This is a genomic window from Cupriavidus sp. GW822-FHT03E04, assembly GCF_058801495.1.
This window is the reverse complement of record NZ_JBXANI010000001.1, coordinates 111,768-168,719: the sequence shown is the minus strand read 5'-3', so window position 1 is coordinate 168,719 and position 56,952 is coordinate 111,768. Positions and strand designations below refer to the sequence as shown.

Here is a 56,952-nt window from a genome sequence, read left to right as displayed (position 1 = left end):
TGACGCGATGTCTTCGGGATCTGCAATGCGGCCCAGCGGGATGCCCGTGCGATATGCGGGCAACGAACCCGCAATGACGCCTTCCTTGCTGTTCCTATCCGTCCATAGTTGGCGCTGCATCCGGGTGTCGGTCGAGCCGGGCGCGACGATGTTGCAGCGAATGCCGTGCTCGGCGAGCTCCAGGCCAAGACATCTGGTGAACTGATGCGCAGCCGCCTTGGATGCCGCATAGGCTGCCATCTGCATGCGTGGCACGAACGCCGCGTTCGAGCCAACCGTGACGATGCTGCCCGCTCGGCGCGGCATCATCCGTTGCGCCACTGCACGCGACAAGTGGAACACGCCGTGCATGTTGACGGCAAAGCTGCGGTGCCAGTCTTCGTCGCGCAGGACGTCGACGCTCGCGACGCGCAAAATGCCCGCCACGTTGGCCAGCATGCCGATCGGGCCGATCTGCGCGTCGATGCGATCCACCGCAGCGCGCACGGCGGCGCCATCGGCGATATCTAGCCTAACAGGATGAATCCGATACCCGGCTGCGGCACCGTCGGCCGCTAGTTGTTCCAGCACTTCCGCCTGGATGTCGAGCGCGGCGACGGTCACGCCGCGCGCGCAGAGCGCGCGAACCACGGCCGCGCCTATGCCTTGGGCCGCGCCGCTTACCACGGCAACGGATTCCGGGAAATCGGAGATGGTGCTATCCATGCGATAAAACTCCTGTAGAACGAGGGGATGCGGCAGCTGTCGCCGGCCGGCCCGGCTATGCCAGGCGCGCAGCCAGCGTTGCGCCGATGGCGGCCATGGGCGCTGGGTCGGACATGCCGTCGTGCGAGCAGTCGAGCACGACGCATTGCAAGCGGCCTGGCCGCAGATGCGGCCGCCAGCTGTCGGGGCCAGGTAAGTGGCCGGGATTAAGCGAGGCCCGGAAGAGCAGCAAATCACCGTCATACGATGGCGTCTGGCTCGCGCGGAACAACTGCATCTGGCGCAGCGTCTGCCGCGCGAACGCGTCGAGCCCGGACCGGCCCAGCGCGGCGAACGGGCTATTCGTGCGCAACAGCCGCTGACGCAGCGTTTCGTCCGCCAGTCCTCCCGTATCGAAATCGCCGTTGACGGTGAGCAGTATCTGCAACGCGTCGCGCAGGATAGGCTGCGGGTGCCCCGCCCAGGCCGAGGCGGGATAGCTGTCCATTAGCGCCAGCAAGCCAATCGCGTGGCCCTGCCGCGCTAGCCTGGCGGCGACGGCATGGGCCAGCGCGCCGCCCAGAGACCATCCCAGCAGGTGGTACGGCCCGTCAGACTGCAACGCACGCACACGCTGCATGTAGCCCTCGACCAACGCGTCGAAGTCTTGCGCCTCCAGCGTTTGCGCCATCGACATCTGCAGGCCATGCACCGTCATATCGGGCAGGTGGCGCGCCAAACGCAGATAACTCCAGGCGAGCCCGTCGGCCGGATGCAGGCAGAAGAGCGCCGGTGCGGCGGACGAGCCGGTCTGGATGGGAAGCAACGGCGCAAAGGCATCGTGCAAGGCCTGTGGCCGGTAAGCCTGCGGCGCCGCCAGCGCGTCGGCAAGCGCCTGCACCGTCCCGTGGCGAAACAGCATGGACACCGGCACGTCCCGGCGCAGCTCCAGCGCGAGCTGGCTGGCCGTCTGCATCGCCTGCAACGACTTGCCGCCCAGATCGAAGAAATTCGATGCTGTTGTCAACGGCACGTCGCCCAGCACCTGACGCCAGATCCGCATCACCTGCCGCTCGAGCGCACCCGCGCCGTCCGCATCGAGATCCGTGTCCGCGATCCGGCCTGCGGCGTGGGCCAACAGGGCCTTGCGATCCGTCTTGCCGTTGGGGTTGCGCGGCAATTGCTCGAGCACATGCCAGGCGTCCGGAACCGCGGGCGCTGGCAATGACTGGGCCAGCATCGCCCGCAGCGCCCGCAGCGCCTGCACGTCGCCCGTGCCCGCCACGAACGCTGCCAGCGTGCATATGCCAGGCCCGCGCTGCACCGGCACCACGGCCGCTTCGCGCACAGCGGGTGCGCCGAGCAGCAGGTTTTCTATTTCCAGCGGATCGATGCGCAGTCCGCTGATCTTGACCTGATGATCCATGCGTCCCAGAAAGCGCAGTTGCCCGCCTTGCAGTTGCGCCAGATCGCCGGTGCGATAGGCGCGCTGGCCGCAATCGGGCAAGCGGACAAAGCGCGCTGCCGTGAGTTGTGGGTCGTGCAGATAATGCAGCGCCAGCGCGTCGCCGCTCAACACGAGTTCGCCCGGCACGCCTGCCGCCACGGGATACAGGCGATCGTCCACGATGCGCGCTTCGACGCCGGGACGAGGCAAACCGATAGGCACGGCATCGCCGGGCTCCCATGCGGCTTGCGGACCGCACAGCCGCGCGGTGGTCGCGATGATGGTGGTTTCGGTCGGGCCGTAGGTGTTCAGCAGCACCTGTCCGGGCAGCAGGTCTCGCCAGCGCGCTACCCGCTCGGGCAGGGCGGCTTCGCCGCCAATGATGGTCAGGCGCAGGCGATCCAGCTTACGTGCCGTGTCTGGATCCAGGGCATGCGCCAGCACATGCCAGTACGCGGTGGGCAGATCGAGTACGGTGATGCCGAGGCGTTTCACCGACGCGGCGAACACCGTCACCGAATCGAGCATCGCATCGTCGCGCATGACTAGCGTAGCGCCGTGGCAAAGCGTGATGAAGATCTCTTCAAGACTGGTGTCGAAATGCAGCGGAGCGAACTGCAACACCCGGTCCGCCGGCTCGATGCCGTACACCGCACGGGTGCTGGCCACAAAATGCGCGAGCGCCCCGCGCCCGACCAGCACGCCATTGGGCTCGCCGGTGGAGCCCGACGTGTATAGCAGATACGCCGGATGTTGCGGTTGCGGCGAACAGCAACGCGCGGGGCCGTCGATCACGACGCCGGCCTGATCCAGATCCAGCACGGGCAGCGATCCGGCCAGCCCTTGCCACGGCATACGCGTCAGCACCAAGTCGGGCGCCGCGTTGGCCAGGATGCTCGCCGTGCGCTGCGCGGGCCCCTCGGGATCCAGCGGCACGAATACCGCGCCCACCCACAGGACAGCCAGCATCGCGACGATAGCGGCCGGCGAGCGCGGTGCCAGTACCGCGATCCGGCAGTGCTCGCTCATGCCGCGCTGCGCTAACGCGGCAGCCAACGCCTCGACCTGTTTCAGGAGGCTTTGGTAGTCCAGGCGAGCGCCGTTCGATTCGATGGCGATCTGGTTGGGGTAGCGCGCCGCCATTCGTTGCAGCAACGCGATCACGTCGAGTGCCGGCTTGGCCAGCGGCTCGCCCCGGCAGATCGACAGCGACGGCATATCGCCCAGCAACGGCGCCAGGGCCGCATCGGGCGCGTGGCTGGCCAGCGCATAGAGCCACTCGGACAGACTGCCGGCCAGCGCCGTCAGCCGCGTCACGTCATAGGCGTTGGGATTGGCTTCCAGTGTCACGTGCCATGCGCCGTTGCGCACGGCCAGCGTCACGTTCAAGTCCTTGACGGGCCCCCCGCTCACGGGGCGCGTTTCGCTGGACAGATGAGCGAAGGCCACCTGCCGATCGAACGGCATCAGGTTGACGGCCTGGTTGAACAGGAACTTGTTGCTCTCCAGCAGTCCCAGGTCGCCGCGTATCCATCCGTAGCGATAGTACAGATGGGGTTTGATCGCGCGCAGCCTGCCGACAGTTTCGGCCACCAGCGCCTGCAGCGACGCCTCGGCGCGCACATGCGCGCTCAGCGGCACGATATTCATCGCCATGCACGGCACACTCAGCGCTGGCGTGCCTAGCCGGTTCAGTACCGGCAGGCCGAACGTCAGGTGCCGCTGGCCTGCCTGCTTGCCGAGCCACATGCCGATGGCCGTGAGTATCCATGCGGCCCAATCCGCCCGAGCGGCTTCGGCGGCGGCGCGCAAGACCCTGACGTGCGCCGGATCCAGCAACAACGTATGGCGGATCGCCGTGTTGCCGAAGTCTTGCTCTGGTGCCAATCGTGCGGCAGAGGGCACCTCACGCAGGTGTTCACGCCAAAATGCCCGGTCGATGTCGAACTTGCCTGTTTGCCTGTAATGCGCTTGCGCGGCCACGACGTTGTCCAGCTTCCAATCGGGCAACGGCAGCAGGGGCGCGCGCGTTACGCGGGCGTTGTAGCGGGCAGCCACGGCCTGCTGGATCAGGCTGTAGCCGAAACCGTCGAGTGCGATGTGGTGTACCTGCAAATACCACCAATGGCATTGCGCCGAGAGCCTGAACAGCGCCGTGCGATACAAGGCGTCCGACGTCACGTCGCAACAGATGGACAGGGAGGTCTGCATCCAGTCCTGTGCAGCCCGCACCGGATCGGCCTGCGCGCCGAAATCCACCAGCGGCACTTGCGTGCAGGCCGGCTGGCGGCGTTGCCACAGGATGTCGTCATCCCACTCGAAACGCATGTGCAGCGCATCGCAGTGGTCAAGCACCTCTTGCACGCTGGCCATGAACGCAGCCATGTCCAGGGTGCCGCCGAGTTCGATCGTTTCCGCCGTTAGATAGCCAGGATCGTGGGTATCGACTTGTTGTGCTACCCAGATGCCGTATTGCGCGGAGGTAGTGTGCATGCGTTGACTTGTTTGCAGCATGAGGTGGCGTCCCACGGGAGAAATGCATAGACGGCGAAGAGAGCGGGCAGGGGATCAAGCACGCTGCCAGTCGATCACGAGTTGCTTGTTGCGTGCCATGAGCGCCAGATGTTCGTCCATGACGTCCTGAATCTTCTCCAGCTTTTCCGCTGACTCGGCTTCGCAGCGCATGCTCAGTACGTCATCCGTGCGCGTTATATGGCATCTGCCATACGGAAAATCGATGGCGGCGGCCTTCTCGTCAAACTTGACTCTCACCTTGATGGCGTAGTGCTTGCACATCTTGAACAGGATTCTGTCGGCTTGCGCCAAGGCGATTGCGGCGGTACTGACAAGCATGGCGTTCTCGTTCGCTCGTGAGATTGGGCGTTACGTGTATAGGAACACTCGCTTCATGCGCGCGTGTGGGTGGCGCCTTGCAGCAATCGCCACCAGGCGGCGAGCGTCGGCTCCTGCGCCAATTGCACGAAGCTGACGTCCGCGCCAGCCTGGCGCAATTCCTCGACCCAGGCCATGATGCGCACCGAGTCCAGTCCCCAGTCCATCAGGTTGTCTTGCGGCTGTAGTTCCGTTTCCGCTATCTGCAGGCTGCGCGCGACCTGTGCCGTCAGCGCGGCGAGCGACCGCGGCTTGACGAAGCCACGCGCGGCGACTCCGGCGGCCAGTTCTTCCGTGCGCACGACCTTGCCGCAGCGCTGCGCCACATAGTCAAGCGCCATGCGGTGCGCCTCCGGTGAAAAATCGGCCAGCGCATCGGCGACAAAGAACGGCTGGATGTCTCTCATGAACGCCTCGCAGGCTGTCATCAAGCAGCCGATGTGCGCATAGACGCCGCAAATGGCAAGCTGGTCCTTTTGTTGATGGCGCAGCATGGATTCGAGTTCTGAACGCTGAAACGCGCTGTAGCGCCATTTGTCGAGAATATGATCGCCAGGCGCGGGGGCCAGGCTCGGGCAAATGGCGCTGCGGGTTGGTTGCGCCGTCAATCCCGGGCCCCACATGTCAGTCAGCAGGCCTCGTTCGGTTGCCGTCTGCTGCGGCAGTTGCGCGGTGTAATACACCGGCATGCCGGTGGCGTGCGCGATATCGATCAGGCGCCGTGTGTGCGCCAGCAGATCAGGAATGGGAGCCGCCTGACGGTCATAGAAATCCAGGAAATAGTCCTGCATGTCGTGCACCAGCAAAGCCGCGCGGCTGACGTCGAAACGCCATGCCACCCGATTGGCAGGAAAATCCGCAGGCATGGTGTACGAGGAGATCTTTGGGATTGCCATATCAACGATAAGAGTGTTTACCTGATGCGATGAATGACGCGTTATAAGCTGTTCATTCACCGTGATTTATCTGACCGCCACCTCAGCGGCAGCCAGCCGATTCGCAATGTCCCGGCGCAATGCCTGCTTGTCTGTCTTTCCGACGGCCGTCTTCGGGAGTACGTCGACGAACTCGACCCGGTCAGGAATCTTGTAGGCGGCAATGCCTTGCGCGCGCAGAAAACGCAAAAGGCCCGCCGCGTGCAGCGCCGGATTGCCGCGGATCACATAGGCGCAACTTTTCTCGCCCAGATAGGCGTCGGGCATCGGCACGAGCGCCGCATCGACGACCTCGGGATGTGCCATCAGAAAGTGCTCCACTTCTTCAGCCGAGACCTTCTCTCCACCGCGATTGATCTGATCCTTCGCGCGGCCTTCCACCACCAGATAGCCCGCTTCCGTCATGCGCACACGGTCGCCGGTGCGGTAAAAGCCGTCCGGCGTAAAGGCGCGCGCGTTATGCGCATCGGCCTTGTAATAGCCGCGAATGGTGTAAGGGCCGCGGGTCAGCAGATGCCCCACCTCGCCCGGCGCGACGGGCTGATCCTCGTCATCCACGATGCGGATTTCATCGTCCGGCGAAATCGGGCGGCCTTGCGAGCGCACCACCACATCAACAGGGTCATCGAGCCGCGTATAGTTGACGAGTCCTTCGGCCATCCCGAACACCTGCTGCAGCTTCGCGCCCAACCCGATCTCCAGCCGCTGCGCCAGCGTGCCGCCGAACCGGGCGCCTCCGACCTGCACCACCTGCAAACTGGCCAGCGCATCCCGGCGCCGCCAGGCGGCCGAGAGCCAGACCGGTACGAGTGGCGGCACCAGCGCGGTGATGGTCACCCGTTCCCGCGCAATCAACAGAAAGGCCGCATCAGGGTTGCCGCTGTCGCTCAACACGACGGTACCGCCCGCATGCAGCGTGCCCAGTGTGCCGGGCGAACTCATTGCATAGTTGTGCGCGACGGGCAAAACGCACAGGTAGACGCTGTCCTCGGTCAGGCCGCAGATGCGCACGCTTTCGCGAATGCTGTAGAGATAGTCGTCATGCGTGCGCGGGATCAGCTTCGGGGTGCCGGTGCTGCCGCCGGACAACTGTAGAAGGGCGACGTCGCTGGCGGCGGGAGCCGCGGGCAATTCGTCTACGCGTGCAGGCAAGCTGTCCAGCGCGATGTGACCTCCTGCATCGCCGGCTATCAGCACATGCTTGAGCGTCGGCGCTTCCGCTTGCACGCTCTTCGCCAGTTCACGGTAGTCGAATCCGGCATGACGGTCCGCCGCGATATAGGCCACCGCTTCGGCATGCCGGCAAAAATAGCCGATCTCCTGCTTGCGGTGGGCCGGCAGTGCAAAGACCGGCAGCGCACCGATTCTGAACAGCGCGAAGACAACGGCGAAGAATGCAGCGCAATTCGGCAACTGCAGCACAACGCGATCGCGCGGGCGAATCCCCAGTGTGACGAAACCGCCGGCCAGACGCTGTGCCTCATCCGCGAGTTGGCGGTATGTCCAACGCGTCTCGCCCTGCACCAACGCGGTACGCGTGCCATATTGCTCGGCCAGTCGCGCCAACCACTGTGGAAAGGACTGACCCTGCCAATATCCCTTCCTGCGATACTCGTTCGCGACCGCATCCGGCCAGGGCGTGCAATGAGCCTGCATCATGCCGCTACCTCCGTCGCCGCACCGCTCGCGGCATCATGCGCCACACCCATTGCGTCGAGCATCGTGCGGAACTTGGCCGTCGTTTCCGCCAGCTCCCCATCCGGCAGCGAATCCCTCACCACGCCAGCTCCGGCAAACAGACGCAAGGTATTAGCGGCGACTTCCGCGCAGCGGATGGTGACGATCCACTCGCCGTCGCCGCGCGCGTCCACCCAGCCCAGCATGCCGGCGTAAAAGCCGCGATCGAACGGTTCGGTTTGCAGAATCAGTTCCCGCGCGGCACTGCGCGGATAGCCGCACACCGCGGGTGTGGGATGCAATGCAAGTGCCAGCGTCAATGCATCGGCCTGTGTCGTGCCACCGATTTCAGTCGACAGATGCCACATCGTCTCGGTATGCATCAGCGCTGGCCGCCCGGGCACATTCAGCGTCTTGCACAGCGGAGCCAGGCTCTCCTTCACCGCATCGACAACCACGCGGTGCTCTTCCAGATCCTTAGCGGACTCCATCAGCGCTTCTGCGCGACGGCGATCTTCAAGCGGGTCGCTGCTGCGGGGGGCAGATCCAGCCAGCGGATTGGCCCGCACTACGCCTTGGTAGCGGCTGACCAGCAATTCGGGGCTGGCTCCGAGCAGCGTGCGTCCTTCGCCGACCTTCACCGAGAAGGTGTAGCCGTGGGGATTACGCGCCGCGAGACGGGTGAGCAATGCGCGCACATCTACCGGGTGCTCGCCGGACAATTCCAGCACCCGCGCCAGCACGACCTTGTCCAGATATCCGGCGTGAATGTTCGCTATGGCCTGCGCCACCCCAGCCGCGTAAGCGTCGCCCGGGGGAACTGCACGCGTCGCGTAGCGTTCGGCTGCGGGCAGCGGCGCCTGCGAAACGGTCAAGGGCCCGGCACGCAGCAACGCGCGGACGACACCAAGCGCTGCGCGCTTGCCAACATCGAACGGGATCGCGCCGGCCGCCACCGCGTTCGGATGCCCCGTGTCGCTGGCTCGGTTCAGCGCAAGCTGTACACGCTGTCCTAGCGGATCATCCGAATGAGGCACTTCGTCGATGACATCCTGGGCCAGCAACGTATGACTGGGGCTGGAGAGAAAAAGACGTGAATCTGGTCGGTATAGGTCCAGGAGGATCTGTGTCGTGAGCGAAGATTCCGCGCGAGGAATTGCATTCATTCTTTCTGCCCCAACTTAGGTTGACGTGGAAGGATTCGCATACCGGTCCCCATGTTTCTTTTCACCTATCCCGGCCATGCGCAATGGGCTGCTTTTCATTGTGCTGGCCATGGCCAAGCAATGACGAACGAGCCAATCGTCATGCGAACCATCTAAATGGACCGCATCATTAATGAACTCATGGGAAGTAGCGCCGTGAGTACGATTGAAGCTCTTTACATCTGAGCTGTCAGGCTCAGCGCAAAGCGGCGGCCTTGATCCACCATCCAGTTGCCGCTCAAGCCGTTGGCGCGACTACGGTCGTCCACGGGTACCATCTTGTTTGTCAGGTTCAGCACGCCAAAATTGAGTGCGAGATTCTTGGATATGCGATACCTGCCGCCCAGATCGAATGTGGTGGTGGAGGGTCTTTCGCGTACGCCCCGGGCGCCATTCCGGAATGCTGCCCATTGCTCCCTGCCGATGTAGTTGATGTCGGCATAGAGATTCAGCTGGGGCAGGGGTGTCCAATCCACCTGCATATTGAGCTTGTGTTTTGGTGTCTTATCCAAAGGGTAACCGTTCAGCGAGCTGCCATCGAATGCTCTTTCCGCTTTGCCCTCGCGTCGCGATTGGGTCATCGTGTACGACCCGGAAATTTTCCATTGCGTGGCCAGATGCGTGCCGGCGCCAAGTTCGAGGCCGTACAGTTTGACTTTGTCGATATTGTTGTACGCGTAGATATTGCGGCCAGGGGAGCTGGGGTCAGCGACCCCCGTGTCATAACTGGATACTTTGTTTTTGAACAGGTTGTTGAACAGGGTGAGGCTGACTTGACTCTTGCCCTGGTCGTAACGCACGCCCAGCTCCTGCGTGAGGCTGGTTTCGGGCTTGAGGTTCGCGTTCCCGCACAAGGTGCCGGGGACAGCGCCCGCCACGCCGCCGGTTGTCATGCAATAGCCAGCAGTGCTCTGACGCAGGGTAGGGGGTTTGAAGCCGGAGGACACGCCGCCGCGCATCGTCCATGTCGGGCTGAGTTTGTATACGCCGTAGATGCGCGGGCTGACATGGCTGCCATACCGATCGTCATGGTCGAGCCGCAAGCCCGTGGTCAGCGTGAATTTGCTGTTGACGAAATAATCGTTCTCGCCGAACAGGGCCCAGGCATCGCGCTTGATGCTGTCCGAATTCGGCGCATGCCCCTTCGGCACCGCATCCTGCCTTCCCACGCCGGACAGCCGGGACCAGATATGCTGACCACCCGCGGTCAGGATATTGCGCTCTCCTGCCCATGGCACCTCAAGTTTGCCTTCGAGCACCGTGTCGGTAATCGCCGGCTTGACCGGAGTCCGGCCCGATGCCGTCCACTGGTCCTGCGTGCCCCGCTCTCCATACAGGGACAAGGTGGAGTTGCCGAGGTCCCATAGCCCATTGTGCGTGACGCCCCAGTACTCGCGCGCATGGCGAGTCTCAACGATGGTCGTCGGCACATTGCGTGGTGTCGCGACCGCGATGCTCCGTCCAGGCGTGCTGAGATAGGTCAGTTGCTCTCGTCCCGCATTCAGGCTGAGATCCTGATTGCGCGCCGGCTTGACCGCCAGCTTGATGTCAAAGCTGAGGTCGCGTTGACCATTTGCCCCGCTGGTGCCATTGAGCGGGTAATAGATATTGTCCTCGCCGCGATGCAACGCCTTGCCCGACACCTGCAAGCCGACCACATCTTTCTTGATCGGGCCGCCGACCCAGAAATCGACGCTCCGGGTGTCGCCCTGGTTTTTCTCCTGCTGCAACACGCCGCCGACGGTGACCGTGCCGCCCCATTTCTCGGGGACCTTGCGCGTGATGACGTTGATCACGCCACCCATCGCATCCGCACCGTACAACGACGACATCGGGCCCCGCACCACCTCGATGCGCTCGATCGCGCTCAACGGAGGTAGCAGATTGCCTTGAACGCCAGCCGTGCTCCGATTCATCGTCTCCCGGGTATTCTGACGTTTGCCGTCCACCAGTATCAGCGTGTATTCGCCTGGCATTCCGCGGATCGAGATGTCTTGGTCGTTCGGCCCGGCGCCCACCACGCTGACGCCTTCCACGGAGCGCAGGATGTCGGCCAGCGAGTTGTAGGGTCTGGCCTCGATGTCCTTGCGCGTGATCACGGAAATGCTGGCCGGCGCCTCCTTGATGGCCTGCTCGCGCTGGCTGGCAGTCACGACCACGGCCTCCAGCGTTACCTCGCCATCTGATGGCTTCGCGGGCTGTATCTGCGCCCAGGCACCGGATGCCCCCAGGACGCCGGCAGCCACTGCGGACTTGAGGACAAAACAGGGTAAGGAATGTGACATGGTTTCAATTTAGGTAATGAGAGTCATTCGCGTTTTCATTATCTGCGTTGAAGGCATGTGAAGTGTTTGTGCAAGAAACGAACTTGTTTGCGCGACTGTCTTCAGCGCTGACCGCTGCGCCGGGCAAGTTTCGGTGTCACCCCGAAGCGCCGTTTGTAGGCAGTTGCGAAATTTGCAGGGCTGGTATAGCCGGCTAGTGCTGCAGCTTGCTTGATGCTGAGGGCGTCGCGCTCCAGCGCCAGCCGGGCTCGCTGCAGGGAGTTCTCGCGCAAAAAGTCGAATATGGTCGTGCCGTAGGCGGTACGGAATTGCCGCTGCATGGTGTTGGCGTTCATGCCCATTTGGCGCGCCATATCCTCGAGCGAAAGCTGGTTGGCTGCCGCGCCGCTAAGGAATGCCCGCAGCTCCGCCATGCGGCAATACCCTCTTGAGCTAAGGCCTGTCGCATTTGGCTGCGCGATATTGTGGATGATGCTCTGGCTGCCCCGCGGCGGTGCCAATGCCTCTGCCAGCAGGTCCAGCATGCGGCTTTCCAGGTAAATCGCCTGCAAGATCGGTTCAAAGGCTGGCGGTCGGACGATCTGCTCGGCCAAGGCTATCGCGCGTGGCGTAGGCTGCCAGGGCTGCGCCAGCAGGTGAGAAGACAGCAGAGAACGCAAGCGCGCGGGCATCGCTGCGCAACTGGCCTCTTGGAGGTGCTGCAGCCATTCGCCGGAGACGACGGCACTAAGTCGTCGCGCATAGGTTCCTTTGCTGAATCGACGGCTGAAGGTTTCGGGTTCGATGGCGTTCATCAGGAACGCCTTCGCGTAGCCCGGTGGCCGCTGGGATAGCTCGTGTGCGTTGCGTGGGCAGGCGGTCGTCAGTACCACGCGCCGATTGCCATACGACAGGTCCAGATTTCCCTCGAGCAGCACCACCAGGTGCAGGCCCGGGGCGCAGCATCCGGAGACGGTGCCATTGAATTCGTCCGTCGCGTCATCGGCGTGCATGCGCAGGCCCGGTCGCATCTCACGGATCTTGGCGATGTGTGTAGCCAATCCTGGCTTGCCGGGATCAAGAAGACGGTCTTCGCGCGCATCCATGCTGCCTACCCCTTTGAGCTTGGCGGCGCCGACTGCTTATCCGGCGGGGCAGCGCAAACCATTTCGTTGCTTTGCCAAACAAACGGCGCCACAACACACATCCTTTCCAGGATAAAATGAAATGAGAATCATTAGCATTATCGGAGTCGGCGTGAGAAAGACAAGCAAATTTTTGTTGCGGCTCTGCGCGGTCGCGCTGCAGGGCGAATACTGGACGAGCCTCGGGCTTTGACATGCCGATATCCGCAACCATCACGCGCCGCACGCTGCTGTTGGGGGGGCTGGGCGGCGCGCTCTCTGGCTGCCTCACGGCCATGAGATCCGGCGCCTCGTCCCGTGACTTGCCGAGCCTCGCCGCTTCGCCGCCCGTTCAGGTCCCTGCGAGCCGGCAGCTCGACGTGACGATCGCCGGGCAACGCCGGCGCATTTTCGTCGCATTGCCGCCGGAGCCGGCGCCGCAGCAGGGATATCCCGTCCTGTACGCGCTGGACGGTAACGCGTCGTTTCCCCTGCTCGCGCAGTTGGCGCGCAACCGCGCGGCGCGCCCCGATGGAGCGCGGGCCAGTACTCCGGTAGTGGTCGGGCTGGGATATGCGACGGACGGGCCTTACGACATGCAGGGGCGCACCGACGATTACACTCTGGCCGCGATGCCGGGCCCGACGCCCGGAGCGAGCCGCAGCGGCGCAGATCGCTTCCTGGCCTTTATCGAGCATGACGTGCAGCCGTGGCTGGCGCGGCAGCTTCCCATCGACCCACAACGGCAGATTCTGTTCGGCCATTCCTATGGCGGATTGCTGACCTTGTACGCGTTGTTCACCCGCAGCCGCATGTTTCAGAACTACGTTGCGGCCAGCCCGTCGATCTGGTGGGGCGATCGCGCCATCCTGCCATTCCGGGACCACTTCGTGCGGCAGGCGTCGCCGCTTGAGCCACCCGTCGGCTTGCTGATCACGGCAGGCAGCCTCGAAGAAGGCGTGCCGAACGCGGATCCGGAACGCGCGCGCCGCCAGCAGGCGCGCAAGCAGGTCGGCTCTGCCCGCGCCCTCACGCAGAGCCTGCAGGGCGTGCAGGGATTGCGGGCCGAGTTCCGTTTGCTTGAGGGCGAGGACCACGGCAGCCTGGTTCTCCCCAGCGCTGCCTTGGCCGTCAGCATAGCCTGCGCCCCTCCGTTAGCTGGTGCGCCGACATGAGCCCCTCAAACTGCAGCAAGGCTTTCACACTCTGTTCGGCAACAGTGTCCAGGCTATTCGAGCGTCAGCCATTTCGGCGTATTGCCCAGCGAATTCCGACGGCGTGTCAATCAACCCGGTGCCACTCGTTTACCGCCTGAGACTGCTCGGGGTCATTGTGGAATGCGCCTGCTGGTCGGGTTTGCATGATGAGGCGGCGCGCGACGCCGAAGAGTGGCTCTTGCTGGACAACGACGAACGTATGCGCTGGGCGGCGTTTCCCCATGCGAGAGAGCGGCGGCGCTTTCTGCGCAGCCACGCAGGCTTGCGGCGGCGGCTTGGCTTGTGGCTTGGGGTGGCGCCGCAGTCGCTGCACTTCGAGATTGCGGCGGGCGGCAAGCCCTGGCTACCGGCTTGGCCGGACGTTGACTTCAGCCTGAGCCATAGCGCTGAGTGGTCGGCCTTGGCGCTCGTCCGGTCGAGCACAGTGCGCGTGGGCAATGACATCGAGGCCGGTCGGCCACTTGACAACCCCCTGGCATTGTCGCGCCACGCCCTGCGCCGTGAATCAACGGTACTGGCCGCGCTGCCGCCTGCCTGCCAGGCCCAAGGCGTGATGCGGGCGTGGACGGGCAAGGAGGCGGTGCTCAAGGCCCTGGGCACTGGGCTCGCGGGGCCGATAGACGCCTTCTGCTTGAAACTGGACGCCTGCGGGCGGCCTCTCGGCCTCGATTGGGATCCGTCTTGCGAGCATGCGGGCGAACCGTTCGTGAGGCAGCGCGCCTTGCCGCAGGATGTCGCCTGCCATGGAGGCGCGGGGAATCGGATCACCGTGCGGGGGCTGCCGGAACCCCCAGGGCTGGCCGCATGGAGTGTCGCGGCCGTCTCCGGTAGGTGGTGAACCCGGGCAACGTCCAGGTCCCATGGCAACGCCCACGCCATCATTCCCGGCTGGACCAGCGCTTGCCGCTGCGGTGTTTGTCCCCCTGGCACATGCACCCATCTGCTCACCCCCCGTCGCCGTTTCGGAATAGGTTAATCTTCCGCGCAGATGACCGACCTCAACTTGCCGGCCTCCGGGGCGTCCTCCGTCCCGGTGCCGGCTCTCGTATCCCATGATGAACGAACCTTCTCGCCCGCAGCTCGTTGGGGAGCATCCCTCCATCGTCGCCCTGCGTGAACTGGTCGCCCGCGTCGGGCGCAGCCAGGCTAGCACCGTGCTGATCTATGGCGAGACCGGGACGGGGAAGAGCCTGGTGGCGCGCATGCTCCACGCGCAGTCCAATCGGGCCGGGCGCGAGTTCATCGACATCAATTGCGCTGCGATTCCCGCCCAGTTGCTCGAATCCGAGTTGTTTGGCCATGAGCGCGGTTCGTTTACCGGCGCGGTCAGCAGGAAGGAGGGACTGATCGAGGCGGCGAATGGCAGCACGGTCTTCCTGGACGAAGTCCGCGAGCTCGATCCTGTGATGCAGTCCAAGATCCTGACGCTGCTGGACACGCGGCGGTTCCGGCGGGTCGGCGCGGTGCGTCCCATCAGCGTGGACGCCCGCTTTATCGCAGCGACCAACAAGATCCTGCTGAGCGAGGTCAAGGCCGGCAAGTTTCGCGAGGATCTGTATTACCGGCTGCAGGTGATTGCCATCAATATCCCGCCGCTGCGCGAGCGTGGCGACGACATCTTCCTGCTCGCGAGCAACGCGCTGGCGAAGTACAACGCGCAGTACGGCAGCCACTTCCAGCGGCTGGAACCGGAGGTGGCGCGCATTTTCCGCGCGTACCGGTGGCCGGGAAATGTGCGTGAACTCGAGAACCTGCTGGAGCGCATCTGCCTGCTGGAGGAGGGCGATTGCATCCGGCCGCATCACTTGCCGGCGCGCATCCTGCGGGACGTGGCGCGGCCCGCGGGCGCGGTGGACGATGCCGTGGCGCAGCCGGCTGCAATGAACGGGCACGTTGCGTCCGAGCAGGGGCAGGACTATCACGAGGCCACGGCTCGCTTCCAGCGTGCGCTGATTGAGCAGACGCTGGTGTCGTGCGGCCAGAACCTCAGTGCGGCGGGCGAGAAACTGGGGTTGAGCCGGCACGCTTTGCGGCACCAGATGATGAAGCTGGGACTGCTGGCCCCGACTGCCGGAAGCGATGACGAGAATGCGTGATTTTCACGCAAACGCAGCGCTTGTTTTGCGTGAAAATCACGCGAAAGGCGGAGGGGGTGGCGCTAAATCTATGAAATATAAAGATTTTTTCATGAGTCGCCCTGTGGCACGCAATCTGCTCTAGATGAATCGTCAAGCCCGGCTTGGGGAAGACACCATCTGGAGAACACTGCATGCAGTCCCTGAAGATCATTTGCCCTAATGGCCATCTCGGCTTTGCGCCGTTGCGCACCGAGAGCTTTGGGTTGGGGGTGGAGGCGGGCCCTGACTATATCGCGGCCGATTCGGGAAGCGATGACGTGGGCCCGGTGCCGCTGGGCTCGGATACCTCGACGAGTCCCGAAGCTTGGCAACGCCACGATCTGGAGCAAATGCTGCTGGCGTCGCGCCGTCTCGGCGTGCCGATGATCATCGGCTCGGCCGGCGATACGGGGTCGAACAGCCGCGTGGACCTGTACGTGCGGATCATCGGCGAACTGGCCGCCAAGCATGGCCTGAAGAAGTTCCGGGTCGGCTACTTCTATTCCGAGGTGGACAAGGCTTTTCTTCGCGAGTCAATGCGGCGCGGAAAGACGGTGAGCGGGCTCGATGGGTTTGCAGACCTGACCGAAAGCGAACTCGATGCAACCGACCGTATCGTTGCCATGGCCGGTGTCCATCCCTATGTGGCGCTGCTGCGCCAGGGCGCCGACGTGATTATCGGCGGGCGCAGCTCGGATGCCGCGGTCTTTGCCGCGCCGGCGCTACACCACGGCTTTTCCGCCGATCATGCCTATTACCTGGGCAAGGTGCTCGAGTGCGCATCGTTCTGTGCCGAGCCCTATGGCGGCAAGGAGACCGTGATGGGCGTCATTTCCCACGAGGACGTCCAGGTCACGGCGATGCATCCCGAGCAGCGCTGCACCGTCGCCTCGGTATCCGGCCATGCGATGTACGAGCGCTCCAATCCGTACGAGGAGTTCGTCGCCGGGGGCAGGCTGGACATGACGCATTGCCGCTACGCGCAGGTGGACGATCGCACCACGCGCATCACGGGCTCGCGCTTTATCGAGGCGGAAACGGTCCGGGTCAAGCTGGAAGGCGCGGGGAAGGTGGGCGAGCGCTTCGTCGGCCTGTGTGGCATCCGCGACCCCTACACCATCGCCAACGTGGACCGGGTGATTGCGTGGGCGCGCGAGCAGGTGCGCGCGCGTTTTGGCGACAGCGGCTATCAACTGCACTACAGCGTGTACGGCCGCGATGGCGTGATGGGCGAGCTGGAGCCGCTGCGCGACCGGCCGGGGCATGAGCTCTGCGTGCTGGTGCAGGGGGTCGCCCCGACCCGCGAGATGGCCGAGGAGGTGACGATGATCGGCTTGCGCCAGATGTTCTATGCGCGGCTGCCCGACGTCAAAGGCACGGCCGGTTCGGTGTCGTTCCCGCTGGATGAAGTCCTGCATGCCAGCGCGGCCTATCGTTGGACGCTGAACCACACGGTGGAGGTGCAAGACCCCATGGCGCTGTTCCCCACCCACCTCGTTGAAGTTGGCGTCTGAGCCTGGTGCCGCATATGACAACGACGACAACGACGACTACGATGACTACGACGACTACGATGGCAACGCAAAAACTGCATCAACTCGCCAAGACCATCCGCAGCAAGAACGCGGGGGTCAACAAGATCACCTTCGACATCATCTTTCGCGAGGCGCACGAGTACGAACGCGTCAAGCGCTCGCGCGTGCTGAGCCGGGAAAGCATGGCCGCGCTATATGGGATCCCGGTCGAACGGATCTCCGATTTCGTCGAATACGATCCCGCGTACGCCATCAAGTTCACGATCTATCGCACCCGGCCCAGCGGCAGCGCCGGCGATGGCGACATCTTTGGCGCCCAGCAGTACGCGCCGCTGCTGGACCTTGATATCCCCGTCTAGGCAGGACGTCGCCGGATTCCACGGGACCCCGGGTGGACATCCGGCTCCCGGATCCTGACATCCATGCTGCTCTCCCCATTGCTACCCATTGCTACCCATTGAGACAGGAGCGCCGAATGCGAAAGACGTTAGCCCACATTGCGCTGTTGCTTGCCGCGATGTCCGCGGTAACCATGGTGGCGGCCCAGACCGATGCCAAGGTGCCGCCTTTGATCAGAATTGTCGTGCCGTTTTCGGCGGGCGCGAGCAACGACGTGATCGCGCGTGCGATCGCGCCGGGGCTGGCAAAGCGCCTGGGGACCACGGTCATCGTGGAAAACAAGCCGGGTGCGGCAGGCGTCGTCGGTGCCGATTCGGTTGCCAAGGCGCCACGGGACGGGTCCGTGCTGCTTCTGACGTCATCGACCTTCCTGACCGCTGCCGCCACCCAGCCGCGCTCGCCCTACGATCCGCTCGCCGCGTTCGCGCCGGTGTCCATGGTCGCCGAGGGGCCGCTGTTGCTGGCGGTCTCGTCCTCGACCCAGATCAGGTCGCCGGCCGAGCTGATCGCGGCAGCGCGCGCGAAGCCGGGCGCGCTGACCTACGGCTCGGCGGGGATCGGTTCGCTGGCGCAGCTGGCGACGGAGTTGCTGTGCGACATCTCGAAAGTCCAGATGATGCATGTCCCGTACAAAGGGGCCTCCAACGCGATGATCGATCTGGCCGCGGGGCAGATCGACGTCATGATGTCCAACTACAGCTCGCTGGTGACGCAGTTGAAGTCCGGCAAGGTACGGGCGCTGGCGGTGACCTCGCAGCGGCCGAACCCGGCGTTTCCCGAATTGCCGTCACTGGCGGCATCGGTGCCAGGCTACGGGATCGAGATCTGGGTCGGTGTCCTCGCACCTGCCGGCACGCCCGCGCCGCTGGTCCAGCGGCTGAACCGCGAGATCAATGAGATCGCTGCGTCGCAGGATGTGCGTGTCGTGCTTGAGCCGGACGGCTCGGCGCCCAAGGCAATGAGTCCGTCCGAATTCGGCGCGCGCATGAGGCAGGATCTTGCGCAGTGGAAGCACATCGCCAGCGACAGGAAGATCGTGGCGGAATGAGGGGCGGGCATAGGCCCCTCAGGCGCCGCCCAGCAAGTCGCGCGCGTTCAGGATCGCGTACGCTATATCCGGCTTTGTCTCCAGGCAACGGCGTATCGCCGCGGGAATCGCCTGCTTGGTCTTGCGGCATAACCCGGTTTGCTCTTCCACCTGGATGTTGATGCCGCGCACCGTGCGCACTTCGTGGATGCTGGGCGTGATCGTCAGCACGATGCCCAGTTGCGCATGCATGCGCTTTTCCATGTCCTTGAGCTCGGCAAGACTCGACAGGCTTTCCAGGCGGGCGATCAGTCGCTTTTCCTCTTCCCGGGTCAGCCTCAGGATCCGCATGTCGGATTGCGGGTCGTCCAGCAGCGCTTCGCGACCGCACGTGCAGGCGCCTGGCGGACACTCCTTGCGAATCGGAAAGGGGACGTTCATGTCGTCGAGGCGATATGCGCCTCATCCGGAGGGGGAGGGGATATCTTAAATCAAGAGGCCAACTGGGCGCAGGCCCTTGTTGGGATTGAACCCGACAGGGCCGGCGCGAGCGAAAGCGGCTTGACGTGCGCCCGCAAAGCACAAATCATAGTAATGATTCTCATTTATACTCAAGGAATCAACAACATCCGGATCTTGGCTCCGCGCCCGTGACCGCCATGCCCGACTTTCACTTGAGGCCTCCCATGCCCGTACTCCACCTCGCCCGCACACCCGCAACGCACGCCGCCAGCGTGCATAGCGCATGACCAAAGCCCAGGACTTCGAATGCCTGGCGCAGGAGCATGGTGTGCTGATGCTGCAATATGGCTACGCGCAGGCGCGCTGCAGTGAACTGCTGGTCACGCAGGCCGCCGAGATCGTGCGCTTGCAGGCTGAGGCCATGCGCCTTCGCGCCGCGGTGATCGTGCGCGACACGGCGCTGGCCTATGCGCGCGAGGATGGTGTCGTGCCGATCCGCCTTGGACGCATGACATGGCTTGACGGCGGCATTGCGCTGTGGAGGCGCCTGCGTGAATGGACGAGCGCGTGCCTTGGCCGTGGGGGGGCGTCGGCAACGCACACCGAACCGGTCGGCGAGAGGGCTAGTCTGCGCGCGAAGTCCGTGCTCTGCGTGGGGCAGGACAAATCGGGTGCCAGCGTCGCGCAGCGCGTGGTGGAGATGGCCGGTGGCCAGTTTCTGCACCACGATGGCGGCGACGCCGCCGATCCTGACGACGGGGAAGCACTGGAAGCCAGCCTGATCGCAGCCGACCTGGTGATCTGCCAGGCAGGCTGCGTCAGCCACAACGCCTATTGGCGCGTGCGGGACCATTGCACGCGTACGGGCAAGCAGTGCGTGCTGGTCGAGCAGCCGCAGGCCATGCAGCTCGTGCGCAGCGCGCAAGCGCCGTCGGCGCAAGCGAGCCACCAGGAATGACTGGCGCGCCGAGCGTGCCATCGAACCCTATGGAGAGGATGTAGTAATGTCTGCCGATATCGATCTGGCCGATCTGGCGCTTTCCGACCCGCAGAAGGTGGCCTTTGACTTCCTGCTGACGCGGCAGTCGCCGTGGCCGCTGGGCGCGCCCGCGCCGTCGCCGAAGGAACTGGACCTGGTGTTCGAGGCGGCCTTGCGGGCGCCGGATCATGGCCAGCTCCAGCCCTGGCGCTTTATTGTGATCCGCGACGAGGCGCGCGCCGCGCTCGGCGAGGTGTTCGTGCGGGCGGCGCGGGCCCGCGACCCGCAGAGCGATGGCGAGCGCTTCCGGGCCAAGGCCATGGCCGCACCGATGCTGATTGCGCTTGGCGTACACGTTGAGCGCGGGCACAAGGTGCCGGAGATCGAGCAGTTGCTGGCAACGGCCGCGGCCACCATGAATATGCTCAACGCCCTGCATATCCTGGGTTACGGCGGCTTCTGGGCAACTGGCCTGAACAGCTATGACGAAAGTGTCCGGCAGGCGCTCGGCCTTGGTGAGGAGGAAACGCTGGTTGGCTTCCTGTATGTCGGCACGCCCAAGGACGCGGTGCGCCCGGCCAGCCGGCCGGCGCCCGAGGGCTTTGTCCGCGAGTGGCGGGGACCGGCCTGAGGCTTCCCGGCCTTCATTCCCGCTCGCCGGTTTGTGCACGCCTGCGGCCCCCAGCGGCCGGCCGGCGAGAAACCGCTGGAAGGTTTATCCTCGCCGTGTCGCGCAACCCGCCGCGGCGCAATTTGCGCGCTGGCGGGATGCCGCGTCTGGCAATCACTACCCAAGGACACCCCCATGTCGCTCTCGATGTATGAAGTATCGATCCCGGCCTTTATCCGGGCTTTCGGCAGCTTGTCGGCCATCCTGGACAAGGGCGCCGCATTCGCGCAGGCGCAGGGCATGGACCCGGCCGACCTGATCCAGACCCGCCTGGTGGCGGACATGGACCCGCTGCCGGCACAGGTGCAGCGCGCCAGCGACAGCGCAAAGGGTTGCGCGGCGCGGCTGGCTGGCATCGAGATGCCGTCCTTTGCCGACACCGAAACCACCTTCCCGGAACTGCAGGAGCGCATCGCCAGGACGGTGGCCTTCCTGAACACCATCCAGCCCGCCCAGCTAGAGGGCAGCGAAACGCGCACCATCGAGCTCAAGCTGCGCCCCGAGCCCGTCACGTTCGACGGCAAGTCCTACTTGCTGGGCTTTGTGCTGCCGAACTTCTATTTTCACGTGACCACGGCTTACGACATCCTGCGCCACAAAGGCGTGCCGGTGGGCAAGCGCGACTACCTCGGCCTGTCCTGATCGAGAGGGCGGCCTTTGCCGGCCGCCCCTGCTGCGCCTATGGCCTTTTTTTACCAAGCAGTACAAATCAGACCATCTAGGATGCCAGCCATGGTGCCGCCGTCGCGCAAGGCGCCAGCCTCGGCGCGGAGCCCGCGCCATGCGGGCCGCCCATCCCGGTCCGCTGGTCAATACCGTGCATACGTTGGTCATCAATATCGGGCTGGCGGCGTGTCCGTGCTGGAACAGGCGTGATGCGCCGGGGTCAGGCCCTGGTGGCGGCCAGCTTGCGCTCGCTCTTGGGGTGTTGCGCCAGCCGGTCCAGCTGGTCCAGCCGCCCGCTCAACACGGTCAGGCCAAGCGCCGCCAGTACCACCAGCGCGCCAATCCACGGCGTATGCATCAGGCCCATATGGGTCACGATCAGCCCGCCTGCCCATGCCGCGCCGGCAATGCCCAGATTGAACGCGGCGATATTGAGGCCCGATGCCACATCGACGGCACCCGGCGCATAGCGCTCCGCCTGCTTGACCACATAGACCTGCAGCGCCGGCACATTGCCGAAGGCGACGGCGCCCCAGGCCAGCACGGTCACCACCACCAGCCAGCGGTGCGGCGCGGTGAAGGTCAGCGAAAACAGCACGATGGACAGCAGCAGGAACACGATCTTGAGCGCGGCGATGGGGCCGTGGCGGTCGGCCAGGCGGCCGCCCCAGATGTTGCCCGCGGCGACCGATACGCCGTACACCAGCATCACCAGCCCGACCGCGCCGGCGCTGAAGCCCGATACGTCCTGCAGGATGGGGGCGAGGAAGGTGAAGGGGATGAACGAGCCGCCATAGCCGATCGCGGTCTTGGCGTAGACCAGCAGCAGGCGCGGTTCGGCCAGCACCTTGGCCTGTTGCAGCAGCGAGGCAGGGGCGCCATGGCGGATGTTGGCCGGAACGAACATCAGGCTGCCGACGAAGGCGACCAGGCCGAGCGCCGACACCGCGAGGAAGGTCTCGCGCCAGCCGAAATGCTGGCCGATGAAGGTGCCCAGCGGCACGCCGGTGACGAGCGCCACGGTCAGGCCGGTGAACATGATGGCGATGGCGCTCGCGGCCTTTTCCTTCGGCACCAGGCTGGTGGCGATGGTGGAACCGATCGAGAAGAACACCCCGTGGGCCAGGCCGGTCAGGATACGCGCCAGGATCAGCGATTCGTAGCCGGGCGCCTTCCACGCCAGCAGGTTGCCCAGCGTGAACAGGGCCATCAGCGACAGCAGCAGCGCCTTGCGCGGCAGGCGGCCGGTGAGGGCGGTCAGCACCGGGGCGCCGATGGCCACGCCGAGCGCATAGAGGCTGACCAGCAGGCCGGCCGATGGCAGGGTGATGTGCAGATCGGCGGCGATGGTGGGGATCAGGCCGACGATGACGAATTCGGTGGTCCCGATGGCAAACGCGCTGATGGTCAGCGCGAACAGGGCAATGGGCATGGTGGGCTCCAGGAGCGTCCGGAATTAGGATGGGCGCAGTTTGCCGCAGTCTTTCTTGCTGATTAAGTGGGTGATCTGGATAAGATATTTGATTAGTATTCAACAATGAAGATCACACTCGAAGAACTGCAGGCCTTTGCCACCGTCGTGGACAGTGGCTCCATCACGGCTGCGGCCGAGCAACTGGGGCAAACCGTCTCCGGCATCAGCCGTGCGCTGAGCCGCCTGGAAGACAAGGTGGGCACCACCCTGCTGCACCGGACCACGCGCCGGCTGGCGCTGAGCGAGGAGGGCGAGGCACTGCTGGCCCACGCGCGCGCGATCCTGGCTTCCGTGGACCTGGCGGAGGAGCAGATGGCCGTGCGCCGCCAGCGGCCGGCGGGACGGCTGCGGGTCAACGCGGCATCCCCGTTCATGCTGCACGTGATCGTGCCGCTGATCGGGGAATTCCGCCGGGCGTATCCGGAAATCGAGCTGGAGCTCAATACCAACGACCAGATCATCGACCTGCTCGAACACCGTACCGACGTGGCGATCCGTATCGGCACGCTGCGCGACTCCACCCTGCATGCGCGTGCGCTGGCCAGCAGCCGTGTGCGCGTGCTGGCCAGCCCAGCCTATCTCAAGGCGCGGGGCCGCCCGGAAAGCGTGGCGGACCTTGCCGGCCACAGCCTGATCGGCTTTAACCAGCCCGAGTCGCTCAATCGCTGGCCCTTGCGCGGTGCCGTGGGTGAAGAGGTGCAGATCACGCCGCATCTGTCGGCGTCGAGCGGCGAAACCCTGCGCCAGCTGGCACTGGCGGGCGAGGGCCTGGTCTGCCTGTCGGACTTCATGACCGACGCGGACCGGCGCCGCGGCGACCTGGTGCAGGTGCTGATGGCGCACACCATTGACGAGCGTCAGTCGATCAACGCGGTCTACTACCTCAATACCCAGCTTTCGGCGCGCATCGCCAGCTTCCTGGATTTTGTCGGTGGCAAGCTGCGTGAGGCGGCTTGGGCGCAACTTTAGGCCGGCGCGGGCCATGGGCAGCGCCTGAGCGTGGCCTTGGCAATAGGGGAAATCAAGGAGGCGGCTGGAGCGGATTGCGCTCCTGTGCGAAAATAGCGAGTTCGCCGCAGTTTCCTGGCCAATAGTCTGGCCAAGAGTCGCCACGCGTCGCCAGTTGCCCGCCCGGCATTCGCCGCGCGCCGTGCACCGACTGCCTCACTGCACCGCCCACAGCACTACCTATAAAAGCGATCAGAGCTTTACCAGCCAGCATGACTTACGCCGTCAAGGAAATCTTCTACACACTGCAGGGCGAAGGCGCCAACGCGGGCCGCGCAGCCGTGTTCTGCCGCTTCTCCGGATGCAATCTCTGGAGCGGGCGCGAGGAAGACCGTGCCAGCGCGGTCTGCCAGTTCTGCGACACCGACTTCGTCGGCACCGATGGCACCGAGGGCGGCAAGTACCGCACTGCCGAGGCGCTCGCCGACAAGGTGGCGGCCCAGTGGCCGCAGGCGGTGGATAGCAGCGCCGCCGGGCGTCCGCTAGTGGTCTGCACGGGCGGCGAGCCGCTGCTGCAGCTGGATGCGCCGCTGATCGACGCGCTGCATGCGCGCGGCTTCGAGATCGCCATCGAGACCAATGGCACATTGCCGGTGCCCGAGGGCATCGACTGGGTTTGCGTGAGCCCCAAGATGGGTTCCGAACTGGTGGTGAAGCGCGGCGACGAACTCAAGGTGGTGATCCCGCAGGATGGCCAGGATTTCGCCGCATACGAGCACCTTGATTTCCGCTATTTCCTGGTGCAGGCCATGGATGGCCCGCTGGCACGGCAAAATACCGCGCTGGCGGTGGAGTTCTGCCAGCGCCGCCCGCTCTGGCGCCTTTCGCTGCAGACCCACAAGCTGCTCGGCATCCGGTAGGCAAATCGCGCAAATCGCGCCGGTACGCACCGGCACACCTCGGCACCCATTGGCCCACATGAACAAGCAAGTTTCCATTACCCGCCGGCTGGAGTTCGACTCCGGCCACCGCATTCCCAACCATGGCGGCCAGTGCCGCAACATCCATGGCCACCGCTATCGCCTGGACCTGACGCTGTCGGGCGAGGTGCTGCATCGCGCCGGCGCCTCGGATGAGGGCATGATCCTGGACTTCAGCGATATCAAGGCGCTGGCCACGGAACACCTGGTGTCCAAGTGGGACCACGCCTTCCTGATCCATCGCGGCGATACCGCGCTGCTGAACTTCCTGCAGACCATGGACGGGCACAAGACGGTGGTGCTCGATGCCATCCCGACCGTGGAGAACCTGGCCCAGATCGCCTTCGACATGCTTGCCCCGGTGTTCAAGGATTGCTTCGGGCACCAGTTGCAGCTCACCCGCCTGGTGCTGTTCGAGACCCCGAACTGCTGGGCCGAGGTCAGCGCTGCCTTCAGCCTGCCGGCGCAGGACTGACTCGCCGCATGATGCAGCCGCGATGACCGAGCCGACCCTCCCGCCCGAGGCCAGCCTGGCAAGCCCGGATCTGTCCATGGATCTGGCGCTTGCGCGCGACCGCCGCTATATGCAGGCCGCGCTCGACGAAGCGCGCCTGGCCGAAGCCGCCGGCGAAGTCCCGGTGGGCGCGGTCGTGGTGTGGAACGACACCATCATCGCGCGCGGCCACAACCTGCCGATCCGCTCGGTCGATCCTTCCGCGCACGCTGAAATGCAGGCGCTGCGCGCCGCTGCCCGCGTGATCGGCAACTACCGCATGCCGGAGTGCGAGCTGTACGTGACGCTGGAACCCTGCGTGATGTGCAGCGGCGCGATCCTGCATGCGCGGATTCGCCACGTGGTGTTTGGCGCCACCGATCCCAAGACGGGCGCCGCGGGCAGCGTGCTGAACCTGTTCGAGCAGGCGCAGCTCAATCACCAGACCACCATTGCCGGTGGCGTGATGGCCGACGCGTGCTCGCGCATGCTGAAGGATTTCTTCGGCGGCAGACGCCGGGCCCAGAAGGCCGCGCAGAAAGCGGCGCAAGTAGCCGAACAAGAAGCCATACAAGAAGCCGCGCAGGTTGCGGGGGCAAGCGATGCGCCTGCCTGCGCGCATTGCGCCGCTGCCGCGCCTGCTGCCTCCACCGACACCGACCCAAGCCAGAACCCCGACGCATGAGCCAGCCCACGCCTACGCCAGCCACCGAAGTCCGCCTGATCGCGTCTTCCGGCTATCCGCACGACGTCGCCATCGCCGCGCGCGGCTGCGCCTGGCTCAAGGGGCAGGGCTTTCATGTCGGCAACCCGGATGTGCTGGCGCGCCGCTACCTGCGTTTTGGCGGCAGCGATGCCGAACGGCTGGCCGACCTGCATGCCATCGGCACCGGCGCGCCGCACGAGCTGACGCTGGCTGTGCGCGGCGGCTACGGTATTGCACGGCTGCTGGAGCAGGTGGACTTTGCCCGCATCGCCGAGCAGGCGCGCGCGAGCCAGACGCCCATCGTCGGCCACAGCGATTTCACGGCCTTCCAGCTGGCGTACCTGGCGGCCACCGGTGGCGTCACCTTTGCCGGCCCGATGCTGCTGGTGGATTTTGGCGCGGACGTGGTCGACCCGTTCATGTGGCAGCACTTCAGCGGCGTGCTGCGAGATCCGGCGTACACCATCGACGTGGATGCGCCGCAGGCTGGCGGGCAGCCTTTTTCGGGCGCGTTGGCGGGCACGCTGTGGGGCGGCAACATGGCGATGCTGTGCAGCTTGCTGGGTACGCCGTTCATGCCGGCGGTGCAGGGCGGCATCCTGTTCCTGGAAGACGTCAACGAGCCGCCTTACCGGGTCGAGCGCATGCTGCTGCAGCTGGACCAGGCTGGCGTGCTTGGCGCCCAGCGCGCGATCCTGCTGGGCGACTTTTCCAATTACCGCGTGACGGATTACGACAACGGCTATGACCTGCCTGCCGTGGTGGCGTACATGCAGGAGCGCCTGTCGGTACCGGTCCTCACCGGCCTGCCGTTCGGCCACTGCCCGCGCAAGTTGACCCTGCCAGTGGGAGGGCAGGCGCAGTTGAGCGCACGCGCGGATGGATTTTCGCTGTCGCTGTCGGGTTACCCGGTGTTGAAAGCGGCGCCTTGCACCCACATCTGAGGCTTATCGCTTCGTTCCTTTGCCCGCCAGTGGTAAAATCGCGGGTTGTTTCCCGAATTCCCTGCCCGGGCCCCGCGCCAACGCGCCACCAGGTCGCCATGCCTGGCTTTGCGCCGTCCACGCAGCTAAGCAAATCAAGCGATTAGCCATTTGCACAGCCATCAGCAGGGCGGCAGCCCGAGGCAAGCGCGGCAAGTCCCGCGCCTCATCATTCATACAAGGTCCCAGACGTGCTTTCTACCGCAAACATCACCATGCAGTTCGGCCCCAAGCCGTTGTTCGAGAATATCTCGGTCAAGTTCGGCGAGGGCAACCGCTACGGCTTGATCGGCGCGAACGGTTGCGGCAAGTCCACCTTCATGAAGATCCTCGGCGGGGACCTCGAGCAGTCCGCCGGCACCGTCATGCTGGAGCCTGGCGTGCGCCTGGGCAAGCTGCGCCAGGACCAGTTCGCCTATGAAGACATGCGCGTGCTGGACGTGGTCATGATGGGCCACACCGAGATGTGGGCCGCCGCCGCCGAGCGCGACGCGATCTACGCTAACCCGGAAGCCACCGACGAAGACTACATGAAGGCCGCCGAGCTGGAGGCCAAGTATGCCGAGTACGACGGCTACACGGCCGAAGCGCGCGCCGGCGAGCTGCTGCTGGGCGTGGGCATCCCCACCGACCAGCATCAGGGCACCATGAGCAACGTGGCGCCGGGCTGGAAGCTGCGCGTGCTGCTGGCGCAGGCCCTGTTCTCGAACCCGGACGTGCTGCTGCTCGACGAGCCGACCAATAACCTCGACATCAATACGATCCGCTGGCTGGAACAAGTGCTCAACGAGCGCAATTCCACCATGATCATCATCTCCCACGATCGCCACTTCCTGAACTCCGTGTGCACGCACATGGCCGACATGGACTACGGCACGCTCAAGGTCTACCCGGGCAACTACGACGACTACATGGAAGCCTCCATGCAGGCGCGCGAGCGCCAGCTGGCGGCCAATACGCGCGCCAAGGAGCGCATCGGCGAGCTGCAGGACTTCGTGCGCCGCTTCTCGGCCAACAAGTCCAAGGCCCGCCAGGCCACCTCGCGCCTGAAGCAGATCGACAAGATCAAGGTCGAGGACATCAAGCCGTCGTCGCGCCAGAACCCGTTCATCCGCTTCGAGTTCGACAAGAAGCTGCACAACCTGGCCGTGGAAGCCGAGGGCGTGACCAAGACCTACGATCGCAAGGTCATCAACAACCTGTCGATCGCGATCCAGGCCGGCGAGCGCGTGGCCATCATTGGCGAAAACGGCGCCGGCAAGACCACCTTGCTGCGCAGCCTGCTGGGCAGCACCGTCAAGGGCGGCGTGGAAGTCGATCGCGGCACCATCAAGTGGGCCGAGAACGCCAATGTCGGCTATATGCCGCAGGACACCTTCGAGGAATTCCCGGTCGACCGCGACCTGATCGACTGGATGAGCCAGTGGACCCAGGCCGGCGACGACGACCAGTCGCTGCGCGGCACGATGGGCCGCCTGCTGTTCTCGGCCGACGACATCAAGAAGTCGGTCAAGGTGCTGTCCGGCGGCGAGAAGGGCCGCATGATCTGGGGCAAGCTGATGCTGGGCCGCCACAATGTGCTGGCGCTCGACGAGCCGACCAACCACATGGACATGGAATCCATCGAATCGCTGCAGATCGCGCTGGACAAGTTCACCGGCACGCTGGTCTTCGTCTCGCACGACCGCGTGTTCGTCAGCGGCCTGGCCACGCGCGTGATCGAAGTGCGCAACGATGGCACGCTGACCGATTACCTGGGTACGTATGACGAGTACCTGGAGTCGCAGGGTATTGACGGCTGAGCCGCTAGCGCCAGCCGAGCCAACAAGAAGGGCCGCCATGTGCGGCCCTTCTTGTTTTTGTGGCCGGGATCCATTGCGGCCACTAAAGGCCACTAAATGCCACTAAAGGCAACTCAGGCCGATGCATGCCCGTCGTCGCGCACCATCCTGTCGAGCTGGTCGATGATGGCGCCGGCGGTGATCTCCCCTTTGGCCTTGTGCAGGGCGCTGTATAGCGGGTCGCGCAGCGCCGCCAGTTCCGCCGGGCTGCCGGCCTTTTCCACCTTGACTTGCAGCAGGTAGCCGCGCAGGCCCAGGTGATGGCCGATGACATCCGTATAGAAGTGATAAAGCTGCTGGTAAGTGCCGCCCGCGGTTTGCGGGGAGGCTGGCGCAGGCAAGGCGTCGTCCCATGACGGCACATTGGCACCACGCATGCCGTACATGGAGAACAGGCTGTCGGCCTTGGCATCGCCATGGCGATCCCCGCTGGCGGGTGGGTTTGCAGGGCTGGCAGCCGCTGCCGCAGGCTGCGGCGCATTCTCCGCGCGGATCAGACCGGAAGCCAGCAGGGCGTCAATGCTCTCCGGCCCGACGCCCATGCCGCCGGTCTGTGCCAGCAGTTCGCTGCGCCGGCGCTCGCCATTGACGATCAGCAGCAAGGCGCGCAGCTTATGGTCCAGCTTGCGCGCGCGCGTGCGGATTTCGTCCTGGCCTTGCTCGGTCTTATGAAAAACCGGGTCGGTCATGTCTCTGTCTCGCTCCATTGTTATAGGCCGGCCGGTGCCGTGCCGTGCGGTAGGCCGCACTTTGCGTCATGCGGCTCGCCGGCCGATTATCGCCACGTTGTTTGGGCTGCTGGCGCGCTGCAAAAAAAAGAGTCGCCAAAGCGCACTACAATGTGATGCACCATAAAAGTAACAAAATTTGCACCCGCCTATTCACCCAACTGAAAACTGTGGCCATGCAACAACGAGACAAACTCTTTATCAACGGTAAGTGGGTTGCCCCGCACGGTACCGGCCTGATCAACGTCATCCACTCCACGACCGAAGCCGTCATGGGCCGCATCCCCGAAGGCCACGCGCGCGACGCCGAGGATGCTATCCAGGCAGCGCGAGCCGCCTTCGACAGCTGGTCGGCCACGCCGCCCAGCGTGCGCGCGGACTATATCCGCAAGATTGCCGAGGGCCTGAAGGCGCGCAGCGAGGAACTGGCGCAACTGATCGCCGGCGAAGTCGGCATGCCGATCAAGATGGCGCGCGCGATTCAGGTGGGCGGCCCGGTCTACAACTGGGCACAGGCTGCCAAGCTGCTCGAGACCTTCGCGTTCGAGGAAGAAGTCGGCAATTCCCTGGTGGTTCGGGAGCCGGTGGGCGTGGTCGCGGCCATTACGCCGTGGAACTACCCGCTCAACCAGATCACGCTGAAAGTGGCGCCGGCGCTGGCCGCGGGCTGCACGGTGGTGCTCAAGCCTTCGGAGGTGGCGCCGCTCAATGCCTTCGTGCTGGCAGAGGTGATTGAAGCCGCCGGGCTGCCACCGGGCGTGTTCAACCTGGTCACCGGCTACGGTCCGGTGGTGGGCGAGGTACTGGCCAGCCACCCGGAAGTCGACATGGTGTCGTTCACGGGTTCCACGCGCGCTGGCAAGCGGGTGTCGGAGCTGGGCGCGCAGAGTGTCAAGCGCGTGGCGCTGGAGCTGGGCGGCAAGTCCGCTTCGGTGATCCTGGACGACGCGGACCTGGCTGCCGCGGTCAAGGGTACCGTTGGCGCCTGTTTCCTCAACTCCGGGCAGACCTGCTCGGCGCATACCCGCATGCTGGTGCCGCGCGCGCGCTACGACGAGGTCAAGGCCATTGCCAAGAAGGTGGTCGAGGGCTATACCGTGGGCGACCCGTTGCTGGAAACCAGCCGCCTCGGCCCGCTGATCTCAGCCGCGCAGAAAGACCGCGTGACCGGCTATATCCAGCGCGGCATCAACGAGGGCGCTGAGCTGGTTGCAGGCGGCCCCGAGGCGCCCGAAGGGCTGGACAAGGGCTTCTTTGTCAAGCCGACGGTGCTGGGCAATGTCGATCCCAAGGCCACGGTGGCGCAGGAAGAGATCTTCGGCCCGGTGCTGTCGATCATCTGCTATGACACCGAGGAAGATGCCGTGCGCATCGCCAACGACAGCATCTACGGGCTGGGCGGCGGCGTGTGGTCGGGCGACGAGGCGCGCGCCATCCGCGTGGCGCGTCGGATCCGCACCGGCCAGGTTGACATCAACGGTGGCCCGTTCAACATGCAGGCGCCGTTTGGCGGCTACAAGCAGTCCGGCAACGGGCGCGAGGCCGGCAAGTACGGGCTCGAGGAATTCCTCGAGTACAAGTCGCTGCAGATGAAGAAGCCGGCTGCCTGAGGCCGGCGGTTGGCGAGGAAAAATGCCCGGCTGGTCCGGGCATTTTTCATGGGTGGGTTCGCGGGCTCGATTCACGTTGGCTGCAGGCATGATTCGGCGATAATGCCGGAGTGCCATTGGCCGGCAAGCGGGACTGAACGCGGGACTGAGCGCGGACCTGCGGACGGGGCAAGAGGCATGGGACCAAAAACATAAATAAGAGCGCGGGCGCGACACGCCACGCGGGGAGAGGGATCGATGCGTTGGTTGAAACGGCTGACCTGGCTGGTATTGACGCTGGCGGTGTTGCTGCTGGTCTGCGCGTTTGGCGCTTATGTCTGGTATCGGCAAGCATCGCAGCCGCAGACCGCGGGCACGCTGAAGTTGCCCGGCTTGCGCGAGAGCGTATCGATCGTCCGGGACCGCCATGCCGTGCCGCATATCAAGGCGGCCAATGCGCAGGATGCCTACTTTGCGCTCGGCTTCGTCCATGCGCAGGATCGGCTGTGGCAGTTGCAGATGAGCAAGCGCATCGTGTCCGCCCGGCTGGCGGAAATCCTGGGGCCGAGCGCGCTGGATACCGACCGTTTCCTGCGTACCCTGGGCGTGCGGCGCAATGCCGAAGCCATCCTGGCCCAATCCTCCGCCGAGACCCGGGCCATGTTGCAGGCCTATGCCGATGGCGTGAATGCCTATATCGATGGCCGCAAGGGGCCGTTGCCGCCGGAGTTCCTGATCTTGCGTACCCAGCCCGAGCGCTGGGAGCCGGCCGATACACTGGCCTGGCAGACCATGATGGCGTGGGACCTGGGCGGCAACTGGACCCAGGAGACGTTGCGCATGCGGCTCGCGCAGGTGCTGCCCGTGTCGCGCATCAACGAGCTGCTGGCGCCTTATCCTGGCGAACGGCCGCTGCGCACCATGGACTACGGCAATCTCTACCGGCACCTGGCGCCGCTGGCCACGGCCATGGCGCGTGTCGAGCAGCAGGCGCCGGCAGGCTATGTGGAGGGCATGGGCTCGAACAACTGGGTGGTGTCGGGCGCCCATACGCGTTCGGGCAAGCCGCTGCTGGCCAATGATCCGCACCTAGGGCTGCAGGCGCCGGCGCTGTGGTACTTCGCCCAGATGCAGGCTCCCGGGCTGGATGTCACGGGCGCCACGCTGCCCGGCATGCCGGCGGTGGTGCTCGGGCATAACCAGCGCATCGCCTGGGGCTTCACCAATACCGCGCCGGACGTGCAGGATCTCTATATCGAGCGCTTGCAGCCTGGCAGCACGCAGCGTTACCAGACGCCGGACGGCTGGGCTGAGTTCGTCACGCGCACCGAGATCATCCACGTCAAGGGCGCGCCCGACGTGACGCTGAACGTGCGCGAGACGCGCCACGGCCCGGTGATTTCGGATGCGGCCGAGCCGGTGGCGACCGCCGCGGCCCCGCTCGGGGCGCAGTACGTGGTGGCTTTCCAGTGGACCGCGCTGCGTGCCGATGACCGGACCGTGCAGGCCGGGCTGGCGCTGAACCGCGCCACCGACTGGGCCAGCTTCCTGGCGGCGCTGCGCGATTTCCATTCGCCGCAGCAGAACATCGTCTACGCCGATGTCGACGGCAACATCGGCTTTATCGCGCCGGGCCGCGTGCCGCTGCGCCGCGCCGACAATGACCTGAAGGGGTTGGCGCCGGCCCCCGGCTGGGACGCGCGCTACGACTGGAGCGGCTTCATCCCCTTCGAGCAATTGCCGCGCAGCTTCAATCCGCCCGAGGGCGTGATCGCCACCGCCAACCAGAAGATCGTCGAGGACGACTACCCGTATTTCCTGACCAGCGAATGGACCGTGCCGTATCGCTACCAGCGCATCCGCACGCTGATCGACGCCACCGAGCGGCACACCATGGACAGTTTTGGCGCGATCCAGAAAGACACGCTCTCGCTCGCCGTGCGCGATGCCTTGCCGCTGCTGCTGGCATCTCCAATCGCCAGCGACCCGGCGCTGCCGGAGCGCGAGCGCGCGCTGATCGCATCGCTGCGCAAATGGGATGGCGATATGCAGCCCAGGCTGTCCGAGCCGCTGGTCGCAACCGCATGGCTGCGCGAGCTATCGCGCGTGCTGTTCGAGGACAAGGTCGGAGATACGCTGTTCAACCGCCTGTGGGAGCAGCGTAACGTGCAGCAGCCCATGCTCAACGTATTGCGCAATCCGCGGGGGCAAGGCGCGTTCTGGTGCGACGACAGCACGACCCCGGCGCCGGAGAGCTGCGACGATGCCGTTGCCAAAGCCTGGCGCCTCGCCATTGCCGACCTGGACCGGCGCTACGGCGACAAGCCTGAGCGCTGGCGCTGGGGCCAGGCGCATGCGGCCCGCTCCGAGCACAAGCCGTTCGGCAAACAGCCTTACCTGGCGGGTTTGTTCAACGTCAAGGTACCCAGTGGCGGCGACACCTATACGGTCAACGTAGGGCGCCATAACCTGCGCGACGAGGCGGCGCCGTTCGAGAGCGTGCACGCGGCCAGCCTGCGTGCCATCTACGACCTGTCAGACCTGGCCGAGTCGCGCTTCATGGATTCGACCGGGCAATCGGGCAACGTGACGTCGACCCATTACCGCGACTGGACCGACAAGTGGGCCGCGGTGCAGTACATCACCATGGCGCCGGGCCGCCGCGCGCCGGGCAATGAGGCCTTCGACACGCTGGTGCTGCAACCGGCCGGCAGGCGATGACGATGACCGAGGTGTCCATTCCCATTGGCTGCGTGTTGCTGGGCACCGTGCGCCCGTTTGGGCCCAAGGGTGTGCCTAGCGGCATCGACAAGCAGGCGGTGGACTGTGCGGTGCGCGTCACCGTGCTGGGTTTGGCCGGAGACGGGCAGGGAGACTCCAGGCACCATGGCGGCCCGGAAAAGGCCATCCACCACTACGCCTTCGATCACTATCCGGCCTGGCGCGAGGAACTCTCACCGCTTTCCACGCAGACGGCCGAGGTACTGGCAAGGCCCGGCGCGTTTGGCGAGAACGTGAGCACCGCTGGCCTGACCGAGGCCGATGTCTGCATTGGCGATCGTTTTCGCCTGGGCGGGGCGTTGGTCGAGGTGTCGCAGGCACGCCAGCCTTGCTGGAAGCTGAACCATCGGTTCGGGCACGCCGGCATGGCGCGCGCGGTCCAGCAAAGCCTGCGCACGGGCTGGTACTACCGGGTGCTGGAAGAGGGCGGCCTGGCGCGGGGCGACAGCCTGGTGCTGGTCGAGCGGCCATATCCGGACTGGAGCCTGCAGCGACTGCTGCACGTGCTCTATGTGGATCGCCTGGATGCGGGCGCCTTGTACGCCATGGCGACGCTGCCGGCACTGGCCGAGAACTGGCGCAAGCTGGCGCGCCAGCGGCTGGAGCGGCGCGAGGTGGAGGATATGGAGCGGCGGCTGGCAGGCGGCTAAGCCTAAGCCGGCCACCGTGGGCGGAAGAGTCGGGCCTGGCTCAGCCCTGGCGGAAGCGCTTGCCTTTGCCCTCGCGTGTGATGCGTTCCCACACGGCCTGCTTTTCCGTGTCGTCCATGAAGACCCAGTTGCTGACTTCCATGGCGCTGCGCCCGCAACCCTGGCAGATCTCGTCGAACAAGGTCGAGCAGATGCCGATGCACGGGCTGTCCGGGCGGTCGAACAGGCTTTCGTCGCCGCGTGGTGCATTCGGTTGTGATTCCGGCTGTGACTCCGGCTGCCCGTCGGTTGGCTGGGCGGATTGGCTGGGGTCTTGCGGGTTTGACGGCATGCGGCTGGGTGGCGGGGCGGATGGGCGCTCATTATAAACGGCTGGCTGCGCCGGCCTTGGCTGCCGGTTGATGACGTGGGAGGTCATTGAGCGGCGCCGCCGTCGCGTCTACGCTGGAACCAGCCTGATCGTACCGATCCTCCCAAGGAGACCATGATGCTGTCCCTGATTCCCGCCTTGTCCAGCACCGCGAGCGCCGCCGCCACGCTGCCTGTCGACCCCCGTATCCGCCATACCGTTGAGCAGGTGCTGATGGGCTCGCCCGTGGCCCGTGCCCTGGGCATCACGCTGGATGTGCTGGCTGTCGACCAGGTGGAATTGCTGCTCCCGTTCCGGCCCGACAACGTGACGGTCGGCGAGATCGTGCACGGCGGTGTGATCGCCACCTTGATCGACGTGGCGGGCGCGGCAGCGGCGGCTTCGGGCGCCGATGCCGGCAACCTGCGCGGCGGCGCTACCAGTTCGCTGAATATCCAGTATCTCGAAGCGGCTAGTGCGGCCAACCTGCGCGCTGTTGCCAGCGTGGTGCGGCGAGGGCGCCGCCAGGTGGTGACGGAGGTCTCGGTCTATGCCCAAGGGGAGAACCAGGTTGAACTGGTGGCCAAGGCCTTGATGAGCAGCACCTTGTTCCTGAGAGAGGGGACGTCCTGAATTGGCACCGCCGCCACGCCGGCATCGGTCAGGATGCCGGCGTCTCGCACCGGATCAGAACTTGTGGCGAATGCCGACCGTCGCGCCAAGCTGGTTCGCGCCAGCCTGAACGTACGCACTATCGGTCGGGCTGTTGTTGTTGAAGCCGTTCACGCTCAGGTTCGAGTTGCCCTTGTTCTTGACGTAAGACAGGGAAGCGTAAAGGTCGGTGCGCTTGGACAAGGCGTAATCCGCCGTGGCGACAAAGTCCCAGGGGTCGGCACCGCTATTGCGGAAGTCCTGATAGTACGCGGCGCCCGTGAGCGAAAATGCCGGGGTCAGCTGGTAGGCCAGGCCTGCCCAGTACAGGTTCGCCCCGCCGTTGGTGAACTGGCCGCCAGGCAGCGAGGCGCCGTTGTAAGCCTTTGCCCAGCGGTAGCCTAGGAATGCCTTGGCAGCACCCAGCGTGTACGAGCCAGCCGCGGTGGCACGGCGAATCATCTGCGCACTGGCGGCGCCGGTGTTGTTCGCCTGGTCATAAGCCGCGCCCACCGCGAAGGGACCCGCCGCGTAGCTGGCCAGGAAGCTGTATTCGCGGCCGTTGGTGAAGGCTCCCGCCACTTCGTTGCCATTGTTGGTGAAGCTGTAGAGACCGGACACGGTCAGGCCGCCGAACGTGCCAATGTACTTGCCGCTGTTGTCGGCACGCGAGCCAAATTCCGGCGCGGTCGAGGTAATGCCGTAGCGTGTCGAGATCGCCATCGGGTCGTAGAGCAGGCCGAAGTCGAAGAACGGGGTCGTGTGGCGGCCCAGGGTGAACGTGCCGTACGGGCTTTGCAGGCCGACATAGGCTGCGCGCCCGAAGAGGCGGCCACCTTGGCCCGACGAGCCGGTGTCAAAGTTCACACCGCTTTCTAGTACAAAGATGCCCTTCAGGCCGCCGCCGATATCCTCGACGCCGCGCATGCCCCAACGCGAGCCGGACTGATTGCCCGAGGTCAACCGATAAGCGTTGCCGCCGGGAGCGCCAGCGGCCGTCGCGGAGGATTTGTTCGTGTACTCGAGGCCGGCATCCGCCACGCCATACAGCGTCACGCTCGACTGAGCATTTGCGCCGACAGCGGCCAGGGCAGCCATTGTGGCCGCAAGCAATTTCATTCTCATTTCAACGATCTCCTCTAAGGTTCTTGGTTTTTTCGAGCACGGCTGGTCCCGTGCCGATGTTTTTGCACAACCGCGAGCCGCTATGAGTGCGCCGTGCGCCGTGCGCCGTGCCGATGGGCGTGCATCCGCTAATCGTGGGCAGCACTTTGCCTAGGCCGCGAACGCGTGCGCGTTCGGGCCCGGCAGGCTTGTCGCGGCCTGTGTTTCGTCAGGTGTCAGGAGTGGAGTGCGGGGGAGCCGAGGTTGGCAGCTGCCGCGCTGGGCGCAGCGCGTTCACGCGCCATCAGGAAGACGATGGCGGCGGCGATCAGGTCGAACACTGCCAGCAGGACGAACAGCGGGCTGTAGCCGATATGCGTGACGGCAATGCCGAACAGCAGCGTGAACAGGGTCGCGCCCAGGTAGCCGCTCATGCCGGCCAGGCCGGTGGCTGTCGCCACTTCGTTCTTGCCGAACGTGTCGGACGTGATCGAGTAGAGCGCGCCCGACAAGGTCTGGTGGGCGAAGCCGCCGACGCACAACAGCGCGATGGCGCTGTATGGGCTGTCCACCAGGCCAACGCAGGCCGGACCGATCATCGCCAGGCAGCCGACCAGCATGACCAGCTTGCGCGAGGTAAACAGCGACACCTTGAGGTGCTTGTGGAACCACGGGCTGAGATAGCCCCCCAGCACGCAGCCAATGTCGGCGGCGAGGAAGGGCAGCCATGCGAACATCGCGATCTCCTTGATGTTCATATGGCGCTCGGTTGCCATGTAAAGCGGAATCCAGGCGTTGAAGGTTTGCCAGGCCGGCTCCGACAGGAAACGGGGAATCGCGATCGACCAGAAATTCCGGCTGCGCATGATCTCGAGCCAGCTTGCCTTGGCCGCGTTGGCATCCTTGTGCTGCGCCTCCTGGCCGGCAAGGATGTACTCGCGTTCCTGGTCCGACAGGCGCTGCTGATTCTTCGGGTGCTTGTAGCAGAGCATCCACAGTACGGTCCATGCCACGCCCAGCGCGCCGACGATGATGAAGGCCCGTTGCCAGCCGCCGTTCAGGATCGTCCACACGACCAGCGGCGGGGCGCATAGCGCGCCGATCGACGAGCCAATGTTGAACCAGCCGATGGCGATCGAGCGTTCCTTGGCGGGGAACCATTCCGTCGTTGCCTTTACGCCACCGGGGATGCCGGCGGCTTCGGCCAGGCCAAGCAAGCCGCGAAAGAACGCCAGGCCTTGCCAGCCGGAGGCCAGCGCGGCGGCGGCGCATGCCAGCGACCACGCCAGCGCGAAGATGCCAAAGCCGATCTTGGTGCCGATGGCGTCCAGTACCAGGCCGGCGACCGGCTGCATCATGGCGTAGCAGACCTGCCAGGCCACAACCACATAGGAGTACTGCTGGGTCGTCATATGCAACTCCGACATCATTGTCGGTGCGGCAACGGATAGCGTATTGCGCGCCAGGTAGTTGACGATCAGGCCCATCGTGACCAGGCTGACCATCCACCAGCGCATGCCCTTTATGTGTTTCATCATGTCTCCTTGTATTTATGGATTCGCGGCAAAGCCGTGTGCCGCGCTACGTCGTTCTCGATCCCGGTTGGCCCCAGGGCCAGCCCACGCAGGTCAGGTGGCCAAAGCAAGCGGCCAAAGCAAGCGGCCATTGATCCTCGGCGTGGGGCATCGGTTGGAAATCAAGCCTCTTGGCTTAGGGGCTACCCGTGGGCGCCGCCATGGCGCTGCGCCTCTGGCGTGAAATCGATGCTCGCGAAACTGCCGCCCTGGTACTGGCGGCCGATGGCATCGAGCGGGTTCGGGGCTGCGAGAATCTCTTCGGCGAAGTCTTCGGCATTCTGTTTGGGCTGGTAGCGCAGGCGCGCCGCGCCATCGTTGTTCCAGCAGCTGCGCGTATTGGCGGAGACGCCCCACACAACGAGGAAGCCAAGGTCAGGCACCGTGATGCCCTGCTCGATGAGATGCACGAGATCATCGTGTCCCAGCCAGGTACTCAGATGCCGAAACTCTTGCGGTCTCTCCACGCAGCTGCCGATGCGCACACAGACGCTCTCGATGCCGTGCTTGTCCCAGTAAAGACGGGCAAGCCCTTCGCCCCACATCTTGCTCAAGCCGTAAAAGCCATCCGGGCGAAACTCGCAGTCGGTCGAGAGTTGCTGGTCCACCGGATACATGCCGATCGCGTGATTGGAACTGGCGAACACGATGCGGCCGACTTTCTGGCGCCGCGCGCCCTCATAAACCTCGACGAGCGCCCGCAGGTTGTTGTCGATGATCTCCGGCAGGGGGCGCTCGACACTCGTTCCCGCCATGTGAATCAGCACGTCGACACCGTCCAGCAGGCGGTCGACCACGGCCGGGTCGCGCAAGTCGCCACGCATTACCTCTTCGCCCTCGGCGACCGGTGCGAGCGACTGCGAGTTGCCCGACGAACGCAGGCCATAGCCTCGCGCCAGCAGGGCGGTCCGCAGGACGGTGCCCAACTGGCCACCGGCGCCGCTTAATGCAATCTTGGTCACGATATGAAATCTCCGTCTTGTTTGGTCTGGCCCGGCGTATGGAGCGCTCGCGCCCTGATCCCATGGAGAGTGCGAGCTGAACCGGCCTCGCGATCATTCATGGGACGTCATACAACTAAATTTAAACTTATTTGTCAGACAAGTGCATTTAAAGTAGGACAACTTTCTTAGGATTTCAAAGGGTTGTCAACGACAACGATCGGGAAATCGGGTTTACCCCCGGCCGTAGATGGCTTAATGACCATATTTCAAAAGTGAATTGGCTTGCTGAACGGTTGATAGACCTCACATGCAGTATGTTAGTCTGACAGCTTGCGCAACAACCCATACGCCGGCCAACCGGCGCAGCAGCAGGAGCAAGGTGTGGACGAATTGGTATTGACGGCAACCGACAGCACCAGTCTTTCGGAGCAGGTTTGCAAGCTGATCATCGGAGCGATCCTGCGGGGAGAGTTCTCCGCGGACCAGAAGCTACCGACGGAAGCCGATCTGGCCAGCCGTTATGCGGTATCCCGGACGACCGTGCGGGAGGCCCTGTCACGCTTGCGATCCGAAGGGATCGTGGTCTCGCGGCGGGGATCCGGAAGCTATATCCAGCGCATGCCGGTACGCGGGCAGCCGGTCACCCCCCAGATCTCCAGCATCGCGGATATCGAGCATTACTATGCATTCCGCCTTTGTGTGGAAGTCGGCGTGGCTGAGATTTCAGCGCAGATGCGCACCGATGCGGACATCGACGCCATTCGCGCCGCCTACGCCGCGCTGGACCGCACACAGGAAAGCGAGACGTCGGGCGTGGAGGAGGACCTGCAGTTGCATCTGTCCATTGCGCGGGCATCTCACAATCCTTTCTTCGTGCCCACGGTCGAGCATGCGCTCGGCCCGATTCGCCAGTGCATGGAACTGGCCCGTAACCTGGGGCAGACGCGCAATCCCACGCGCTTCGAGCAGGTCCAGGCCGAGCATCTGGCGATCATCGAGGCTATTGTGCAGCGGTCGCCGACTCAAGCCTCGATCGCGATGCGCCGGCATATCGAGAATGCCAGGCGTCGAATCTTCGAGGGTGCCTGACTCATCGTCGTGAGCCGGCGCGCGTCCTGTCCAGGTGCGGTAGGGCCGTGCTGACCTATGTCGGGGCGCTCGCTTGCTTGATGTTGTATGGCAACTTTGCCTAAGTCCGGCAGCTTGGTTGTCTTTCGCAAGTGCCGTCACGAATCATGGTGCTTCGGCACCAATCTCAGTTGGCAGGCTGGTACAAATGAGGTTCGCGATGCGCTCCATGTTGTAGGACATCAGGTGTCTTGGGCTGGGAGATGGCGAGCCACTCGCGAAAGCCGTGTCAGCCGGGCTGGCCCTGGGCGACGTTCCGCGGCTCGGCGTCGAGTTGTCGCGCCAGCTCATCCACCGCGCGCCGGATTGGCTGACCGCTCCTGGCTACTTTGGCAAGCGTCAGTGCCCCTTGCCAGCCGCAGATCACCAGGCCGGCGAGCTCGGTGGCGCGTACCCGCGGGATCCCGCGCGCCGCGAAGGCATCGGCCAGCACGGCTTCCCATGCGGCAAAGGCCGCGTTGCCCGCTGCCGCCACGCCCTCGGCCTCCGGGGCGATTTCCAGCAGGATGGTGGAGATCGGGCAGCCGTCACGATAGTCAGACTGGGCCATCCAGCCGGCCATCAAGACGCCATAGGCCCGCACGATCGCCCCCGGCGAGTCGTGTTCCGCGCATAGCTGCGCGAGCGTCGCACGCACCAGTTCGCCGGCGTACACGATGACTTCCTCGGCAATCTGCTCCTTACCTTTCGGGAAGTAGTGATAGAGCGAGCCCTTTGGCGCACCGCTCAATGCAACGATGTCATTGGTGCCGCTGGCGGCGTAACCATACCGGCGAAAGAGCACGGCGGCGGCGCGGACGATCTTGTCCCGATGCTTGGCTTGAGCGGCCATGTGATGAAGTTCTCGGTCGTTGGAGGGGTTGATATCCTGCTGGAATTATATAGACTGGTCTACATTAAAAATAGTGGTTGAGCCATCACAGCCTCAACGATTCAACCAGGAGACATCACGATGACCAACGCCACGGCCGAACATGCCGACCTTCCCGCCGGCTTCGCGCCGCATTTTCGCCATAGTCCGCTGACCGACCCCTGGGAGCCGCTGTACTCGATGCGCACTGACCAGGCCATCGTGCTGGCGGTGAAGCTCGCCCAGGCCCACACCAACGCACGCGGCTTTGCCCATGGCGGGCTGATCACGGCCTTGGCGGACAACGCCATGGGGCTGTCGTGCGGCATGCAGTTCGCCGAGCCGCGCAGCCTGGTCACCGTGAACCTGTCGATCGACTTCCTCAACGTTGCCAGGATCGGGCAGTGGCTGATGTTCGAAACGTCATTCACCAAGGTTGGCGGCACGCTGTGCTTTGCCCAGGCTTTCGTCACCGCCGACGGCGTGGCTTGCGCCAGGGCCAACGCTACGTTTCGGGCCATGCAGTGAGTTTTTTCCTTGGATCTCAATCAGGCAGGGCAATGCAATGACAGCAGATACGAGCAGCACCAGCGCGGCCACCAACGGCGCCTATTCGCTGGACACGGTCAAGCGTGTCAACCAGAGCGCCGCCTTCAACCGATGGCTGGGCTTCGAGGTGATCAGCGCGCAGGGCGGGGCGGCGGAGCTGCGCATGGCCTGGCACGACCAAGCCACGCAATATGCGGGATTCCTCCATGCGGGCGTGATCGGCGCCCTGGTCGATACCGCCTGTGGATTCGCGGCCACCACGGTAGGGGGGCCGGTGATGGCTTCCCACTATTCGGTGAACTGCATGGCGCCGGCCGTGGGGCAGGCGTTCGTGGCGCGGGCCAGCGTGACCAAGGCAGGCAAGCGGCAGGTGTTTGCCAGGGCGGAAGTGTTCGCGGAACAGGCCGGTGGCGAGCTTCGGCTGGTGGCCTCGGGCGAGGTCATCTTCGTGCCTGTCGAGCCACAGACCGCCAAGCCACCTGAGCAGCACGATTGAGATCTCTGAATCGACATCATTAGCGCAATTAACGGCCAGGTATTTGCACCCTACGACCCAACCGGTGCCACCTCACGGGATACCGCAATTTGGGCCACACGCGGCTTCGGCTGGCCAGGCAAGCCTGCAGGGCGAGAGGTACGGCTTGAATGGAAAATGGCAGTCCGGTCGCTACGCGACCGGACTGCCATTCGAGCGGGGCGGACGGGGCGGGAGACGCTGATCCACTCAGGCGATCGATGCAGATAGTGGCAGCTTCGGGATAGTCCCGGTGGCGGGCGCCGTGGCTGGCACTACGGAGCTACGCAGCTAAGGACATGGCTCACCCGCTCAAGCGCACTCCAGCGTGAAACCCATGCCGCCACGTCAGCGTGCCTCAGAACGCGTCGCCGGGCACGCGCACCCATCCTTCCATCAGCACGCGGGCGCTGCGGCTCATGATGGCCTTGGTCACGGTCCATTCGCCGTCGACCTGGCTGGCTTCGGCGCCCACCCGCAAGGTGCCCGAGGGATGGCCAAAGCGCACTGCGTTGCGCTCGCCGCCGCCGGCAGCCAGGTTCACCAGCGTGCCGGTGATGGCCGCCGCGGTGCCGATGGCGACCGCGGCCGTGCCCATCATGGCGTGATGCAGCTTGCCCATGGACAAGGCGCGTACGAGCAGGTCGACGTCGCCTGCGGCAACCTGTTTGCCGCTGGAGGCTATGTAGTCGGCCGGCTCGGCGACAAAGGCCACCTTCGGCGTGTGCTGCCGGGTGGCGGCCTCATCGATATGTTTGATCAGGCCCATGCGCACCGCGCCGTGGGCGCGAATGGTCTCGAACATCGCCAGCGCCTTGGGGTCGCCGTTGATGGCGTCCTGCAGCTCGGTGCCTTTGTAGCCGATGGCTTGCGCATTCAGGAAGATGGTCGGGATGCCGGCATTGATCATGGTGGCCTTGAGCGTGCCGACGCCTGGCACCTCCAGGTCGTCGACCAGGTTACCGGTGGGGAACATGGAACCGCCGGCGCCATCTTCCTCGGCCGCCGGATCCATGAACTCAAGCTGGACTTCGGCGGCGGGGAAGGTCACGCCGTCCAGCTCGAAGTCACCGGTTTCCTGCACGGCGCCATTGGTGATGGGTACGTGCCCGATGATGGTCTTGCCGATATTGGCCTGCCAGATGCGCACGATGGCCACGCCGTTGTGCGGGATGCGGCTGGGGTCGACCAGGCCGGCACTGATGGCGAAGGGGCCGACGGCGGCGGAGAGGTTGCCGCAGTTGCCGCTCCAGTCGACAAACGGCTGGTCGATGGAGACCTGGCCGAACAGGTAGTCGACGTCGTGATCGGGCTTGCTGCTTTTTGAGAGGATGACGGTCTTGCTGGTGCTGGAGGTAGCGGCACCCATGCCGTCGATCTGCTTGCCATAGGGATCGGGGCTGCCGATGACGCGCATCAGCAGCGCGTCGCGGGCGGCGCCTGGCACCTGCGCGACTTCGGGCAGATCCTGCAGGCGGAAGAACACACCTTTGCTGGTCCCGCCACGGATGTAGGTGGCGGGGATCTTGATCTGGGGTACGTGGGCCATGGAAAATTCGTCCTGATGAAAGCGGGCGGTACGTCGCCATACCGCCCGAACACGTTGCGGGTCGATGCGCCTGCGCGCGCTTACGCAGCGGCCTTCGACGATTCGAGGAAGTCCTGCGCGAAGCGCTGCAGCACGCCGCCGGCTTCGTAGATCGACACTTCTTCCGCGGTATCGAGGCGGCAGGTCACCGGCACTTCCACGCGCTCGCCGTTCTTGCGATGCATCACCAGGGTGAGCTCGCAGCGCGGCGTGCGTTCGCCGATCACGTCGTAGGTCTCGGTGCCGTCGATGCCCAGCGTGGTGCGGTTGACACCAGGCTTGAATTCCAGCGGCAGCACGCCCATGCCGACCAGGTTGGTGCGGTGGATGCGCTCGAAGCCTTCGGCCACGATCGCCTCCACGCCGGCCAGGCGCACGCCCTTGGCGGCCCAGTCGCGCGAGGAGCCCTGGCCGTAGTCGGCGCCGGCCACAACGATCAGGGGCTGCTTGCGGGCCATATAGGTCTCGATGGCTTCCCACATGCGGGTGACCTTGCCCTCCGGCTCGATGCGGGCAAGCGAGCCCGGCTTGACCTTGCCGTCCACCACCACCATTTCGTTCTTCAGGGTGGGGTTGGCAAAGGTGGCGCGCTGCGCCGTCAGGTGGTCGCCGCGGTGGGTCGCGTAGGAGTTGAAGTCTTCCTCCGGCAGGCCCATCTTGGCCAGGTACTCGCCGGCTGCGCTATCGAGCATGATGGCGTTGGACGGCGACAGGTGGTCGGTGGTGATGTTGTCGCCCAGCACGGCCAGGGGCCGCATGCCGGTGAGCGCGCGTTCGCCAGCCAATGCGCCTTCCCAGTAGGGCGGGCGGCGGATGTAGGTGCTCATCTCGCGCCAGTCGTACAGCGGGTTGGCCTTTTCGCCGGTGTCGGCGGTCACGGCGAACATTGGCTCGTAGACCTTGCGGAACTGCGCAGGCTTCACGCTGGCGGCAACCACCGCGTCGATCTCTTCGTCGGACGGCCAGATGTCTTTCAGCGTCACCGGCTTGCCATCTGCGTCGGTGCCCAGCACATCCTTCTCGATATCGAAGCGGATGGTGCCGGCGATGGCGTAGGCCACCACCAGCGGCGGCGAGGCCAGGAAGGCCTGCTTGGCATACGGATGGATGCGGCCGTCGAAGTTGCGGTTGCCGGACAGCACGGCGGTGGCGTACAGGTCGCGGTCCACGACTTCCTTCTGGATCACCGGGTCCAGTGCGCCGGACATGCCGTTGCAGGAGGTGCAGGCATAAGCCACCACGCCAAAGCCCAGCTGCTCCAGTTCCGGCAGCAGGTTGGCTTCTTCCAGGTAGAGCGTCACCGCCTTGGAACCCGGCGCCAGCGAGCTCTTCACCCACGGCTTGCGGGTGAGGCCGAGCTTGTTGGCGTTGCGCGCCAGCAGCCCGGCGGCCACCATGTTGCGCGGGTTGTTGGTGTTGGTGCAGCTGGTGACGGCGGCGATGATCACCGCGCCGTCCGGCATCAGGCCGGGCTCGTTCTCGACCTTGCCGCTGATGCCGCGCGCGGCCAGCTCGGAGGTGGGCACGCGCTTGTGTGGATTGGACGGGCCGGCGATGTTGCGCACCACGGTGGACAGGTCGAACCTGAGCACGCGCGGGTACTCGGCATTTTTCAGGCTGTCCGCCCAGAGGCCGGTTTCCTTGGCATACGTTTCCACCAGCTTGACCAGCGCATCGTCGCGGCCGGTGAGCTTGAGGTACTTGATGGTCTGCTCGTCGATGTAGAACATCGCGGCAGTGGAGCCAAACTCCGGCGCCATGTTGGAGATGGTGGCGCGGTCGCCCAGCGTCAGGTGGGTGGTGCCTTCGCCGAAGAATTCAAGGTAGGACGACACGACCTTTTCCTTGCGCAGGAATTCGGTCAGGGCCAGCACGGTGTCCGTCGCGGTGATGCCCGGCTGCGGCTTGCCGGTCAGCTCCACGCCGATGATGTCCGGCAGGCGCATCCAGGAAGCGCGGCCCAGCATCACGCTTTCGGCTTCCAGGCCGCCCACGCCGATGGCGATCACGCCCAGCGCGTCCACCATGGGGGTGTGGGAGTCGGTGCCGACCAGCGTATCGGGGAAGGCCACGCCGTCTTTCACCTGCACCACCGGGCTCATGCGCTCGAGGTTGATCTGGTGCAGGATGCCGTTGCCCGGCGGAATCACGTCGACGTTCTTGAAGGCCTTCTTGGTCCAGTTGATGAAGTCGAAGCGGTCTTCGTTGCGGCGGTCTTCGATGGCGCGGTTCTTCGCGAACGCATCGGGATCGAAACCGCCGCACTCGACGGCCAGCGAGTGGTCCACCACCAGTTGCGTCGGCACGACCGGGTTGACCATGACCGGGTCGCCGCCCTGGGCAGCAATGGCATCGCGCAGCCCGGCGAGATCGACCAGCGCGGTCTGGCCCAGGATGTCATGGCAGACCACGCGCGCCGGGAACCAGGGGAAATCCAGTTCCTGCTTGCGTTCGATGATCTGCTTGAGGGAATCGGTCAGCGTAGCCGGGTCGCAGCGGCGCACGAGGTTCTCGGCCAGCACGCGCGACGTGTACGGCAGCTTGTCATAAGCGCCCGGCTGGATGGCGTCGACCGCGGCACGCGTGTCGAAGAAATCCAGCTGGGTGCCGGGCAGCGGTTTGCGGTTTGCAGTGTTCATTTTTTAGGGACGAAAGAGAGTAATGATCAGGGGGTAGTGGCCCTGCTTTGCGGCCAACTATCCCCTTCTCCCACGGGCGGTACAGGGGAGCAAACCGGCAGCCGGCTAGATTACTTGCGATCCTTGATCGGCACGAACTTGAGGTTTTCCGGCCCGGTGTAGTTGGCGCTGGGGCGGATGATCTTGTTGTCGATGCGTTGCTCGATGATATGCGCAGCCCAGCCCGAGGTGCGCGCGATCACGAACAGCGGGGTGAACATGGCGGTGGGCACGCCCATCATGTGATAGCTCACCGCGCTGAACCAGTCCAGGTTGGGGAACATCTTCTTGGCGTCCCACATGGTGGTTTCCAGGCGCTCGGCGATGTCGAACATCTTCATCGAGCCGGCATCCTTGGACAGGCGCCGCGCCACTTCCTTGATCACCTGGTTGCGCGGATCGCCGGTGGTGTACACCGGGTGGCCGAAGCCGATCACCACTTCCTTGTTCTCCACGCGGCGCGAGATGTCGATATGCGCCTCGTCCGGGCTGTCGTAGCGCTTCTGGATCTCGAACGCCACTTCGTTGGCGCCGCCGTGCTTGGGGCCGCGCAGCGCGCCGATGGCGCCGCAGATCGACGAGTACATGTCCGAGCCCGTGCCGGCGATCACGCGGCCGGCGAAGGTGGAAGCGTTAAACTCGTGCTCGGCGTACAGGTTGAGCGAGGTCTGCATGGCGCGCTCCCACAGTGTGGACGGCTTCTGGCCGTGCAGCAGGTGCAGGAAGTGCGCGCCGATGGTGTCGTCGTCGGTCTCGACTTCGATGCGCCGGCCGTTATGGCTGTAGTGGTACCAGTACAGCAGCATGGAGCCCAGGCTGGCCATCAGGCGGTCGGCGATGTCGCGCGCGCCGGGGGTGTTGTGGTCGTCCTTTTCCGGCAGCACGGTGCCGAGCACGGACACGCCGGTGCGCATCACGTCCATCGGGTGGGCGCTGGCGGGCACCCATTCGAGGGCGGCCTTGACGTTGGCGGGCAGGCCGCGCAGGGCCTTGAGCTTGGCCTTGTAGGCAGCCAGTTCGGCGCGGGTGGGGAGCTTGCCGTGCACCAGCAGGTGGGCGATTTCCTCGAATTCGCAGGTCTCGGCGATGTCGAGGATGTCGTAGCCACGGTAGTGCAGGTCGTTGCCGGTACGGCCGACCGTGCACAGCGCGGTATTGCCGGCGGTCACGCCCGACAGGGCGACGGATTTCTTCGGCTTCGGGGCGGCTAGCGGTTGCGCTTCGGACATGGGGGAGTCTCCTTGGGGTTGCTGTGCTCGTGTGCTCGTGTGCTGTTCGGGTGCTGCTGATGTGCTTACTTGGCCTTGCCCTGGGCAAACAGGGCGTCCAGTTTTTGCTCATAGGCGTGATAGCCGATGCTTTCGTACAGCTCGGCGCGCGTCTGCATGGTATCGACCACGTTCTGCTGCGTGCCGTCGCGGCGGATTGCAGCGTACACGTTTTCGGCGGCCTTGTTCATGGCGCGGAAGGCCGACAGCGGGTAGAGGACCATCGACACGCCGGCACTGCCCAGTTCCTCGGTGGTGAACAGCGGCGTAGCGCCAAATTCGGTGATGTTCGCCAGCACCGGCACCTTCACGGCGTCAACGAACTTGCGGTACATGGCCAGGTCGGTCATGGCTTCCGGGAAGATGGCGTCGGCGCCGGCTTCCACGCAGGCCACGGCCCGCTCGATGGCCTTGTCCAGGCCTTCCACGGCCAGCGCGTCGGTGCGGGCCATGATGACGAAGTTCTCATCGGTACGGGCATCGACGGCCGCCTTGATGCGGTCGACCATTTCTCCCTGCGAGACGATTTCCTTGCCCGGGCGGTGGCCGCAGCGCTTGGCGCCGACCTGGTCTTCGATATGCATTGCGCCCGCGCCGAACTTGATCAGCGACTTGGTGGTGCGCGCCACGTTGAAGGCGGAGGCGCCAAAGCCGGTGTCCACGTCGACCAGCAGCGGCACGTCGCACACGTCGGTGATGCGGCGGATATCGGTCAGCACGTCGTCCAGGTTGGAGATGCCCAGGTCCGGCAGGCCGAGTGAGCCCGCGGCCACGCCGCCGCCAGACAGGTAGATGGCGCGGTAGCCCGCGCGCTTGGCCAGCAGGGCATGGTTGGCATTGATCGTGCCGACGACCTGCAGGGGATGCTCATCGGCCAGGGCCTGGCGGAAGCGGGCGCCGGCGGAGCGGGCGAGGTCGGAAGTGGAGAAGGTCATGATCATCGCTTTAGGAGTGGACCGCTGATAAGCGCAAGGGGTGTGCCAGCCTGTTTTTGGCTGCGCGTCGGGCTTTGCGCAGGAGCGCGGGCGTAGGGCGGTGCCCTTGCCAGGCCTGGGCTGGCGGCGATTCCCGAGGCTTCGTGGCCGGCCCCCATGTTGCGTCGCTGATGTGTGATGAATTTCAAAAATGAAAGAACTGCATTTCAATATTGAAATGCAATCCGTGGGGGCGCACAATCTCAAGATTAGCGCCATCCGGCGTATCTGCAGCGTTTTCCGTCTCCATGCAATCCGGCATCCTCCCGCCCATTCCCCCCTCCGGCTCTGCCACGCCGGCTCGCCCGCGGATCTGGGCGATCGGCATCAGCCGCCTGTCCCGGGCCTTTGCCGACCTGATCCCGGCCTACGCCGCGCAGGCCGAGTTCCGCATCGTGGGCAAAGGCTATGCGGCCGCCGCCAGCGCCATCGCCCGGGAAGCGCGCGAGGGCAGGCTCGATGCCGTGGTGGCGGGCGGCTCCAATGGCGCCTACCTGCGCCAGCACGTCGATGTGCCCGTGGTGCTGGTCAAGGTGACCGGCTTCGATGTCATGAGCGCGCTGGCGACGGCGCGGCGCATCTCGCCGAAGGTGGCGTTGGTGACACACGCCGCCACCTATCCGGAGGTGGACGAATTCGTGCGGTCTTTTTCGCTGTCCATCCCGGCCTACACGTACCTGACCGAGGACGATGCCGCCGCCCGCGTGAAGGCCCTCAAGCAAGAGGGCGTGAAGGTGGTGGTAGGGCCGGGCATGGTGACCGACCTGGCGGACAAGATCGGCCTGATCGGCGTGTTCCTGTACTCAGGCAATTCGGTGCGGGGTGCGCTGGAGGATGTGATCGATGCGGCTCGCTTGCGCCGCATCGAGTCCGGCCGGCGCGACTACGTCAACACCATCCTGGCTCACCTGAACGAAGGCGTGGCCGCGGTCGACGCGGACGGGCGCATCCAGACCTACAACCCGGCCATGGAGCGTTTTCTCGGCACGGCGCCGGCCGCTGCGCTGGGCCGCAAGCTGCAAGCGCTGGCCCCCGCGCTTTCGCTCGACGGCGTGATGCAAAGCGGCAGCAAGGAGCTCGAAGCCATCCACAAGCTTGGCGACAAGATGGTGGTGGTCAACCGCATCCCCATCGTCACCGAGAGCGGAGCCACCGGCGCGGTGCTGACGCTGCAGGATGCCAATGCCATCCATCGGGTCGACCGCAGCCTGCGCTCGCGCAGCCGCGCGCGCCCGGCTGGCGTGCGCTACAGCCTGGACGACCTCGCTGGCGCATCCCCGGCCATGCATCACCTGCGCGAACTGGCGCGGCGCTATGCGGCGGTGGATTCCACCGTGCTGGTGGGCGGTGAAAGCGGCACCGGCAAGGAGGTGCTGGCCCAGGGCATGCACGACGCCAGCCCGCGCCGCGTATTTCCGTTCGTGGCGGTCAATTGCGCGGCGTTCCCCGAGACCCTGCTGGAAAGCGAGCTGTTCGGCTACGAAGAGGGCGCCTTTACCGGCGCACGCCGCGGCGGCAAGGCGGGCTTGTTCGAGTCCGCCCACAATGGCACGCTGTTCCTGGACGAGGTGGGCGATATGCCGCCCGCGCTGCAGACCCGTTTGCTGCGCGTGCTGCAGGAAAAGCAGGTACTGCCGATCGGCGGCCTGGATGCCGTGCCGGTTAACGTGCGGGTGATCGCCGCCACGCACCGCAACCTGGGCGAACTGGTCCGGCAGGGCAGCTTCCGCCAGGATCTCTATTACCGCCTCAATATCCTGCGCATCGAGATGCCGCCGCTGCGCGAGCGCGCCGGCGACTTGCCCGAGCTGGCGGAACTGCTGTACCGCCGTGCCCAGGAACGCCTGGGGCAGCCGGCGCCACAGCCGCTGCCGCAAGCGGTGCGGGCGAGGCTGGCGGGCTATGCCTGGCCGGGCAATATCCGCGAACTGGAAAACGTGACCGAACGCATTGCCGTGCTGGTGGCGGGGCGCAAGCTGGCACCCCGGGATTTGCTCGCGGAATTGCAGGCGGCGGCGCCGGAGTTATTTGGCACGGAGCCGCAGGGCGATCCTGCGCCGCTGGCTAGCGGCTTGCGCAGCGCGGGAGGTACGGGAGGTGACGATTCGACTGAGGCCGGCTCGCTCGCGGGCGTGGCACGCGTCAGTCAGGCCGAGCATATCCGGCGCGTGCTGGCGCAATGCGGGGGCAACCGCGCCGCCGCCTGTCATCAGTTGGGCATCAGCGCCACGACCCTGTGGCGGCGCCTGAAAGAGGCGCCGTAGCCGTGTCACGGCTGCGCCGCGTGCCGTGACACGACGGGCTGCGGCGTCAGCCCCTTGGCCGCCAGCCAGTCCGCATTGAACAGGCGCCCGGCATACAGGTCGCCGCGGTCGCACAGCAGGGTAACGATGGTGTGGCCCGGCCCCATCTCGCGGGCCAGCCAGGCCGCCGCCGCCACGTTGATGCCGGACGAACCACCCACCCATAAGCCTTCCTCGCGCAGCAGCCGGTAAACCATGTCGACGCAAGCCTGGTCGTCGATCCGGACCGCATCGTCGATCGGGGTGTCCGCCAGGTTGGCCGTGACGCGGCTGGAGCCGATCCCCTCGGTGATGGAGTTGCCCTTGGCCTTGACCTCGCGGTGCTTGACGAAGTCATACAGCCCGCTGCCGTGCGGATCGGCCAGCACGATGCGCACGGGCGGGTTGCGCTCCTTCTCCTTCAGGAAACGCGCGACGCCGGCCAGCGTGCCGCCAGTGCCGGTGGCACAGACAAAGGCATCAACCTTGCCGGCGGTGTCGTGCCAGATTTCCGGACCAGTGGTTTCGTAGTGCGCCTGGCGGTTGGCCAGGTTGTCGAACTGGTTCGCCCAGATGGCGTTTTCCGTCTCCTGGGCCAGGCGTCCGGCCACCCTCTGGTAGTTGTTGGGGTCGGCGTAGGGCGCTGCGGGCACCGGGTGCACCTCGGCGCCGAGCAGCCGCAGGCGGTCCATTTTTTCCGGGGATTGGGTGTCGGGGATCACCACGATGCAGCGGTAGCCGCGCGCGGCGCAGAGATGCGCCAGGCCGATGCCGGTATTGCCGGCGGTGCCTTCCACCACGGTTCCGCCGGGCTTGAGCGCGCCGCGCCGCTCGGCGTCGCGGATGATGTAGAGCGCCGCCCGGTCCTTGACCGAGCCGCCCGGATTCAGGAACTCAGCCTTGCCGAGGATTTCGCAGCCGGTCTCCTCGCTCAAGCCTGCCAGCCGGATCAGCGGTGTATGGCCGATGGTGCCGACGAACCCATCCTTGACGTCCATGATGCACTCCGGGTGTTGCGCTCCGGATGTGTTGGAGCGTCACTCAAAGTGATAGATCGGCGTTGGGGGAATGACAAGGCGTGCCGGGAAACCCGCATCGCGGACGGGTTCGGCTTCAGCTGGAAAAGCGGGCTTTGCGCTACTTTGGGATGGCGGCACCAGGGTGGCCGTCAGGCAGCGTTCAGCCACCGGAAATTGATGTCGCCCTCAAGAAATTCCTGTCGGGTGGCGTGAAAGTCACGCACATATTCGCTGTTGAGGTGCGATTCCAGCGCATGCCTGGAATTCCACTCCATATAGAGCACAAACACCTCGGCATCCTCGGCGTCTTCTCCCACGTGGTAGCGCAGGCAGCCGGGTTCCATGGCGCCGCGCAGGCGCAGTGCGGCCAGCTTGGCAACCAGGACCTCACGGCGGTGAGCCTTGGCGCGCGCAATTCCGACAAGCGTGTACGTTGTGGACATGGTGTGAACGGCAAGCGTGTGGCGCGCCATTGTAGCCGTGTGGCGGGGCCCTGGGCGGAATGTCCGAGGGCATTGGCCGGATAATTTAGACGGGTTGACAAGTCCCCGCCTGGGCGATAGCGGTGTGGCCAGCGGTCCCTGCAGGGGCCGGCTGGCAATCCATCGCCCCGCTAGTCCTGCCGTGCCTGCCGTGTGATGACCTGCCCGTTGCGCGCGCCGCTGTGCGCGCCGTGCTGCCAGGTAATGGCGCCGTTGACGATCACGGTGTCGATGCCTTCGGCCGGGCGGGTGGGGGTTTCGTAGCTGGCGGCATCGCGCACGTTCTCGGCATTGAAGACGACGATATCGGCATGGTGGCCCACCTCCAGCGTGCCGCGTTGATGCAGGCCGAAGTTGCGCGCCGTCAGCCCGGTCATCTTCCAGACCGCCGTTTCGAGCGGGAACAGCCCGATCTCGCGGCAATAGTGGCCGAGTACGCGTGGGAAGGTGCCCCACAGGCGCGGATGCGGGCTTGCGCCAACGGGAATGCCGTCGGAGCCGATCATGGTGTCGTTGAAGGCGAGGATGCGCTGGACGTCGTTTTCGTCCATCAGGAAGTAGACCGCGCTGCCGGGCTGCAGGCGGCGCGCCGCCTCGTCCTTGGCCACGCCCCATTCCCTGGCGATGTCGTCGAGATCGCGGCCCGCGCATTCGGGGTGCGGCTGGCTGGCGGAGATCAGCACGCGGCCTTCGAGCATGCCGCGGTCGGTGCGGATCATGGTGGAGCCGGCCGTGTACGGGTAGCAGTCGAGCGAGACGCACTGGTGCTTCATGGTTTCACGGATGAATGGCAGCGTGACCTGGCTCCTGCCGAAGTTCGCCGTGTTCTGCACCTTGTGGTGCGACACCACCACCGGCACGTCGAGCTCGCGGCCAATGCGGAAGGTCTCTTCCAGTGACTGCATGACATGGTCGGACTCGTCGCGCATATGCGTCACGTACAGCGCCTTGCGCGCGCTGAGTGGCCGGCAGACCTCGATGATTTCCTCGGTCGTTGCCTTGGCGGCGGGCGGGTAGAAGGTGCCGGTCGACAGGCCGATCGCGCCGGCCTGCATAGCCTCCTCGACCAGCGCCTGCATGGCGGCGATCTCTTCGGCGTTCGCTGGCCGGTCCAGCGCCGGCATGGTGACTGCGCGCAAGGTCGAATGCCCGACCATCGCCGCCACGTTGACGGAGCTTGGCGTGGCGCGCAGCGCATCGAGGTAAGCCGCGAAGGTGGTGAAGCGCCCCTCGGCCGGCGAGTCGATCAGGCTCAGCGGCATGGGCAGGTCCATGTCCGCGCGCAACGGGGCGGCGCTGATGCCGCAGTTGCCGGCGATCACGGTGGTGACGCCCTGCGAGACCTTGAAGGGCATGGTGGCCTGCGACAGCACGGCCTGGTCGTCATGCGTGTGCGCATCGATGAAGCCGGGGGAGACGATCTGGCCCGCCGCGTCCAGCGTGCGGTCGGCCGTGTGCCCGGTCAGGTTGCCGATCGCCGCGATGCGGCCGCCGCGCACGCCGATATCGGCGGCAAAGCGGGGGGCCTTGCTGCCGTCGATCACGGTGCCGCCAGAGATCAGCAGGTCGTAGTGCGTGGAATCAGGGTTGGACATCGGGTTCCTTTTTTTGGTTTGCAGCGAGTCGGTCAGCGGGGCAGCGGGTCAGCGGAAGTGGCAGGCTACCTGATGCCCACCGCCGGCGGAGGGCCGTTCGGTGAGGGCGGGTGACTGTTCCTTGCATACGGCTTGCGCCAGCGGGCAGCGCGTGTGAAAGCGGCAGCCCGACGGCGGGTTGGCCGGGCTCGGCGGGTCGCCTTGCAGCAGCAGGCGCCGGGCCGGCGTGCGCGGATTGGGCACTGGCACCGCGGACAGCAGGATCTCCGTGTACGGGTGGCGCGGCGCGCTGAACAAGGTGTCGCGGTCGGCTAGCTCCACGATCTGGCCGAGGTACATCACAGCGACCCGGTGGCTGATATGGCGCACCACGGCAAGATCGTGCGCGACGAACAGGTAGGCGATGCCGAGTTCGGCCTGCAGGTCCATCAGCAGGTTGACCACCTGCGCCTGCACCGAGACGTCGAGCGCCGACACCGGCTCGTCGCAAACGATCAGCTTGGGGTTAAGCGCGAGCGCGCGCGCGATGCCCAGCCGCTGCCGCTGGCCGCCCGAGAATTCGTGCGGGAATTTCTTGGCCGCCTCCGGGCGCAGCCCGACCTTGCTGAACAGCCACTGCACGCGTTCGCTGCGCTCGGCACGCGAATGCATGCCGAAATTGCGCAGCGGCTCGCTGACGAGCTCGCCAGCCGTCAGGCGCGGGCTTAGCGAAGCGTAGGGGTCCTGGAAGATGATCTGCAGATCCCGCCGGCGCAGGCGCATGGCGTTTGCCGACAGGCCCAGCAGCTCCTCGCCATCGAGCTGCACCGAGCCGGAGGTGGGCTCGACCAGGCGCAGCACCGACTTGGCGGTGGTGGTCTTGCCGCAGCCGGATTCGCCGACCAGCGAGAGCGTCTCGCCGCGCTCGACGGTGAAGGACACGCCGTCCACCGCCTGGATGGGCGGCTTGCGCGGTGCCAGCCAGCGCTGCGGCGCGAGGTAGTGCTTCTTGAGCCGGTCGACCTTGAGCAGGGGTAAAGGCGAGGCAGTGGGGGTGCTCATGCAATGGCTTCCTGGGCTGGCTGGTTGTATTCGATGCGGCCTTCCTCGATCGCGAAGCAGGCCACCGCATGCTCTGTGCCGTGGCGCGTGAGCTGCGGGATCTCTCGCGCGCAGCGCGTGTCGGCATGCGGGCAGCGCGCCGCGAACGCGCAGCCGCGGCGTGCTTCCTGCGGCGATGGCACCAGCCCGGGGATTTCGGCCAGGCGCTGGCTGCTGGTATTCATCGAAGGCATCGAGGCCATCAGCGCGCGGGTGTAGGGGTGCAGCGGGCGGTCAAACAGGTCGATGACGCTGGCTTCCTCGACCTTGCGCCCGGCGTACATCACGATCACGCGGTCGCAGCATTCCGCCACCACGCCGAGGTCGTGCGTGATCATCACCACTCCCATGCCCAGCTCTTTCTGCAGGCGGCGGATCAGGTCCAGGATCTGGGCCTGGATGGTCACGTCGAGCGCGGTGGTGGGCTCGTCGGCGATCAGCACTTCGGGGTTGCAGGCCAGCGCCAGCGCGATCATCACGCGCTGGCGCATGCCGCCGGAGAGCTGGTGCGGGTATTCGTTGACGCGGCGCTCGGGCTCGGGGATCTGCACCAGCCGCAGCATTTCCACCGCGCGCTTCAGCGCATCGGCACGGCTTGCACCTTGGTGCAGCTGCACCGTCTCGGCAATCTGCCGGCCGATCGTGAGCACCGGGTTCAGCGAGGTCATCGGCTCCTGGAAGATCATCGAGACGCGGTTGCCGCGGATGCGGCGCATCTCGCGCTCGCTGAGTTGCAGCAGGTCGGTGCCGCGCAGCCGCACGGCGCCGCGGATACGTGCCGGCGGCGTGGGCAGCAGCCGCATGACCGACAGCGCGGTCACGCTCTTGCCGCAGCCGGACTCGCCGACCACGCCAAGCGTCTGGCCGGCGCGCACGGTGTACGAGACGCCGTTGACCGAGCGGGCCGGGCCGGTGAGCGTGTCGAAATGGGTGTGCAGGTCGTCCACCTCGAGCAGCGGCTCGCCGGTGGCCAGGGCAACGCGGGACATTGTCGTCATTGGTGAGCGCCCTTTCAGAGTTGCCGCGCCAGGCGCGGATCGAGCGCGTCTCGCAAGCCGTCGCCCAGCAGGTTGATCGCCAGCACCGTCGCGGCCAGCAGGATGCCGGGGTAAAGGATGATATGGAACGCCACCGCCACGAAGTTGCGGCCCTCGGCCATCATGTTGCCCCAGCTCGGTGTCTGCCCGGGCACGCCGACGCCGAGAAAGGACAGGGCCGCTTCCGTCAGCACGGCGGCGGCGGCCACGAAGGTGGCCTGCACGATCAGCGGCGCCACCATATTGGGCACCACATGGCGCGCCAGGATCACCGGCAGGCGGGTGCCCACCGCATGCGCCGCCTCGACGTAGAGCTGCTCGCGCAGCGTGAGCGCCAGCGAGCGCACCAGCCGCACCACGCGCGGGACCTCGGGGATGGTGATGGCGACGATCACGGCCGTGAGGCTGGCCTGCGTGACGGCCATCAGCGCGATCGCCAGCAAGATGCCGGGGATGGCCATCAAGCCGTCCATCACGCGCATCACGAAGGAATCGGCCCAGCGCACGAAGCCCGCGGCGAGGCCGAGCAGCACGCCGAATACGGTCGCAAGCAGGCCGACCGAAAGGCCGACGACCATTGAGACGCGCCCGCCCCAGACCGCGCGGCTGAACACATCGCGGCCCAGCGCGTCGGTGCCGAACCAGTGCTCGGCCGAGGGCGGCTGCATGCGCGCCAGCGGATCGATATCCTGGGGATCGAAGGTGGCGATCCAGGGCGCGCCGATGGAGAGCGCGGCAATCGCGGCCAGCAATAGCGCGCCGACGATCAGCGTGGGGTGCTTGCGCGCCCAGTGCCAGCGCGGCAGCACAAAC

Annotated in this window: 49 protein-coding genes (2 of these 49 running past the window's edge); 23 read left to right on the top strand and 26 right to left on the bottom strand. The window is 65.3% G+C overall.

Annotated elements, in window-relative coordinates; all coding sequences use genetic code 11:
* From AC1RQC_RS00755 to AC1RQC_RS00720, 8 genes are all read right to left on the bottom strand, one after another.
* Positions 1 to 705, bottom strand: the 5' portion of a protein-coding gene (locus AC1RQC_RS00755; RefSeq protein ID WP_492808491.1) for a 2,3-dihydro-2,3-dihydroxybenzoate dehydrogenase. Its footprint begins 87 nt before the window's first position; the window shows 705 of its 792 coding nt (coding positions 1-705); the start codon lies at positions 703 to 705; its stop codon lies beyond the left edge, outside the window.
* 55 nt (positions 706 to 760) lie between these two features.
* Positions 761 to 4,624 (bottom strand): amino acid adenylation domain-containing protein, encoded by a 3,864-nt coding sequence (locus tag AC1RQC_RS00750; protein WP_492882274.1) that lies wholly within the window; start codon positions 4,622 to 4,624, stop codon positions 761 to 763.
* 75 nt (positions 4,625 to 4,699) lie between these two features.
* Positions 4,700 to 4,984 carry a DUF2218 domain-containing protein gene (locus AC1RQC_RS00745; protein ID WP_492372512.1) on the bottom strand — a complete coding sequence of 95 codons (285 nt, stop codon included), beginning with the start codon at positions 4,982 to 4,984 and terminating at the stop codon, positions 4,700 to 4,702.
* Positions 4,985 to 5,037: 53 nt separating this feature from the next.
* Positions 5,038 to 5,979, bottom strand: a complete 942-nt coding sequence (locus AC1RQC_RS00740) for an isochorismatase (RefSeq protein ID WP_492882273.1) — start codon at positions 5,977 to 5,979, stop codon at positions 5,038 to 5,040.
* A 6-nt stretch (positions 5,980 to 5,985) separates the two neighbouring features.
* Positions 5,986 to 7,614 carry a (2,3-dihydroxybenzoyl)adenylate synthase gene (locus AC1RQC_RS00735; protein ID WP_492882357.1) on the bottom strand — a complete coding sequence of 543 codons (1,629 nt, stop codon included), beginning with the start codon at positions 7,612 to 7,614 and terminating at the stop codon, positions 5,986 to 5,988.
* On the bottom strand, positions 7,614 to 8,801 hold the full coding sequence (locus AC1RQC_RS00730; protein WP_492372514.1) for an isochorismate synthase: 1,188 nt from the start codon (positions 8,799 to 8,801) through the stop codon (positions 7,614 to 7,616). The genes AC1RQC_RS00735 and AC1RQC_RS00730 overlap by 1 nt, the downstream gene beginning before the upstream one ends.
* 215 nt (positions 8,802 to 9,016) lie before the next feature.
* Entirely contained in the window at positions 9,017 to 11,125 is a 2,109-nt protein-coding gene (locus AC1RQC_RS00725; protein WP_492882272.1) for a TonB-dependent receptor domain-containing protein, read from the bottom strand.
* A gap of 101 nt (positions 11,126 to 11,226) precedes the next feature.
* The gene (locus AC1RQC_RS00720) at positions 11,227 to 12,135 is read right to left on the bottom strand and encodes a helix-turn-helix transcriptional regulator (RefSeq protein WP_492372535.1); all 909 of its coding nucleotides are present in this window, start codon (positions 12,133 to 12,135) and stop codon (positions 11,227 to 11,229) included.
* A 308-nt stretch (positions 12,136 to 12,443) separates the two neighbouring features.
* Here AC1RQC_RS00720 and AC1RQC_RS00715 point away from each other — a divergent pair, with 308 nt between their 5' ends.
* From AC1RQC_RS00715 to AC1RQC_RS00690, 6 genes are all read left to right on the top strand, one after another.
* Positions 12,444 to 13,403, top strand: a complete 960-nt coding sequence (locus AC1RQC_RS00715; protein WP_492882271.1) for an alpha/beta hydrolase — start codon at positions 12,444 to 12,446, stop codon at positions 13,401 to 13,403.
* 103 nt (positions 13,404 to 13,506) lie between these two features.
* The gene (locus AC1RQC_RS00710; protein ID WP_492882270.1) at positions 13,507 to 14,283 is read left to right on the top strand and encodes a 4'-phosphopantetheinyl transferase family protein; all 777 of its coding nucleotides are present in this window, start codon (positions 13,507 to 13,509) and stop codon (positions 14,281 to 14,283) included.
* Between the two features lie 214 nt (positions 14,284 to 14,497).
* Positions 14,498 to 15,541 (top strand): sigma-54 interaction domain-containing protein, encoded by a 1,044-nt coding sequence (locus AC1RQC_RS00705; protein WP_492882269.1) that lies wholly within the window; start codon positions 14,498 to 14,500, stop codon positions 15,539 to 15,541.
* Between the two features lie 173 nt (positions 15,542 to 15,714).
* Positions 15,715 to 17,076: an acyclic terpene utilization AtuA family protein gene (locus AC1RQC_RS00700; RefSeq protein WP_492808459.1), complete on the top strand. Its 1,362-nt coding sequence runs from the start codon at positions 15,715 to 15,717 to the stop codon at positions 17,074 to 17,076.
* Positions 17,077 to 17,135: 59 nt separating this feature from the next.
* Positions 17,136 to 17,456 (top strand): DUF4387 domain-containing protein, encoded by a 321-nt coding sequence (locus AC1RQC_RS00695; protein WP_492375515.1) that lies wholly within the window; start codon positions 17,136 to 17,138, stop codon positions 17,454 to 17,456.
* A gap of 116 nt (positions 17,457 to 17,572) precedes the next feature.
* A complete protein-coding gene (locus tag AC1RQC_RS00690; protein ID WP_492808457.1) occupies positions 17,573 to 18,544 on the top strand; it encodes a tripartite tricarboxylate transporter substrate binding protein in 972 nt (323 codons plus the stop codon).
* A gap of 18 nt (positions 18,545 to 18,562) precedes the next feature.
* Here AC1RQC_RS00690 and AC1RQC_RS00685 read toward each other — a convergent pair whose 3' ends face one another.
* Complete coding sequence (locus AC1RQC_RS00685; RefSeq protein ID WP_492375517.1) at positions 18,563 to 18,964, bottom strand: hypothetical protein; 402 nt, start codon at positions 18,962 to 18,964, stop codon at positions 18,563 to 18,565.
* A gap of 304 nt (positions 18,965 to 19,268) precedes the next feature.
* Between AC1RQC_RS00685 and AC1RQC_RS00680 the strand changes: the two genes are divergently transcribed.
* The 3 genes from AC1RQC_RS00680 to AC1RQC_RS00670 all read left to right on the top strand — a co-directional run bounded on the left by AC1RQC_RS00680 (position 19,269) and on the right by AC1RQC_RS00670 (position 21,276).
* Positions 19,269 to 19,943, top strand: coding sequence for a DUF2325 domain-containing protein (locus tag AC1RQC_RS00680; protein WP_492882268.1), 675 nt, complete (start codon positions 19,269 to 19,271; stop codon positions 19,941 to 19,943).
* Between the two features lie 46 nt (positions 19,944 to 19,989).
* Entirely contained in the window at positions 19,990 to 20,595 is a 606-nt protein-coding gene (locus AC1RQC_RS00675) for a nitroreductase family protein (protein ID WP_492826247.1), read from the top strand.
* A gap of 174 nt (positions 20,596 to 20,769) precedes the next feature.
* The gene (locus AC1RQC_RS00670; protein ID WP_492375520.1) at positions 20,770 to 21,276 is read left to right on the top strand and encodes a DUF1993 domain-containing protein; all 507 of its coding nucleotides are present in this window, start codon (positions 20,770 to 20,772) and stop codon (positions 21,274 to 21,276) included.
* A 244-nt stretch (positions 21,277 to 21,520) separates the two neighbouring features.
* On the opposite strand, the gene AC1RQC_RS00665 is transcribed toward AC1RQC_RS00670, so the two are convergent.
* Positions 21,521 to 22,732, bottom strand: coding sequence for an MFS transporter (locus tag AC1RQC_RS00665; protein WP_492375521.1), 1,212 nt, complete (start codon positions 22,730 to 22,732; stop codon positions 21,521 to 21,523).
* A gap of 105 nt (positions 22,733 to 22,837) precedes the next feature.
* Here AC1RQC_RS00665 and AC1RQC_RS00660 point away from each other — a divergent pair, with 105 nt between their 5' ends.
* From AC1RQC_RS00660 to AC1RQC_RS00635, 6 genes are all read left to right on the top strand, one after another.
* Positions 22,838 to 23,743, top strand: a complete 906-nt coding sequence (locus AC1RQC_RS00660) for a LysR substrate-binding domain-containing protein (RefSeq protein WP_492826243.1) — start codon at positions 22,838 to 22,840, stop codon at positions 23,741 to 23,743.
* Between the two features lie 251 nt (positions 23,744 to 23,994).
* Positions 23,995 to 24,642: a 7-carboxy-7-deazaguanine synthase gene (gene queE, locus AC1RQC_RS00655; protein WP_492375522.1), complete on the top strand. Its 648-nt coding sequence runs from the start codon at positions 23,995 to 23,997 to the stop codon at positions 24,640 to 24,642.
* A 58-nt stretch (positions 24,643 to 24,700) separates the two neighbouring features.
* Positions 24,701 to 25,177, top strand: coding sequence for a 6-carboxytetrahydropterin synthase QueD (queD, locus tag AC1RQC_RS00650; protein WP_006159634.1), 477 nt, complete (start codon positions 24,701 to 24,703; stop codon positions 25,175 to 25,177).
* A gap of 22 nt (positions 25,178 to 25,199) precedes the next feature.
* Positions 25,200 to 25,880, top strand: coding sequence for a tRNA adenosine(34) deaminase TadA (gene tadA, locus AC1RQC_RS00645; RefSeq protein WP_492882267.1), 681 nt, complete (start codon positions 25,200 to 25,202; stop codon positions 25,878 to 25,880).
* Positions 25,877 to 26,845, top strand: a complete 969-nt coding sequence (gene ldcA, locus AC1RQC_RS00640) for a muramoyltetrapeptide carboxypeptidase (RefSeq protein WP_492882266.1) — start codon at positions 25,877 to 25,879, stop codon at positions 26,843 to 26,845. The genes tadA and ldcA overlap by 4 nt, the downstream gene beginning before the upstream one ends.
* A gap of 230 nt (positions 26,846 to 27,075) precedes the next feature.
* Complete coding sequence (locus tag AC1RQC_RS00635; RefSeq protein ID WP_492375525.1) at positions 27,076 to 28,686, top strand: ABC-F family ATPase; 1,611 nt, start codon at positions 27,076 to 27,078, stop codon at positions 28,684 to 28,686.
* A 113-nt stretch (positions 28,687 to 28,799) separates the two neighbouring features.
* Here AC1RQC_RS00635 and AC1RQC_RS00630 read toward each other — a convergent pair whose 3' ends face one another.
* Entirely contained in the window at positions 28,800 to 29,414 is a 615-nt protein-coding gene (locus tag AC1RQC_RS00630) for a hypothetical protein (protein WP_492882265.1), read from the bottom strand.
* 215 nt (positions 29,415 to 29,629) lie between these two features.
* Here AC1RQC_RS00630 and AC1RQC_RS00625 point away from each other — a divergent pair, with 215 nt between their 5' ends.
* From AC1RQC_RS00625 to AC1RQC_RS00615, 3 genes are all read left to right on the top strand, one after another.
* The gene (locus AC1RQC_RS00625) at positions 29,630 to 31,063 is read left to right on the top strand and encodes an aldehyde dehydrogenase family protein (RefSeq protein WP_183031158.1); all 1,434 of its coding nucleotides are present in this window, start codon (positions 29,630 to 29,632) and stop codon (positions 31,061 to 31,063) included.
* Positions 31,064 to 31,300: 237 nt separating this feature from the next.
* Entirely contained in the window at positions 31,301 to 33,763 is a 2,463-nt protein-coding gene (locus AC1RQC_RS00620; RefSeq protein ID WP_492882264.1) for a penicillin acylase family protein, read from the top strand.
* A 2-nt stretch (positions 33,764 to 33,765) separates the two neighbouring features.
* Positions 33,766 to 34,473, top strand: a complete 708-nt coding sequence (locus AC1RQC_RS00615) for an MOSC domain-containing protein (protein WP_492882263.1) — start codon at positions 33,766 to 33,768, stop codon at positions 34,471 to 34,473.
* Between the two features lie 40 nt (positions 34,474 to 34,513).
* On the opposite strand, the gene AC1RQC_RS00610 is transcribed toward AC1RQC_RS00615, so the two are convergent.
* Entirely contained in the window at positions 34,514 to 34,804 is a 291-nt protein-coding gene (locus AC1RQC_RS00610) for a DUF1289 domain-containing protein (protein WP_492375529.1), read from the bottom strand.
* A 156-nt stretch (positions 34,805 to 34,960) separates the two neighbouring features.
* On the opposite strand from AC1RQC_RS00610, the gene AC1RQC_RS00605 reads away from it, so the two are divergent.
* Positions 34,961 to 35,455 carry a PaaI family thioesterase gene (locus AC1RQC_RS00605; RefSeq protein ID WP_492826495.1) on the top strand — a complete coding sequence of 165 codons (495 nt, stop codon included), beginning with the start codon at positions 34,961 to 34,963 and terminating at the stop codon, positions 35,453 to 35,455.
* A 54-nt stretch (positions 35,456 to 35,509) separates the two neighbouring features.
* Here AC1RQC_RS00605 and AC1RQC_RS00600 read toward each other — a convergent pair whose 3' ends face one another.
* The 3 genes from AC1RQC_RS00600 to AC1RQC_RS00590 all read right to left on the bottom strand — a co-directional run bounded on the left by AC1RQC_RS00600 (position 35,510) and on the right by AC1RQC_RS00590 (position 39,113).
* Positions 35,510 to 36,598, bottom strand: a complete 1,089-nt coding sequence (locus tag AC1RQC_RS00600) for a porin (RefSeq protein WP_492375530.1) — start codon at positions 36,596 to 36,598, stop codon at positions 35,510 to 35,512.
* Between the two features lie 215 nt (positions 36,599 to 36,813).
* Entirely contained in the window at positions 36,814 to 38,112 is a 1,299-nt protein-coding gene (locus tag AC1RQC_RS00595; RefSeq protein WP_492375539.1) for an MFS transporter, read from the bottom strand.
* 182 nt (positions 38,113 to 38,294) lie between these two features.
* Positions 38,295 to 39,113, bottom strand: coding sequence for an NAD-dependent epimerase/dehydratase family protein (locus AC1RQC_RS00590; RefSeq protein WP_492375531.1), 819 nt, complete (start codon positions 39,111 to 39,113; stop codon positions 38,295 to 38,297).
* Positions 39,114 to 39,476: 363 nt separating this feature from the next.
* Here AC1RQC_RS00590 and AC1RQC_RS00585 point away from each other — a divergent pair, with 363 nt between their 5' ends.
* Positions 39,477 to 40,184, top strand: coding sequence for a FadR/GntR family transcriptional regulator (locus AC1RQC_RS00585; protein ID WP_492808438.1), 708 nt, complete (start codon positions 39,477 to 39,479; stop codon positions 40,182 to 40,184).
* A gap of 268 nt (positions 40,185 to 40,452) precedes the next feature.
* On the opposite strand, the gene AC1RQC_RS00580 is transcribed toward AC1RQC_RS00585, so the two are convergent.
* Positions 40,453 to 41,055 (bottom strand): TetR/AcrR family transcriptional regulator, encoded by a 603-nt coding sequence (locus tag AC1RQC_RS00580; protein ID WP_492375533.1) that lies wholly within the window; start codon positions 41,053 to 41,055, stop codon positions 40,453 to 40,455.
* Positions 41,056 to 41,175: 120 nt separating this feature from the next.
* Here AC1RQC_RS00580 and AC1RQC_RS00575 point away from each other — a divergent pair, with 120 nt between their 5' ends.
* Positions 41,176 to 41,601, top strand: a complete 426-nt coding sequence (locus AC1RQC_RS00575; RefSeq protein WP_492375534.1) for a PaaI family thioesterase — start codon at positions 41,176 to 41,178, stop codon at positions 41,599 to 41,601.
* A 37-nt stretch (positions 41,602 to 41,638) separates the two neighbouring features.
* A complete protein-coding gene (locus tag AC1RQC_RS00570; protein ID WP_492826233.1) occupies positions 41,639 to 42,118 on the top strand; it encodes a PaaI family thioesterase in 480 nt (159 codons plus the stop codon).
* A 376-nt stretch (positions 42,119 to 42,494) separates the two neighbouring features.
* Here AC1RQC_RS00570 and prpF read toward each other — a convergent pair whose 3' ends face one another.
* The 4 genes from prpF to prpB form a co-directional block, all read right to left on the bottom strand.
* On the bottom strand, positions 42,495 to 43,685 hold the full coding sequence (gene prpF / locus AC1RQC_RS00565; protein WP_492826231.1) for a 2-methylaconitate cis-trans isomerase PrpF: 1,191 nt from the start codon (positions 43,683 to 43,685) through the stop codon (positions 42,495 to 42,497).
* Between the two features lie 80 nt (positions 43,686 to 43,765).
* Positions 43,766 to 46,363: a Fe/S-dependent 2-methylisocitrate dehydratase AcnD gene (gene acnD, locus AC1RQC_RS00560; protein ID WP_459373858.1), complete on the bottom strand. Its 2,598-nt coding sequence runs from the start codon at positions 46,361 to 46,363 to the stop codon at positions 43,766 to 43,768.
* Positions 46,364 to 46,473: 110 nt separating this feature from the next.
* The gene (prpC, locus tag AC1RQC_RS00555) at positions 46,474 to 47,631 is read right to left on the bottom strand and encodes a bifunctional 2-methylcitrate synthase/citrate synthase (RefSeq protein ID WP_492882262.1); all 1,158 of its coding nucleotides are present in this window, start codon (positions 47,629 to 47,631) and stop codon (positions 46,474 to 46,476) included.
* Positions 47,632 to 47,696: 65 nt separating this feature from the next.
* Positions 47,697 to 48,605: a methylisocitrate lyase gene (prpB, locus tag AC1RQC_RS00550; RefSeq protein WP_006163986.1), complete on the bottom strand. Its 909-nt coding sequence runs from the start codon at positions 48,603 to 48,605 to the stop codon at positions 47,697 to 47,699.
* A gap of 287 nt (positions 48,606 to 48,892) precedes the next feature.
* Here prpB and prpR point away from each other — a divergent pair, with 287 nt between their 5' ends.
* Positions 48,893 to 50,908, top strand: a complete 2,016-nt coding sequence (gene prpR / locus AC1RQC_RS00545; protein ID WP_492882261.1) for a propionate catabolism operon regulatory protein PrpR — start codon at positions 48,893 to 48,895, stop codon at positions 50,906 to 50,908.
* A gap of 5 nt (positions 50,909 to 50,913) precedes the next feature.
* On the opposite strand, the gene AC1RQC_RS00540 is transcribed toward prpR, so the two are convergent.
* The 6 genes from AC1RQC_RS00540 to AC1RQC_RS00515 all read right to left on the bottom strand — a co-directional run.
* Positions 50,914 to 51,924 (bottom strand): cysteine synthase A, encoded by a 1,011-nt coding sequence (locus AC1RQC_RS00540; RefSeq protein ID WP_477133949.1) that lies wholly within the window; start codon positions 51,922 to 51,924, stop codon positions 50,914 to 50,916.
* 170 nt (positions 51,925 to 52,094) lie between these two features.
* Entirely contained in the window at positions 52,095 to 52,418 is a 324-nt protein-coding gene (locus tag AC1RQC_RS00535; RefSeq protein ID WP_253931705.1) for a putative quinol monooxygenase, read from the bottom strand.
* Between the two features lie 140 nt (positions 52,419 to 52,558).
* Positions 52,559 to 54,022, bottom strand: coding sequence for an N-acyl-D-amino-acid deacylase family protein (locus AC1RQC_RS00530; RefSeq protein WP_492829897.1), 1,464 nt, complete (start codon positions 54,020 to 54,022; stop codon positions 52,559 to 52,561).
* Positions 54,023 to 54,070: 48 nt separating this feature from the next.
* Positions 54,071 to 55,063, bottom strand: coding sequence for an ABC transporter ATP-binding protein (locus AC1RQC_RS00525; protein WP_492882260.1), 993 nt, complete (start codon positions 55,061 to 55,063; stop codon positions 54,071 to 54,073).
* Positions 55,060 to 56,100, bottom strand: coding sequence for an ABC transporter ATP-binding protein (locus AC1RQC_RS00520; RefSeq protein ID WP_492374550.1), 1,041 nt, complete (start codon positions 56,098 to 56,100; stop codon positions 55,060 to 55,062). The genes AC1RQC_RS00525 and AC1RQC_RS00520 overlap by 4 nt, the downstream gene beginning before the upstream one ends.
* A 14-nt stretch (positions 56,101 to 56,114) precedes the next feature.
* Positions 56,115 to 56,952: the 3' portion of an ABC transporter permease gene (locus AC1RQC_RS00515; protein ID WP_416048690.1), read on the bottom strand. It continues 65 nt past the right edge of the window; the window shows 838 of its 903 coding nt (coding positions 66-903); the start codon falls outside the window, past its right edge; the stop codon is at positions 56,115 to 56,117.

Bases quoted from the DNA above. Each gene is read 5' to 3' on its own strand.
- tadA (WP_492882267.1), top strand. From the start codon at position 25,200: ATGACCGAGCCGACCCTCCCGCCCGAGGCCAGCCTGGCAAGCCCGGAT.
- AC1RQC_RS00605 (WP_492826495.1), top strand. From the start codon at position 34,961: ATGCTGTCCCTGATTCCCGCCTTGTCCAGCACCGCGAGCGCCGCCGCC.
- AC1RQC_RS00735 (WP_492882357.1), bottom strand. From the start codon at position 7,614: ATGCAGGCTCATTGCACGCCCTGGCCGGATGCGGTCGCGAACGAGTAT.
- AC1RQC_RS00685 (WP_492375517.1), bottom strand. From the start codon at position 18,964: ATGAACGTCCCCTTTCCGATTCGCAAGGAGTGTCCGCCAGGCGCCTGC.
- AC1RQC_RS00575 (WP_492375534.1), top strand. From the start codon at position 41,176: ATGACCAACGCCACGGCCGAACATGCCGACCTTCCCGCCGGCTTCGCG.
- prpB (WP_006163986.1), bottom strand. From the start codon at position 48,605: ATGACCTTCTCCACTTCCGACCTCGCCCGCTCCGCCGGCGCCCGCTTC.
- AC1RQC_RS00600 (WP_492375530.1), bottom strand. From the start codon at position 36,598: ATGAGAATGAAATTGCTTGCGGCCACAATGGCTGCCCTGGCCGCTGTC.
- AC1RQC_RS00730 (WP_492372514.1), bottom strand. From the start codon at position 8,801: ATGAATGCAATTCCTCGCGCGGAATCTTCGCTCACGACACAGATCCTC.
- queE (WP_492375522.1), top strand. From the start codon at position 23,995: ATGACTTACGCCGTCAAGGAAATCTTCTACACACTGCAGGGCGAAGGC.
- acnD (WP_459373858.1), bottom strand. From the start codon at position 46,363: ATGAACACTGCAAACCGCAAACCGCTGCCCGGCACCCAGCTGGATTTC.
- AC1RQC_RS00745 (WP_492372512.1), bottom strand. From the start codon at position 4,984: ATGCTTGTCAGTACCGCCGCAATCGCCTTGGCGCAAGCCGACAGAATC.
- AC1RQC_RS00620 (WP_492882264.1), top strand. From the start codon at position 31,301: ATGCGTTGGTTGAAACGGCTGACCTGGCTGGTATTGACGCTGGCGGTG.
- AC1RQC_RS00615 (WP_492882263.1), top strand. From the start codon at position 33,766: ATGACCGAGGTGTCCATTCCCATTGGCTGCGTGTTGCTGGGCACCGTG.
- AC1RQC_RS00660 (WP_492826243.1), top strand. From the start codon at position 22,838: ATGAAGATCACACTCGAAGAACTGCAGGCCTTTGCCACCGTCGTGGAC.
- AC1RQC_RS00520 (WP_492374550.1), bottom strand. From the start codon at position 56,100: ATGACGACAATGTCCCGCGTTGCCCTGGCCACCGGCGAGCCGCTGCTC.
- AC1RQC_RS00670 (WP_492375520.1), top strand. From the start codon at position 20,770: ATGTCGCTCTCGATGTATGAAGTATCGATCCCGGCCTTTATCCGGGCT.
- queD (WP_006159634.1), top strand. From the start codon at position 24,701: ATGAACAAGCAAGTTTCCATTACCCGCCGGCTGGAGTTCGACTCCGGC.
- AC1RQC_RS00690 (WP_492808457.1), top strand. From the start codon at position 17,573: ATGCGAAAGACGTTAGCCCACATTGCGCTGTTGCTTGCCGCGATGTCC.
- AC1RQC_RS00675 (WP_492826247.1), top strand. From the start codon at position 19,990: ATGTCTGCCGATATCGATCTGGCCGATCTGGCGCTTTCCGACCCGCAG.
- prpR (WP_492882261.1), top strand. From the start codon at position 48,893: ATGCAATCCGGCATCCTCCCGCCCATTCCCCCCTCCGGCTCTGCCACG.
- AC1RQC_RS00525 (WP_492882260.1), bottom strand. From the start codon at position 55,063: ATGAGCACCCCCACTGCCTCGCCTTTACCCCTGCTCAAGGTCGACCGG.
- AC1RQC_RS00580 (WP_492375533.1), bottom strand. From the start codon at position 41,055: ATGGCCGCTCAAGCCAAGCATCGGGACAAGATCGTCCGCGCCGCCGCC.
- AC1RQC_RS00750 (WP_492882274.1), bottom strand. From the start codon at position 4,624: ATGCACACTACCTCCGCGCAATACGGCATCTGGGTAGCACAACAAGTC.
- AC1RQC_RS00715 (WP_492882271.1), top strand. From the start codon at position 12,444: ATGCCGATATCCGCAACCATCACGCGCCGCACGCTGCTGTTGGGGGGG.
- AC1RQC_RS00530 (WP_492829897.1), bottom strand. From the start codon at position 54,022: ATGTCCAACCCTGATTCCACGCACTACGACCTGCTGATCTCTGGCGGC.
- ldcA (WP_492882266.1), top strand. From the start codon at position 25,877: ATGAGCCAGCCCACGCCTACGCCAGCCACCGAAGTCCGCCTGATCGCG.
- AC1RQC_RS00705 (WP_492882269.1), top strand. From the start codon at position 14,498: ATGATGAACGAACCTTCTCGCCCGCAGCTCGTTGGGGAGCATCCCTCC.
- prpF (WP_492826231.1), bottom strand. From the start codon at position 43,685: ATGGCCCACGTACCCCAGATCAAGATCCCCGCCACCTACATCCGTGGC.
- AC1RQC_RS00630 (WP_492882265.1), bottom strand. From the start codon at position 29,414: ATGACCGACCCGGTTTTTCATAAGACCGAGCAAGGCCAGGACGAAATC.
- AC1RQC_RS00535 (WP_253931705.1), bottom strand. From the start codon at position 52,418: ATGGCGCGCCACACGCTTGCCGTTCACACCATGTCCACAACGTACACG.
- AC1RQC_RS00625 (WP_183031158.1), top strand. From the start codon at position 29,630: ATGCAACAACGAGACAAACTCTTTATCAACGGTAAGTGGGTTGCCCCG.
- AC1RQC_RS00570 (WP_492826233.1), top strand. From the start codon at position 41,639: ATGACAGCAGATACGAGCAGCACCAGCGCGGCCACCAACGGCGCCTAT.
- AC1RQC_RS00700 (WP_492808459.1), top strand. From the start codon at position 15,715: ATGCAGTCCCTGAAGATCATTTGCCCTAATGGCCATCTCGGCTTTGCG.
- AC1RQC_RS00540 (WP_477133949.1), bottom strand. From the start codon at position 51,924: ATGGACGTCAAGGATGGGTTCGTCGGCACCATCGGCCATACACCGCTG.
- AC1RQC_RS00720 (WP_492372535.1), bottom strand. From the start codon at position 12,135: ATGCGACCGGGCCTGCGCATGCACGCCGATGACGCGACGGACGAATTC.
- AC1RQC_RS00695 (WP_492375515.1), top strand. From the start codon at position 17,136: ATGGCAACGCAAAAACTGCATCAACTCGCCAAGACCATCCGCAGCAAG.
- prpC (WP_492882262.1), bottom strand. From the start codon at position 47,631: ATGTCCGAAGCGCAACCGCTAGCCGCCCCGAAGCCGAAGAAATCCGTC.
- AC1RQC_RS00610 (WP_492375529.1), bottom strand. From the start codon at position 34,804: ATGCCGTCAAACCCGCAAGACCCCAGCCAATCCGCCCAGCCAACCGAC.
- AC1RQC_RS00595 (WP_492375539.1), bottom strand. From the start codon at position 38,112: ATGAAACACATAAAGGGCATGCGCTGGTGGATGGTCAGCCTGGTCACG.
- AC1RQC_RS00725 (WP_492882272.1), bottom strand. From the start codon at position 11,125: ATGTCACATTCCTTACCCTGTTTTGTCCTCAAGTCCGCAGTGGCTGCC.
- AC1RQC_RS00665 (WP_492375521.1), bottom strand. From the start codon at position 22,732: ATGCCCATTGCCCTGTTCGCGCTGACCATCAGCGCGTTTGCCATCGGG.
- AC1RQC_RS00680 (WP_492882268.1), top strand. From the start codon at position 19,269: ATGACCAAAGCCCAGGACTTCGAATGCCTGGCGCAGGAGCATGGTGTG.